Source organism: Rhodospirillales bacterium (assembly GCA_016710335.1).
In the GTDB taxonomy this organism is placed as follows: Bacteria; Pseudomonadota; Alphaproteobacteria; order Rhodospirillales; family Defluviicoccaceae; genus JADJXQ01.
In genome coordinates, this window is record JADJXQ010000008.1 from 56,556 (window position 1) to 114,226 (window position 57,671).

General features: G+C 65.9%; 50 protein-coding genes and 2 pseudogenes (2 of these 52 cut by a window edge). 28 read left to right on the top strand and 24 right to left on the bottom strand.

What is annotated here, in order from left to right; genetic code table 11:
* Nucleotides 1–497, top strand: the 3' portion of a protein-coding gene (locus tag IPM60_12870; GenBank protein MBK8908754.1) for a TolC family outer membrane protein. It extends 814 nt beyond the left edge of the window; only the last 497 of its 1,311 coding nucleotides appear in the window; its start codon lies off the left edge, out of view; it ends in the stop codon at nt 495–497.
* Nucleotides 498–555: 58 nt separating this feature from the next.
* On the opposite strand, the gene IPM60_12875 is transcribed toward IPM60_12870, so the two are convergent.
* From IPM60_12875 to IPM60_12885, 3 genes are read right to left on the bottom strand one after another with little or no spacing between them, the layout of a single operon-like run.
* Nucleotides 556–1,893 carry an HlyD family type I secretion periplasmic adaptor subunit gene (locus IPM60_12875; protein MBK8908755.1) on the bottom strand — a complete coding sequence of 446 codons (1,338 nt, stop codon included), beginning with the start codon at nt 1,891–1,893 and terminating at the stop codon, nt 556–558.
* Between the two features lie 8 nt (nt 1,894–1,901).
* Nucleotides 1,902–2,471, bottom strand: a complete 570-nt coding sequence (locus tag IPM60_12880; GenBank protein ID MBK8908756.1) for an ATP-binding cassette domain-containing protein — start codon at nt 2,469–2,471, stop codon at nt 1,902–1,904.
* On the bottom strand, nt 2,369–3,724 hold the full coding sequence (locus tag IPM60_12885) for a hypothetical protein (GenBank protein MBK8908757.1): 1,356 nt from the start codon (nt 3,722–3,724) through the stop codon (nt 2,369–2,371). The genes IPM60_12880 and IPM60_12885 overlap by 103 nt, the downstream gene beginning before the upstream one ends.
* A gap of 668 nt (nt 3,725–4,392) precedes the next feature.
* Here IPM60_12885 and IPM60_12890 point away from each other — a divergent pair.
* Together IPM60_12890 and IPM60_12895 are read left to right on the top strand one after the other, a co-directional pair.
* Nucleotides 4,393–5,526 carry an NAD-dependent epimerase/dehydratase family protein gene (locus IPM60_12890; GenBank protein MBK8908758.1) on the top strand — a complete coding sequence of 378 codons (1,134 nt, stop codon included), beginning with the start codon at nt 4,393–4,395 and terminating at the stop codon, nt 5,524–5,526.
* 187 nt (nt 5,527–5,713) lie between these two features.
* The gene (locus tag IPM60_12895; GenBank protein MBK8908759.1) at nt 5,714–7,639 is read left to right on the top strand and encodes a tetratricopeptide repeat protein; all 1,926 of its coding nucleotides are present in this window, start codon (nt 5,714–5,716) and stop codon (nt 7,637–7,639) included.
* 16 nt (nt 7,640–7,655) lie between these two features.
* On the opposite strand, the gene IPM60_12900 is transcribed toward IPM60_12895, so the two are convergent.
* The 6 genes and pseudogenes from IPM60_12900 to IPM60_12925 form a co-directional block, all read right to left on the bottom strand.
* Complete coding sequence (locus IPM60_12900; protein MBK8908760.1) at nt 7,656–8,252, bottom strand: hypothetical protein; 597 nt, start codon at nt 8,250–8,252, stop codon at nt 7,656–7,658.
* Between the two features lie 156 nt (nt 8,253–8,408).
* On the bottom strand, nt 8,409–8,582 hold the full coding sequence (locus IPM60_12905) for a hypothetical protein (GenBank protein ID MBK8908761.1): 174 nt from the start codon (nt 8,580–8,582) through the stop codon (nt 8,409–8,411).
* 271 nt (nt 8,583–8,853) lie between these two features.
* Nucleotides 8,854–10,545: a DUF87 domain-containing protein gene (locus IPM60_12910; protein MBK8908762.1), complete on the bottom strand. Its 1,692-nt coding sequence runs from the start codon at nt 10,543–10,545 to the stop codon at nt 8,854–8,856.
* A 48-nt stretch (nt 10,546–10,593) separates the two neighbouring features.
* Nucleotides 10,594–11,454, bottom strand: a complete 861-nt coding sequence (locus IPM60_12915) for a protein-glutamate O-methyltransferase CheR (protein MBK8908763.1) — start codon at nt 11,452–11,454, stop codon at nt 10,594–10,596.
* Entirely contained in the window at nt 11,451–12,644 is a 1,194-nt protein-coding gene (locus tag IPM60_12920; GenBank protein MBK8908764.1) for a chemotaxis response regulator protein-glutamate methylesterase, read from the bottom strand. Before IPM60_12920 ends, IPM60_12915 begins: the two co-directional genes overlap by 4 nt.
* A 70-nt stretch (nt 12,645–12,714) precedes the next feature.
* Nucleotides 12,715–15,442 (bottom strand): annotated as a pseudogene (locus tag IPM60_12925) (chemotaxis protein CheW).
* 247 nt (nt 15,443–15,689) lie between these two features.
* Between IPM60_12925 and IPM60_12930 the strand changes: the two are divergent.
* The 3 genes from IPM60_12930 to msrB all read left to right on the top strand — a co-directional run bounded on the left by IPM60_12930 (nt 15,690) and on the right by msrB (nt 18,360).
* Nucleotides 15,690–17,246 (top strand): leucyl aminopeptidase, encoded by a 1,557-nt coding sequence (locus IPM60_12930; GenBank protein MBK8908765.1) that lies wholly within the window; start codon nt 15,690–15,692, stop codon nt 17,244–17,246.
* A 17-nt stretch (nt 17,247–17,263) separates the two neighbouring features.
* Nucleotides 17,264–17,713, top strand: coding sequence for a DNA polymerase III subunit chi (locus tag IPM60_12935; GenBank protein MBK8908766.1), 450 nt, complete (start codon nt 17,264–17,266; stop codon nt 17,711–17,713).
* A 146-nt stretch (nt 17,714–17,859) separates the two neighbouring features.
* A complete protein-coding gene (msrB, locus tag IPM60_12940) occupies nt 17,860–18,360 on the top strand; it encodes a peptide-methionine (R)-S-oxide reductase MsrB (protein ID MBK8908767.1) in 501 nt (166 codons plus the stop codon).
* A gap of 159 nt (nt 18,361–18,519) precedes the next feature.
* Here msrB and IPM60_12945 read toward each other — a convergent pair whose 3' ends face one another.
* The 3 genes and pseudogenes from IPM60_12945 to IPM60_12955 all read right to left on the bottom strand — a co-directional run bounded on the left by IPM60_12945 (nt 18,520) and on the right by IPM60_12955 (nt 20,437).
* On the bottom strand, nt 18,520–18,927 hold the full coding sequence (locus tag IPM60_12945; protein ID MBK8908768.1) for a hypothetical protein: 408 nt from the start codon (nt 18,925–18,927) through the stop codon (nt 18,520–18,522).
* A 171-nt stretch (nt 18,928–19,098) separates the two neighbouring features.
* Nucleotides 19,099–19,475, bottom strand: a pseudogene (locus IPM60_12950) (helix-turn-helix domain-containing protein).
* Nucleotides 19,476–19,891: 416 nt separating this feature from the next.
* Nucleotides 19,892–20,437 carry a hypothetical protein gene (locus IPM60_12955; GenBank protein MBK8908769.1) on the bottom strand — a complete coding sequence of 182 codons (546 nt, stop codon included), beginning with the start codon at nt 20,435–20,437 and terminating at the stop codon, nt 19,892–19,894.
* A 997-nt stretch (nt 20,438–21,434) separates the two neighbouring features.
* Here IPM60_12955 and IPM60_12960 point away from each other — a divergent pair.
* The 6 genes from IPM60_12960 to IPM60_12985 all read left to right on the top strand — a co-directional run bounded on the left by IPM60_12960 (nt 21,435) and on the right by IPM60_12985 (nt 26,487).
* Nucleotides 21,435–21,656 (top strand): hypothetical protein, encoded by a 222-nt coding sequence (locus tag IPM60_12960; GenBank protein ID MBK8908770.1) that lies wholly within the window; start codon nt 21,435–21,437, stop codon nt 21,654–21,656.
* Between the two features lie 72 nt (nt 21,657–21,728).
* The gene (locus IPM60_12965; GenBank protein MBK8908771.1) at nt 21,729–22,478 is read left to right on the top strand and encodes an ABC transporter ATP-binding protein; all 750 of its coding nucleotides are present in this window, start codon (nt 21,729–21,731) and stop codon (nt 22,476–22,478) included.
* On the top strand, nt 22,475–23,188 hold the full coding sequence (locus IPM60_12970; GenBank protein MBK8908772.1) for an ABC transporter ATP-binding protein: 714 nt from the start codon (nt 22,475–22,477) through the stop codon (nt 23,186–23,188). The genes IPM60_12965 and IPM60_12970 overlap by 4 nt, the downstream gene beginning before the upstream one ends.
* Nucleotides 23,189–23,309: 121 nt before the next feature.
* Nucleotides 23,310–24,521: an ABC transporter substrate-binding protein gene (locus IPM60_12975; GenBank protein MBK8908773.1), complete on the top strand. Its 1,212-nt coding sequence runs from the start codon at nt 23,310–23,312 to the stop codon at nt 24,519–24,521.
* 113 nt (nt 24,522–24,634) lie between these two features.
* Nucleotides 24,635–25,525, top strand: a complete 891-nt coding sequence (locus IPM60_12980; protein MBK8908774.1) for a branched-chain amino acid ABC transporter permease — start codon at nt 24,635–24,637, stop codon at nt 25,523–25,525.
* Nucleotides 25,522–26,487: a branched-chain amino acid ABC transporter permease gene (locus IPM60_12985; GenBank protein MBK8908775.1), complete on the top strand. Its 966-nt coding sequence runs from the start codon at nt 25,522–25,524 to the stop codon at nt 26,485–26,487. The genes IPM60_12980 and IPM60_12985 overlap by 4 nt, the downstream gene beginning before the upstream one ends.
* A gap of 34 nt (nt 26,488–26,521) precedes the next feature.
* On the opposite strand, the gene IPM60_12990 is transcribed toward IPM60_12985, so the two are convergent.
* A complete protein-coding gene (locus tag IPM60_12990) occupies nt 26,522–28,108 on the bottom strand; it encodes a flagellar hook-basal body complex protein (GenBank protein ID MBK8908776.1) in 1,587 nt (528 codons plus the stop codon).
* Nucleotides 28,109–28,457: 349 nt separating this feature from the next.
* On the opposite strand from IPM60_12990, the gene IPM60_12995 reads away from it, so the two are divergent.
* The 5 genes from IPM60_12995 to IPM60_13015 are packed head-to-tail and all read left to right on the top strand — an operon-like array spanning nt 28,458 to nt 33,943.
* Nucleotides 28,458–29,609, top strand: coding sequence for a flagellar basal body P-ring protein FlgI (locus tag IPM60_12995; GenBank protein ID MBK8908777.1), 1,152 nt, complete (start codon nt 28,458–28,460; stop codon nt 29,607–29,609).
* Complete coding sequence (locus IPM60_13000) at nt 29,609–29,941, top strand: rod-binding protein (protein MBK8908778.1); 333 nt, start codon at nt 29,609–29,611, stop codon at nt 29,939–29,941. The genes IPM60_12995 and IPM60_13000 overlap by 1 nt, the downstream gene beginning before the upstream one ends.
* Nucleotides 29,938–30,393 (top strand): flagellar export chaperone FlgN, encoded by a 456-nt coding sequence (gene flgN / locus IPM60_13005; protein ID MBK8908779.1) that lies wholly within the window; start codon nt 29,938–29,940, stop codon nt 30,391–30,393. The genes IPM60_13000 and flgN overlap by 4 nt, the downstream gene beginning before the upstream one ends.
* Before the next feature lie 53 nt (nt 30,394–30,446).
* A complete protein-coding gene (gene flgK, locus IPM60_13010) occupies nt 30,447–32,594 on the top strand; it encodes a flagellar hook-associated protein FlgK (GenBank protein MBK8908780.1) in 2,148 nt (715 codons plus the stop codon).
* Between the two features lie 53 nt (nt 32,595–32,647).
* Nucleotides 32,648–33,943: a hypothetical protein gene (locus IPM60_13015; protein MBK8908781.1), complete on the top strand. Its 1,296-nt coding sequence runs from the start codon at nt 32,648–32,650 to the stop codon at nt 33,941–33,943.
* 171 nt (nt 33,944–34,114) lie between these two features.
* On the opposite strand, the gene IPM60_13020 is transcribed toward IPM60_13015, so the two are convergent.
* The 11 genes from IPM60_13020 to IPM60_13070 form a co-directional block, all read right to left on the bottom strand.
* On the bottom strand, nt 34,115–34,465 hold the full coding sequence (locus IPM60_13020; protein ID MBK8908782.1) for a hypothetical protein: 351 nt from the start codon (nt 34,463–34,465) through the stop codon (nt 34,115–34,117).
* A gap of 34 nt (nt 34,466–34,499) precedes the next feature.
* The gene (locus IPM60_13025) at nt 34,500–35,258 is read right to left on the bottom strand and encodes a WbqC family protein (GenBank protein ID MBK8908783.1); all 759 of its coding nucleotides are present in this window, start codon (nt 35,256–35,258) and stop codon (nt 34,500–34,502) included.
* 14 nt (nt 35,259–35,272) lie between these two features.
* On the bottom strand, nt 35,273–35,959 hold the full coding sequence (locus IPM60_13030; GenBank protein MBK8908784.1) for a class I SAM-dependent methyltransferase: 687 nt from the start codon (nt 35,957–35,959) through the stop codon (nt 35,273–35,275).
* A gap of 3 nt (nt 35,960–35,962) precedes the next feature.
* Complete coding sequence (gene pseG / locus IPM60_13035; protein MBK8908785.1) at nt 35,963–37,063, bottom strand: UDP-2,4-diacetamido-2,4,6-trideoxy-beta-L-altropyranose hydrolase; 1,101 nt, start codon at nt 37,061–37,063, stop codon at nt 35,963–35,965.
* Between the two features lie 3 nt (nt 37,064–37,066).
* On the bottom strand, nt 37,067–37,852 hold the full coding sequence (locus IPM60_13040) for a glycosyltransferase family protein (protein MBK8908786.1): 786 nt from the start codon (nt 37,850–37,852) through the stop codon (nt 37,067–37,069).
* Between the two features lie 5 nt (nt 37,853–37,857).
* Nucleotides 37,858–38,892: a UDP-N-acetylglucosamine 4,6-dehydratase (inverting) gene (gene pseB, locus IPM60_13045; GenBank protein MBK8908787.1), complete on the bottom strand. Its 1,035-nt coding sequence runs from the start codon at nt 38,890–38,892 to the stop codon at nt 37,858–37,860.
* A 197-nt stretch (nt 38,893–39,089) separates the two neighbouring features.
* Nucleotides 39,090–41,069, bottom strand: coding sequence for a motility associated factor glycosyltransferase family protein (locus IPM60_13050; GenBank protein ID MBK8908788.1), 1,980 nt, complete (start codon nt 41,067–41,069; stop codon nt 39,090–39,092).
* The gene (locus IPM60_13055; protein MBK8908789.1) at nt 41,066–43,054 is read right to left on the bottom strand and encodes a tetratricopeptide repeat protein; all 1,989 of its coding nucleotides are present in this window, start codon (nt 43,052–43,054) and stop codon (nt 41,066–41,068) included. Before IPM60_13055 ends, IPM60_13050 begins: the two co-directional genes overlap by 4 nt.
* Nucleotides 43,055–43,399, bottom strand: a complete 345-nt coding sequence (locus IPM60_13060) for a flagellar protein FlaF (GenBank protein MBK8908790.1) — start codon at nt 43,397–43,399, stop codon at nt 43,055–43,057.
* Nucleotides 43,374–43,880, bottom strand: a complete 507-nt coding sequence (locus IPM60_13065; protein MBK8908791.1) for a flagellar biosynthesis repressor FlbT — start codon at nt 43,878–43,880, stop codon at nt 43,374–43,376. The genes IPM60_13060 and IPM60_13065 overlap by 26 nt, the downstream gene beginning before the upstream one ends.
* A gap of 187 nt (nt 43,881–44,067) precedes the next feature.
* On the bottom strand, nt 44,068–44,979 hold the full coding sequence (locus IPM60_13070; GenBank protein ID MBK8908792.1) for a flagellin: 912 nt from the start codon (nt 44,977–44,979) through the stop codon (nt 44,068–44,070).
* 316 nt (nt 44,980–45,295) lie between these two features.
* Here IPM60_13070 and IPM60_13075 point away from each other — a divergent pair, with 316 nt between their 5' ends.
* The 11 genes from IPM60_13075 to flhA all read left to right on the top strand — a co-directional run.
* On the top strand, nt 45,296–47,104 hold the full coding sequence (locus IPM60_13075; protein ID MBK8908793.1) for a flagellar hook-length control protein FliK: 1,809 nt from the start codon (nt 45,296–45,298) through the stop codon (nt 47,102–47,104).
* A gap of 25 nt (nt 47,105–47,129) precedes the next feature.
* Nucleotides 47,130–47,840: a flagellar hook assembly protein FlgD gene (locus IPM60_13080; protein ID MBK8908794.1), complete on the top strand. Its 711-nt coding sequence runs from the start codon at nt 47,130–47,132 to the stop codon at nt 47,838–47,840.
* A gap of 33 nt (nt 47,841–47,873) precedes the next feature.
* A complete protein-coding gene (locus IPM60_13085) occupies nt 47,874–49,619 on the top strand; it encodes a flagellar hook-basal body complex protein (protein ID MBK8908795.1) in 1,746 nt (581 codons plus the stop codon).
* Nucleotides 49,620–49,807: 188 nt separating this feature from the next.
* Nucleotides 49,808–50,062, top strand: a complete 255-nt coding sequence (locus tag IPM60_13090) for a DUF1153 domain-containing protein (GenBank protein MBK8908796.1) — start codon at nt 49,808–49,810, stop codon at nt 50,060–50,062.
* 162 nt (nt 50,063–50,224) lie between these two features.
* Entirely contained in the window at nt 50,225–51,880 is a 1,656-nt protein-coding gene (fliF, locus tag IPM60_13095) for a flagellar M-ring protein FliF (protein ID MBK8908797.1), read from the top strand.
* Nucleotides 51,881–51,918: 38 nt separating this feature from the next.
* The gene (gene fliG / locus IPM60_13100; protein ID MBK8908798.1) at nt 51,919–52,938 is read left to right on the top strand and encodes a flagellar motor switch protein FliG; all 1,020 of its coding nucleotides are present in this window, start codon (nt 51,919–51,921) and stop codon (nt 52,936–52,938) included.
* 4 nt (nt 52,939–52,942) lie between these two features.
* Nucleotides 52,943–53,626, top strand: coding sequence for a hypothetical protein (locus IPM60_13105; GenBank protein MBK8908799.1), 684 nt, complete (start codon nt 52,943–52,945; stop codon nt 53,624–53,626).
* A gap of 9 nt (nt 53,627–53,635) precedes the next feature.
* Nucleotides 53,636–54,004, top strand: coding sequence for a flagellar motor switch protein FliN (fliN, locus tag IPM60_13110; GenBank protein MBK8908800.1), 369 nt, complete (start codon nt 53,636–53,638; stop codon nt 54,002–54,004).
* A gap of 25 nt (nt 54,005–54,029) precedes the next feature.
* Nucleotides 54,030–54,851 carry a MotA/TolQ/ExbB proton channel family protein gene (locus IPM60_13115; GenBank protein MBK8908801.1) on the top strand — a complete coding sequence of 274 codons (822 nt, stop codon included), beginning with the start codon at nt 54,030–54,032 and terminating at the stop codon, nt 54,849–54,851.
* A gap of 25 nt (nt 54,852–54,876) precedes the next feature.
* Complete coding sequence (locus IPM60_13120) at nt 54,877–56,238, top strand: sigma-54-dependent Fis family transcriptional regulator (protein MBK8908802.1); 1,362 nt, start codon at nt 54,877–54,879, stop codon at nt 56,236–56,238.
* Between the two features lie 175 nt (nt 56,239–56,413).
* Nucleotides 56,414–57,671 carry the 5' portion of a flagellar biosynthesis protein FlhA gene (gene flhA, locus IPM60_13125; protein ID MBK8908803.1) on the top strand. The gene runs 863 nt beyond the window's last position, so 1,258 of the gene's 2,121 nt are visible here — the first part of the coding sequence; the start codon lies at nt 56,414–56,416; its stop codon lies beyond the right edge, outside the window.

The following is a 57,671-nucleotide window of genomic DNA, read 5'->3' on the forward strand; positions in this document are numbered from 1 at the left end:
CCAAGGCCGATTTCTACCCGAAACTGGATGTCGTGACGGCTGCCGACTACGAAAGCAACTACGACTTGCAGCCTGGTAACCGCCGCGACTTCTCGGTCCTGCTGCAGGCGACCTGGAACATATTTAACGGCTTCGCGACGACTGCGGGCGTCAAGCAGGCGGCCTACGACTACCGCGCCAGCCAGGACAACCACGAATGGGTGACTAGAAGCGTCGTCGAAGCGACCCGCCTCGCCTGGCAGCAATTGCGCACGGCCCGCGAACGTCAGGCGTTGCTGGTCAAAGCCGTCGCGATTGCGGAAGACGTATTCGAGGCGCGCCGCGACCTTCGCGAATCCGGCAAGGAGACGGTGATCAACGTGTTGATCGCCGAGGACGAGGTCAACAACGCCCGCATCAACCTGACCGTCGCACAATACGATGCCATGACGGCGGTCTATCAGGTCTTGCAGGCTATGGGCCGCCTAACCCCAAGCGCCCTCGACCTCCGCAATTGAAGCAAACCTCGACTGGAGGTCGGGGTAAACGCGACCTCCGCCGACCTCGCGCGCGGGTTCAGGTGGAGGTGAAGGCGCGGCGGACGCTCTGCACGAACGGGTCGAGGAAGAACTTGAGAACGGTCCGTTCCCCGGTGGTGATGAAGACCTCTGCCGGCAGGCCGGCCTGCAACTGGATCTCCGGCGCCACTTCCTTCAGGTGATCCCGGTCAACCTCGATCTTGGTTTGGAAGTAGTGATGGCCAGTGAGCTTGTCCTGGAGCACATCGGCCGACACCGACAGCACCTTGCCCCTGATCTGCTCGGCGTTGCGCACCGAGAAGGACGGGAACATCACCCGCGCCGGCAGGCCGGGGTGCACGTCATCCGCGTCCGTCAGGCTCACCTTGGCGTCGATGATCAGAACATCCTCCGACGGCACGATATCGAGGATGGGTTCACCCGGCTGGATGACGCCTCCCGGGGTCTTGAAGCTGCTGTCGATGACGATGCCGCTGACCGGAGCGCGGACTTCGGTGCGGGTCAGAATGTCCTCGCTCTGCGCCAGTAGCTGCTCCAGCTCGGAAATCTGCTCCTGCGTCTCGGCGAGATCCGTGTCGATCTGCTCCAGCCGCTGCACTTCGAGGGTCTTCATGCGCATCTTAGTTTCCGAAATGGCTTCCTCGGTCTGCGCGACATTCGCCTCGAGACTGCCCTGATCGCCGAGAAGTTCCGCCTGGGTGCGCTGCAGCGCCAGAAGACGCGGCCGCGGCGCCAGCTGTTTTTCGACCAACGTGCGCACGTCGGCCAACTCGAGCTCGATCAGCCGGCGCTGCTCTTTCACCGACTCGAGCTGACGCTCATAGCCGCCGATCTGCTTCGCGTGCTGCTCGATGCGCTGGGCGAGGATGGCGAGCGTGCTGAGATGGTTGGCGCGGCGGCTCTTGAACTGCTGCGCCTGAGCCTCGATGATTTTCTTGATCTCGGGATCTTCGACATCGATGACCAGCGGATTGGTCAGGTGAATGCGGTCCGCATTCGCCCGCTCCGCAACCAGGCGCGCATGCTTGACCAACTGCGTCCGCAAACGGGTCAAGACGATGCCGTGATCCCCGGACGCCTTGATGCTCTGCAGAACGAGAAGGACATCGCCCGCTGTGACCATATCGCCGTCGCGGACGCGGATCTCATGGATGATGCCGCCTTCAAGATGCTGGACGGTCTGCCGGCTGATGTCGGGGGCAACCAAGCCCGAGGCAATCACCGCCTTGGCAAGCGGCGCGACGGCGGCCCAGCCGCCGATGCCGAAGAAGAACACGACGATGACCACCGCGCCGGTGACCATCGTGCTGCGCAGCGTTTTCATCAGCGGGCGCTGCTTCGGAGCGTCGGGACTCGGAAGAAGTAACGTCTCCATGGCTGGCCTCAACTCCCTTGCTGTGCAGCGGCGCGCGGAGCGCCGGCGTCGGCGTCGGCGTCAGCTTTCGCGCCACTCTCGGGGACCGGCTGAATGGCGTTGCGTTTGCTCTTCTGCGCGGCGATGGACTGCGCCGCCGGCACGCCGCGTTGCAGTTGCTTAAGCACCTCGTCCCTCGCCCCGAACATGGCGACCGTGCCATCATAGAGCACCAGCACCCGGTCGACGTCGCGCATGAAGGACTTGCGGTGCGTCACCAGAATGACGGTGCTGCCGCGCTCTTTCAACAGGCGGACAGCCTGCACCAACGCCGCCTCCCCCTCCTGATCCAGGTTGGAATCCGGCTCGTCCAGAACCACCAGTTTCGGCCCGCCGAACACCGCCCGAGCCAAACCGATGCGCTGCCTCTGCCCGCCGGAGATGGTGGCCCCGCCGGGGCCCACCTCCGTGTCGTAGGCATTGGGCAGTTGCAGGATCAAGTCGTGGCAGCCGGCGAGCCATGCTGCCTCCACCACCTGCTCGTCAGTGGCGTCGTCCCGCATGCGGGCGATGTTGTCGCGGATCGTGCCGGCAAACAATTCCACGTCCTGCGGCAGGTAGCCGATATGACGGCCGATATCATCCCGATCCCAATTGTGAACGTCGGCACCGTCCAGACGGACGTGGCCGTTGCGCGGTTTCCACATCCCGACCAGCAAGCGGCACAGTGCGTCGACTTGCCCGAGGCGGAAGGACCGATCACCGCCAACACCTCACCTGGCGGGAGCTCGAAACCGACGTTCTTCAACACTGCTTCCTTGGCACCCGGCGGCGCGAACAAGACATGTTCGAAGGTCACCCGGCCGGTCGGCGCCGGCAGGCGAGTCGTCTGGCTGTCGTCCTGCCATGTTTCGAACAGCTCGCGCAGTCGCCGGAAGCTCGCGCGGACGTTGATGAACGCCTTCCAGGAGCCGACGGCCTGCTCCACCGGACCGAGAGCGCGGCCGAGCAATATGGAACAGACGATAATGCCGCCGCCGGTCATTTCGCCCTTGATGACGAGCAGCGCGCCGAGCCCGAGGATGCCAATCTGCATGGACTGACGAAGAAACACCGTGAGCGCCGTGAACATGCCGCTGCGATCGGTGCCGGCCGTCAAATACCGTTCGACGTGGGCCATGTTTCCGCCCCAGCGGCGGATCACGGCGGACAGCATGCCCATCCCCTGGATGACGTCGACGTTACGCATCGCCGCACTGGTGCCCTCCAGCGCTTTGAGGTTGCTGCGGTTGGCTTCTTCCAGCGGCTTTCGGGTTGCAAGTGCGGCGGCGACGGCGATGGCCAGCAGCACCACCGCCCCGGCGATCGCATACATGCCGGTCCACGGGTGCATCATCCAGATGACGCCGATGAAAATTACCGTCCACGGCGCGTCGAACACCGGGTACAAGGCGGCGCTGGATAGAAAGCCGCGGATCTGACCGAGTTCGCGCAGTGCTTCGGTGCCGGCCGGCCGGCCGGAAACGGCGGCGTTCATGGTGGCGGTGATGATGCTTGCCCCGAGCCTGTTTTCGAACCAGGTGCTGACCCGAATGAGTACCCGGCTTCTCAACATGTGCAGCACGCCCATGATGAACAGGGCGAAAACAGCGATCACCGTCAGCGCCACTAGGGTTTCCACCCGCCCGGTGGCAATCACTCGGTCGAAGATTTGAAACAGGTAGAGCGGAATCGCCAGGATCAGGAGGTTCTGAAAAAAACTGAACACGGCCGCGACCCATAGGCCGCGGCGCGCCTCCGACATCGCCTCATCGAGCGGGTTCTTTGCGTCTGATGTGGTGCGTTTCGCCATCGCTTCTGTCGGGCCCCCTTGATCTGCCCCAATTCAACAATCTCTCTGCCTCAGCGGCGCTGCCGTCAGCGGCACAACTCGCTGCCGTCAGCGGCACAACTCGGGCGAACCCGTCCTCGGTCTCGGCGCCGGTCCCGCCAGGCTCGGTTTCCCGGCGCGGGTCGCGACAAGCTCGCTTCACAACTGGCTCGACGGCACTGCTCGGCGCCGCTTCAACCGATTGAACGGGGCCGGAGCGACAGCCTGTGCGCCACCCGCCGGGCGCGATTGCCGCCGACACTGCTCCGGAAGCCCGACCGCCGCGCCTCGTCCGGCAATACGCAGGCACTTCGCCGCGATTGTCCGGCGCCCGCCGCCGATCCTATGCCGCTGACCCTATGCCGCCGACCCTGTATGGATTTGGATGTACGTCTTATTAGCAGTCCCGCCACTTCATTTTTCTCGACATAATTGCATGATCGCGGTGCGGTCGCAAGCGCAAATGCCGGCCATCGCAGCGTCGACGCGCATGCATCTGCCGCATGGCTTGTGGTTCATAGAGGCAACGAGGCAAAGCCGCATTTTTTGCGCGGATTGGCAGACTGCTTTTCATTTGTTTCTAGCCAGCTTGCAGCGCGTCCGGTATACTACCACCAAAACAAGAACCGATCGACTATTGGAGGTTGTGGATGAAGGACGCGGGAACAGCGCCCGCAGGCGCGCGACGGCTGCTCGTGCTTGGTTGCAGCGGCTTTATCGGCAGTCACCTGCTCGACCGCCTGGCCGGCGACGGACGCAGCGAGATCATCGGCTGGGACCTCAACAGCGACAAGATCGAACAGCACATCGACCATGGTCGGCTGGTCTTCCGTCAGCACAGCGTAGCAGATCCGGCTTTCCGCGAGCAGTTGCGCGCGGATGTAAAATGGGCGGACTGGGTGATCAATCTTTCGGCGGTGTGTAACCCATCCCAATACAACACCGAGCCGCTGCTCACCCTCTACACCAACTTCATCGACGCCTATCACCTTGTCGAGCTGGCAGCGGAGTCCAACACGCCGCTCATGCACTTCTCGACCAGCGAAGTGTACGGGCGGACCATCGCCAGCTACCTGCCGAACAACCGATATGACGATCCATCGCTCTTCGAACTCGACACGGAGCGCTCGCCGTTGCTCCTGGGGCCGACCCAGAACCAGCGCTGGAGCTACGCCGCCGCAAAGCAGCTCATGGAGCGCCTGATCTACGCCTATCACCACGAGCGCGGCCTGCCCTATGTCATCATTCGGCCGTTCAACTTCTTCGGCCCGCGCATGGACTACATTCGCGGCATCGAGGGGGAAGGCAAGCCGCGGGTGCTCGCCTGCTTCCTTGGCGCGCTCCTGCTCGGTGAGCCGCTGGAGATCGTGGACGGCGGCGGCGCACTCCGCACCATCACCTCCATCCATGATGCCATCGACGCTACTGTTGCGGCGCTCGACCGGCCGGGCGCTCTCAACCACATCTTCAACATCGGCAACCCCGCCAACGAGGTGTCGATGCTCGAACTGGCACACATGATGCGCGACGTGATGGCCGAGGTTAGCGGCGACGTGCGTTACCGCAATCATCCGCTGGTTCACGTATCCTCCCAAGCGTTCTACGGCCCTGGGTACGAGGATTGCGACCGCCGCATGCTGGACATCGGCAAGGAAACGGCGGTGCTCGGCTGGACACCGAAGACTCCGCTGCGCGAGGTGCTGCATGAGACGATCTCCTACTACTACGACCTCTATGGCCGGAAGGCCGACCAGGCGGCGATCAGTCGGGCAGCGACCGGATAGGGGGCTTGGCGATCGGACCGCGAGTTGCGCAGCAGAGACCGCGAATGCGGCGCTTGTCCCTGCGCTGAATTGCGCCCTCGCTGGCGAGGCGCGGGCGGCATCTGACGCGCCGGCCGTCTCGACGCGGTCCCGGGCGCGTCCGCTGAGCAAACTCCGTGTCGATCGCCGCTGATGAGTGTTGCTGATCATGGGCAAACCAGGACATCACAAGCAGGATCTTGCCCCAAGGCAGATGCAGTCCGACGAGGCGCTGCTGGCCACGGCGCGCACGCTTCATGACAAGGGCCGACTGATCGAGGCGCGCGCCGTCTATGGGCGTCTTCTCGGCCGCAATCCCAAGCATCCCCTGGCACGCTTTCTGGACGGGCTCGCCGCCCTGCAGGCGGGCAACGTCACCGCCGGAATCGATCAGCTCGAGGCCGCGACGCGGATCGCGCCGGAGCGGGCGCTGTTTCATCACCGTCTGGCGCTGGCGCACATCGAAGGGGGCAACATCGCCGGCGCCGTCGCCCCCTTGGAACGGGCGCTGGAGTTGCGGCCTGGCGAGGCGCGGTGGTGGGACACTCTCGGCACCTGCATGGCGCGGCTGGACCGGATGACGGAGGCGCGCGAGGCCTTCGGGCGGGCACTGGCGCTTGCCCCGGAAGACACCGGCGCACAACTGCGCCTCGCCAACGCTTGCTATTTCCTGAAGGACAACGAGGCCGCAGCCGAGGCGTTCGACCGCCTGCGGCACCTGGACCCGCACAACGCCGTCGCCGCCGCGCGGCTCGCAGCGCTGCGGCGCACCCTTTGCGATTGGCGAGAGCTGGAGGCCATCGACGCCGAGCTCGACGCGGCAACGGGCAAGGCGTTGGCGATGCGACAGAAGCCGCTCGAGCACCCGTTCCTCAATCTTCTGCGACGGGACGACCCGGACCGTCATCGCCAGATCGCCGAGGCGTGGGCGCGCACGCGGGACACCGGCAGTCAGTTCGATCGCGTCGCCGCCGCGGATGCGGGCGCGACGCGCCGCCGGCACTCCGGTCAAACCGCCCGGCCACTCCGCCTCGGCTATCTGTGCGGGCAGTTCCACAGCCACCCGGTGATGCAGACCGCGGCGTGGGTGATGCACCATCATGACCGCAGCCGCTTCACCGTCCACGGCTTCGGCTACGGCCCCCCACACGACGACCCGTTCCGGCGCTTCGCAATCGGCGCCTGCGATACCTTCGTCAACATCAACGGGCTCGGCAGCGAGCAAGCCGCCGACCGCATCCGCGCCTACGGCATCGACATCCTCATCGACCTCACCGGCCACACCGAGAACAACCGCCTGGACATCCTCAGCCTGCGTCCGGCCCCGATCCAGATCTTCTGGCTCGGCTACGTGGCCACCTCGGGCGCCGCGTACGTGGACTACCTGGTGAGCGACCGGCGCCTGTTGCCCGCGGACGAACTGGCGCACGTGCGGGAGGAACCGGCGTACCTGCCGAACGTGTTCATGGCCTGCCATCGGCCGCCGGAGATGGATGCGGTCGCCATCGGTCGCGGCGACGTCGGCCTGCCCGAGGACGCGTTCGTGTTCGCCTCTTTCAACGGCGTCAAGAAGCTGAACCCGCGCATGTTCCGCTGCTGGATGGAGATCCTCGCCGAGACTCCCGGCTCGGTCCTGTGGATGTTGGCGTCAGGACGGGCACGCGACAATATCGGCGCCGCGGCGGAAGCCCATGGCATTGACCGCTCGCGGTTGATCTTCGCGGACTGGGCGAACTACTACCGGCATCTGGCGCGCCTCGCCTGCGCCGATCTGGCACTCGATACGTGGCCATACGGCGGCGGGGTGACGACCGCGAACCTGTTGCTCGCCGGGGTGCCGGTGGTGACGTTGGAAGGTCGCGGACCGACGGCGCGGATGAGCGCCAGCCTGCTCGCCAGCCTCCGCCTCGACACCCTGATCACCGCGACCATAGAGGATTACAAAGCCGCAGCCTTGCGCTACGCGCGCGATCCGGCCGAGCGTGAAGGGATCCGCAACATCTTGAGAACCGCCGCCAGCGGTGCGGCGCTGTTCGACCCCGAACGCTTCACCCGCGACTTCGAGGCGTTGTGCCTCTCGCTGGAGCCTCGCTGAACCCTGCCGGCCGCCCTCAATCGGTGAACACGGAGCGGCTGTAGGAGTTCGGGTCGACGATGCCCTCCGCGCAACGGAAGCTGCCGGTCGAGCGGTCGGGGATGCAGGTATTGCGGATGCGGACCTGGCCGCGCAGCACCCGATGGGCGCCACCGTTCAACTTGATCGACGAGCCCTTGAGGTCGAGGCTACGGCTGGCGCCGATGCTTACCCCTGCCCGGCTGTCGATGTCGATCTCGCCCCCGCTGGCGATACGAACGCCGCCCGGCGAGGTGATGACGATGCCCATCGGCGACACCTCGATGCGGGCGGATCCGCTTTGCAGAACGTGCTTCGCGCCCATCACCCGGTGCCCATCGGCAAGCTTGGCAACGAGACTCTGCAGCGCCGCCACCTGGGCTTCGAGCGTCTTGACCCGCTTCGTCAGCGCGGCCGCAGAGTCCGGTGCCGGGTCCGGCCGTTGCGCGGGCTCGACGGCGGGAGGCCCGCTGCTTTCCTGTTCGCCATCCGCCGCCGACACGCCGTCGTCCGTCGGGGGCGCGGCGGTCCGGTCGTCGTCTGCTTGCGCGTACGGCGAGGCCGCCAGCGCCGCCATGAGGACGGCTACGGCCACTAGAGCTCTCATAATCCCCATTCCTTCCTGCGAATCGACAAGGGGCGCCTGCAGTGCAAATAGGATGCGGCAGCCGCCGATGTCAGGGCGGTCGAAACGAGAAGACGTGGGGGAGGAACGGGGGAGCCTAGTGCGCGACCGATTCGCGCCGCTGCACTAGGTCAGGATGGCGGCTTCCGGCGCCAGCGTGCGCCGACGTACAAGGTCGTCGATCTCGTCGTCGTCGAGGTCGGCAAGTGCGTTTACGGATCGCACCCACTCGTCGAGAGAGGCCCATTGGTGATGATACAGCGTGCGGCTCATGTCTTGGACGGTGCGGAGGTCTGCCATCTGCCTGCTCCTGTTCCGATACGGCCGGCGCCACCCTCCTCGGTAGTATTTTTATTCGTTGAACACGTTTAAATAGTGCCTGCTTCTGCGCCGTTTTGCAAGCAAAAGATACCCTTCCCATCAACTTTCCCGCATTACGGGAATTGTCCGCGTCCACAGCAGGCGGTGGAGGCCTCCTGGTTACCTACATACTGACACGTAACGGGCAAGAAATCAATATATGGGTGCAGCCGCTACCTGTCGCGGGTCTGGGAGATCACGGCCCAAACGACTACGCGAGGGCGCCCTGCCGTTCTCGCCGCGCCGCCGAGAGGGTGAAACCGGCGCAGAACATCTGTTGCCGACGCCAGTTCTCGACCGTCTCGCGAACCTGGGCCCGGTCGCCACCACTGCCGCAGTCTTCAGCCCAACTTGCGGAAAATGCCGCCGTGGCGCTCTGCGGGCGGTGTGCTTCGTCGAGGTCGCGGAAGCGAATCCGCATCGGCAAGCTGACCCCGTCGCCGACCACCACCGCCTCCTGGCTTTGCAGGGTGGGCAATGCGGCGACCAGACCGCCGGCCGCCTCCGGCAGCGCCGCCTGCACGAACGCCTTGTCGTGGTCGTTGGTGAGGCGCAGCGAGAATAGCGTGTTGCACTGGGAGAGAATCGTCGTCGACAGTTCGGACGGCCGCTGGCTCACGAGGCACAGGGACACCCCGTACTTGCGTCCTTCCTTGGCGATGCGGGCGATGGCGCGGCGGGTCGGCTCGAAGCCGCGGCGCTCGTCCTGGGGCACGTACCGATGCGCCTCCTCGCACACCAGCAACACCGGCACCGCCGTGGCGCGCCGGCTCCAAACGGCGAAATCGAAGATGGTGCGGCACATCAGCGACACCACCACCTCGACGATCTCCGACGGCACGCCGGACAGGTCGAAGACGGTGACCGGCCGCCCGGCAACCGGCATGCGCAGCAGCCGCGACAACACGTCCGTCATGGAATCGCGGACCACAAGCCCGGAAAACAGGAACGCGAAGCGACGGTCGTTCTGCAGCGCCTGCATGCGGGCGACGAGGCGCAAATACGGGCGGGCGCTGTCGACCTTGTCCAGTTTGCCCATCATGTCCAGAATGATGCGCTCGGCTTGGCTCATTCGGAACGGCACCGGCGTGTCGACGCTGACGAAGCTGGCGTCGGCGTCCTCGCCGAGGAAGCGCCGCCGCGCCTGCAGCACCGCCTCCTTGAGGATCTCGGCCTCCGCCTGGCGGTCGCTTCCGTCGCGCGACACGAACGTCGCCGCCAACTCCTCGAAATTCATCATCCAGTACGGCAATTCGAGGTTGCTGGTGTCGATAAGTTCGGCAACGCCCCCGAACGCGTGAGCGTATTCGTTGTGCGGATCCAGCAGCACCACGTGGCCGTTGGGGTAGTTTTCCAGGATCGAGCGCAGCATCAGCGCCACCGCGCAGGACTTGCCGGAGCCGGTGGTGCCGAGAATGGCGAAATGCTTGCCGAGCAGGCGGTCGGTCGCGACCCTCGCCGGTATCGATGGGTCGTGATAGACGGCGCCGATGGTGAAGCTGGACGATTGCGGTTGAGCGTAGACAAGCGCAAGATCGGAACTGGTCAGGGCATGGATGCCGGCCCCCAAGCCGGGATAGATCGAGACTCCGCGCCGGAACTCCGCCACTGCAGTGTGCTCGGACGCGCCACGGCCTGGCTCCGCTCTCCCCTCCTCCACGGTTGGAATGAGGACCTCGCCGAGCAGGTCGATATCGACCATGCACACCGGGTCGTCTCGGACATTCTGATCGGAGAGGCGAAGCGCGCTCACCATGCCGTAAACCGTGGAAACACGGGTGCAGATCTTGAGGAGACCGCCGACTTGGATCGCCTCCATGATCTCCGGGTCCAGATCGGCCTGCAGATGCCCGCTCACCCGGGCGCCAACAACGGCGACCACGCGCCCCAACCGGCACTCCATCTCGCTCATCCCCGCCGTCAAGACGCCGCTATCCATGCTCATGTCCCCTCAAAAGGTTGCCACCAGCGCCGGCCCGGTTGCGGCACAAGCGTCGAAATGACCGGCGCGCGCATAGGCGCCGCGCACCCAGGGCACCGATTTGAGGCTGGTATGGATCCCGACCGTCGATTCGGCGCCGCCCAGGAATAGAACGCCATCCGGTTCCAGCACGCCTTCGATGCCGGCGATCACCCGCTCCCGGGTGGGCGCATCGAAGTAGATCAGGACGTTGCGACAGAACACTGCATCGACGGAGCCGATGGAACTGATCTCGGAAAGCAGGTTCAGCTGCTTGAACGTGACCGCCGAGCGCACCTTGTCCACCACCTCCCATTCTGCGCCGACGCGCCGGAAGTACTTGGCGAGCAACCCCGGAGGCATGCCGCGCTGCACCTCGAATTGCGAGTAGACGCCCCGCCGGGCGCGGTCGAGGACCAGCGCGCTGATGTCGGTGCCGATGATCTCCACCCGCCAGCCCGTCAGCGTTGCGCTCATCTCGGTGAGCAGGATCGCCAGCGAGTAGGGTTCCTGTCCGGAAGAACAGGCGGCGCACCAGATTCGCAGGCACTTGCGCTGGCGCCGGTTCTCGATGATGCGCGGCAGGATGCTGTCGCGGAACGCGTCGAAAGGCTTCAGGTCACGAAAGAACGACGTCTCGTGGGTGGTCAGCGCCTCGACGACGTCGGTGAGCAGGCCGCCGTCGCGGCGGGTCCGGAGCGCCGCCACCAGCCCTGCCAATCCGTCCAGTTGCCGGCTTCTGGCCACCGCGGCGAGGCGGCTTTCGACCAGATAGGCCTTGTCGCGCCCCAGAACAAGGCCGGAACGGTCCTTGACCAGGAGTCCGATATAGTCGAGATCTTCTGGAGTCATGACGGCTTGCTCGCGAGTCGTCGAACGATGTAGGGAGCCACCTCGGCAATCGGCAGCACGGCGCTGCACAGGCCGGCAGCGGCAACGGCGCCCGGCATTCCCCACACGACGCTGGTATCGGAATCCTGGGCGATGACAGAGCCGCCGGCGGCGACCACGGCTTCGCTGCCGCGGCAACCGTCGCTCCCCATGCCGGTCAGAATCACCGCCAGCGCCCCGGCGCCATAAACCCGCGCGACGCTGCGCAGCATGGGATCGACGGACGGTCGGCAATAGTTCTCCGGCGCATCCTGGGTAAGGCGGATGACGGGCCGCCGCGTGCCGACTTGCTCTTCCACCAACATGTGCCAGTCACCGGGCGCCAGCAACACAAGCCCCGATTCGACGGCTTGGCCATTGGTCGCTTCCACGCAGGCGAGGCCGCTGCGGCGTGCGATGCGATCCGCGAGAATTCCGGTGAACGTCTTAGGCATGTGCTGGGTGATCAGGATCGGCGTGGTGATCCGCGCGGCGCCTAGATGTGCGAACACCTCGAGCAGCGCCATGGGACCGCCCGTCGACGTGCCGATCGCGATTACCTTTACCGGCGACCGCCCGCTTGCGCGCAGTGCCACCGGCTGGTGCGCCGGCGTCGGCTCGGCCGACAGCAGCGGTTGCGGCGACAACGGCGCCGCGGTGTGGGGCTGACGGAGTGCCGGCGGACGCGCGCCGGGTGACCGGGTCAACGCGCTGACGGCCGGGCACGGCTTCGCCGGCGACAACGCCGGCCGCGGCGGCTGCGCCTGAGACGGTGGCGCCGTCGGCGGCGCGAGCGAACGGACCTTGCCTAAGAGGTCGCGACGGAAGTCTTCACGCGTCATGATCGCGCCTACTCCCGACGGTTTCGGCACGCAGTCGACGGCGCCTGCTTCCAGAGCGCGGACGCTGATCTCGGCGCCGCGCTGGCTGAGGCTGGAGGCGATGATGACGCGGACGCCCGGCCTCGCCTGCAACAACAACGGCAGGGCGGTCAATCCATCCATCACCGGCATATCGATGTCGAGCACGATGACGTCGATATCCTGTCGGCGCTTCAGCCGGGCAATCGCCGCCGCGCCGTTCGCTTCGATCGCAACCACCTCTATGGCAGGATCGCCAGCGAGGATTTTCGATACCAGGCCGCGAACGACGGCAGAGTCGTCGACCACCATGACCCGCACCGGACCGCGTTGATGGCCGGTCGCCACGGGTCGCTGCCGGGTCTCAGCTTCGATCATCCGGTCAGGCCGCTGCGGTTTGCGCGGTGACATGGGAGAGGAGCGTGTCCACGACGCTCCGGTCGAATTTCGCGACGTAGTCGGTGAAGCCGGCGGCGCGGCCGCGCTCGAAGTCCTTGACGGTCGCATGACTGGACAACGCGATCATCGGCAGAGACGCCCATCGCGGATCCTTGCGCACTTCTTTCGCAAACTCGAAGCCGTCCATGCCCGGCATTTCGATGTCGCTGACGATGACGTCGAACATCATGCCCTTCTCCCGCAGCTTGAGGGCGGCAGCGGCGTCGGCGACGGGTGTGGCCCGGCAACCCGAGGCTTCCAGCTTCGGCATGAGGAGATTGCGAAAGAAGGCGCTGTCGTCGACCAGCAACAACCGCGGATGTGCAACCGACTCGCCGACCGGCGGACCCGCCATCGTGCCGAACCAGTCGTGGAACGCCATGGTCACGTAGTGCGACAAGTCGATCACGTCCGTCGCCCTTCCGCCGACGATGGCGCTGCCGATCACGCCCTCGCCTTCGGCGGCGAGATCCATGTGAAGGCGTTCCTCCACGATGTCGAGAATCTCATCGACGACCAGGCCCATCGCCTGGTCACCATCGACGAACACCAGCACCGGCTGGCGGCCACTGCTCGGCCATTCATGATGGGGAGCGCACGGGATGAGGGGCATCAGCCGCCCGCGGTATTGGATGAGGGCGCGTCCCTGGGAACGCTCGATGTCGGCGACGTCGACTTCCTCCAGGCGGGCGACCAGTTCCAGCGGCACCGCCTTCGGCTCGCAACCGCCGGCCCGGAACAGCAGCAAGGGCACCACCTCGCTCCGCGTCGTCTGCGTCTTTTCGGGCGCCTGCGCCGCCCCCGTCGCCGCCGAGCCAGTTGCCGCGGCGATGCCGCTGGGATCGAGGATCATGATAACGCTGCCGTCGCCGAGGATGGTGTTGCCCGAGTAGTACGGGATGTGGCGGAGAATAGGGGTCAGCGGCTTGACGACGATCTCCTCGGTATCGAACACGCCGTCGACCATCATGCCGAACACGCACTCGCCGACCTGGGTGACGACGACGAAGCAGTTTCGGGTGCAATGGCTATCGCGGCCGGCGTCTTGCGGTTGATGAGCCGGCGCCAGGCGCTCATCGACCCGCAGCAGCGCGCGCAGGTCGACCAACGGCAACAGCCGGTCGCGCAGCCGCAGCACCAACGCATCCTTGATGCGCTCGATCCGCGTTTCGCTTCCGGCAGACGTGCGTACCAACTCGAGGACGTTGATCTGCGGCAGCGCGAAGTGCTGGCCGCCGCAGTTTACGATCAGCGCCGAGACGATCGCGAGCGTCAGCGGGATCTTGATGGTGAAGGTGACGCCCTTCCCCGCCACCGATTTCAGATCGACGGTGCCGCCGATCTTCTCGATGTTGGTGCGCACCACGTCCATGCCGACGCCGCGGCCCGACACGTTGGAGACGACGGCGGCGGTGGAAAAGCCGGCGCGGAAGATGGTGCAGGATCTGCTGGTCGGGCATGGCCTCCAGCTCCGCCTCGCTCGCCAGCCCCTTTTCGATGATCTTCTGGCAGATGCGCCCAAGGTCGAGGCCTCTGCCGTCGTCGGCGATCTGAATGATGATGTGGCCGCCTTCGTGGTAGGCTTTCAGTGTGATGGAGCCGGCCTCCGGCTTCCCCGCCTTGATGCGGTCCGCCGGCAACTCGATGCCGTGGTCGGCGGAGTTGCGCACCATGTGGGTAAGCGGATCCTTGATCAGCTCCAGGATCTGGCGATCAAGTTCGGTGTCGGCGCCCATCATGCGGAGTTCGATCCGCCGCCCGGTCTCGACGGCAAGATCGCGAACGATGCGGGGCAGCTTGGCCCAGGCGTTGCCGATCGGCTGCATGCGCGTCTTCATGACGCCTTCCTGCAGGTCGGTGGTGATGTGGCTGAGCCGCTGCAGGGGGGTGACGAACTCGCTGTCGTCCCTCGCGCGCACCATCTGCAGGAGCTGGTTGCGGGTCAGCACCAGCTCGCCGACCAGGTTCATCAGCTTTTCCAGGGTGTCGACCGGCACGCGGATGCTCTGGGCGGCGACGCCCGGATCCCGCGCCTCGCCTTGCGCCGGCGCACTCGCCCCGTCGCCGTCGCTCCCGGCGGGCGGCGATGGGGCTGCGTCGAGCGGCGCGGCGTGGAGTTCCCTTGCCATCGCGGCGGCAATGTCGGCTTCGCTCGCCGCCTGCACACCGGCCGCCTCCGCTTCCATGACCTCTGCGAGCAACTCCGCCGCCACCGGAAAGCCGCCCGACGACGTCATCGGCGCATCAACGGTCATGGCGGAGGGCGGCGGCGGTGCGGACGCGGCGGTGGCAAGGCTGCCTCCGGCCGCGGCATTGAGGGCATCGATCAGCGCCGAATCGTCGCCGTCCGGTTCGACGCCGGCCTCTTCCAGGCCGGTCAGGAGGCCGCGGATGGCGTCCATGCAGGCAAGGATGAGGGTCACTGCCGGCGGTGTCACCTCCAGTTCGCCATCGCGGAACTTGCCGAGCACGTTCTCGCCGGCGTGGGCCACGGCTTCCAGGCGCGGCAGGCCGAGGAAGCCGGAGGTGCCCTTGATGGTGTGAACCAGGCGGAAGATGTTGCCGAGAATGGTGGCGTCGTTGGGGTTGCGCTCGAGGTTGACCAAAGCCATGTCGAGCATCGCCAGGTTTTCCGTGGTCTCGGTCAGAAACTCAGACAGAAGATCATCCATGCCCGCGCCGCCCTTGAATTTTCGAAAGCAGGCGCCGCCGAAAGAGCACTGCCTGCACGACCGACCATAGCCACGAGAGGTTACGATTCGGTGTGTCCCCACACTGCTTGGGCGCCGCCTGGGGCTTGGCGCTGATCGGGCGCTGACGGTTCCGAATGGCGGGCACCCGCTCTTCCCTTTGAGGCAGAACCACTACATTCGCGCATGCCCGCGCCCGGGGTGGCGCTACGCAACGAAAGGGTCCTCCATGAAAATCTCCTTCACATCCGCTGCTCTGCCCGAAGCCGGTGTTGTCGTGGTCGGGGTTCTCGACGGGCGGGCGTTGACGCCGTCCGCCGTGGCGCTTGATGACCGCCTCGGCGGGATTCTGAGACGCGCGATGGAAGCGAGCCGCTTTCAGGGCAAGAAGGATCAGAGCCTGGCGGTAGTGGCGCCGGGAAACTCGCGCCTCGATCGAGTGGTGCTGCTGGGGATGGGCGAGGGCAAGGACCTGAATGGGGCGGCGGCGGAGGCTCTGGGCGGGCGCCTCCACGGCGCGGTCTCCGGCAACGGCGACAAGGAGGTCACGGTCGCGGTCGATGGCGTCGATGGATGCCCGCTGAGCGCGGGAGAACTGGCGGCGCACATGGCGGTGGGCGCCCGGCTGCGCTCGTATCGCTTCGACAAATACCGGACCAAGGAAAAGCCCGAGGACAAGCCGACGCTGACGGCGCTGGCTTTCGGTTGCGAGGAGTCCGAGCGTGCCGCTGCGCTCTACGGGCCGCTCGACAAGGTGGTCGATGGCGTGTTCCTGACCCGCAACCTGGTCTCCGAGCCCTCCAACATCATCTATCCCGAGACCCTTGCGGCGGAGGCCAAGGCGCTGGAGGCGCTGGGGGTTGAGGTGGAGGTGCTCGACGTCAAGGAGATGCGCAAGCTCGGCATGGGCGCCCTGCTCGGCGTCGGCCAGGGCAGCGCGCGCGAGTCGCAGCTCGCGGTGATGCAGTGGCACGGCGCCGGCTCCCACAAGGGCAAGGGCAAGGACAAAGACAAGAAGGGCGACAAGGGGGGCAAGGACGGCAGCGCCGCGGCGGGTCCGATCGCCTTCGTCGGCAAGGGGGTCACGTTCGACACCGGCGGCATCTCCATCAAGCCGTCGGCCGGCATGGAGGAGATGAAGTACGACATGGCCGGGGCCGGCACGGTCATCGGGCTGATGAAGGCTTTGGCGGGACGCAGGGCCAAGGTCAACGTCGTCGGCGTCGTCGGCCTGGTGGAGAACATGCCGTCCGGCACCGCGCAGCGGCCGGGCGACATCGTCACCTCGATGTCGGGACAGACCATCGAGGTCATCAACACCGACGCCGAGGGGCGGCTGGTGCTGGCCGACGCCCTCTGGTACACCCAGGACCGCTTCAAGCCGCGGGCGATGATCGACTTGGCGACCCTCACCGGCGCCATCGTCATCGCACTCGGCAGCCATCACGCCGGGGTGTTCAGCAACGACGACGCCCTGTTCGGCCGTCTGGCCGGCGCCGCGGCGGCGGTAGGCGAGCCCGTGTGGCGGATGCCGCTCGGCGAGGAGTACGACAAGGCGATCAAGTCCGACGCTGCCGACATGAAGAACGTCGGCAACCGCGCCGCCGGCAGCATCACCGCCGCCCAGTTCCTGCAGCGCTTTGTCAAGGACACGGCCTGGGCCCACATCGACATCGCCGGCATGGCGTGGACCAAGGAGACGCGCGACGTGATCCCCAAGGGCGCCACCGGCTACGGCGTCCGCCTGCTCGACCGCCTGATCGCCGAGCACTACGAGGAGAAGTGAGAGGCGCAGTCAGCGCCATGACCGAGGTGGCGTTTTATCATCTGCAGAAGGCGACGCTGGAGACAGTGTTGCCGAAGCTGCTGGAGAAGACGCTCGGCGTCGGCAAGCGCGCGTTGGTCATCGCCGGCTCGGAGGAGCGGGTCGAGGCGTTGGCGCAGCATCTATGGACGTACGACGCGGGGTCGTGGCTGCCGCACGGCACCGCTCTCGACGGCTTTCCCGAAGATCAGCCGATCTGGCTGACCAGCCGCGACGACGCGCCCAACGGCGCCGGCTTCCTGTTCCTGACCGACGGCGTCGACAGCCAGCGTCTCGAGGCGTTCGAGCGCTGCTTCGACCTGTTCGACGGCAACGATGAGAATGCGGTGGTGGCGGCACGGCAACGCTGGACCGCGCGCAAGGCCGCCGGCCATGCGGTCACCTACTGGCAGCAGTCGGCGAACGGGCGATGGGAGCAGAAGGCGTGACGGCTAGAGCCGGCCGCACTCGGGCCTTTGACAAACTCGGGCTTTCGACAAACTCGGGCCTTTGACGAAGACGTGATTTTGCGCAGCTAAGTCCCTCACTTATATCCGAGGCAGTGGTGCTTGCCTGATATGAGGAGACATTGATGATGAGCAGACGATCGTTGATGGCCGCCGGGCTTGCCGCGGTTGGCGGCGCCGCTGCCGCCAAGTGGCTCGGCTCAAGCGGAGATGCGGCGGCGGCCGCGACGGAAGGCGGCGAGTTCGAGGTGACCCACACCGAGGCGGAATGGCGGCAACGCCTGACGCCCGAACAGTTCCGCATCCTCCGTGAGCACGGCACCGAGCGCGCCGGGTCGAGCCCCCTCGACAAGCAGTACGGGGCCGGCACGTACCATTGCGCCGGATGCGACCAGGCGCTGTTCGCGTCGGAGACCAAATTCGACAGCGGCACCGGCTGGCCCAGCTTCTACGCGCCCATCGACGGCGCCATCGGCACGTCGGAGGACCGGACGCTGTGGATGGTGCGGACGGAGGTGCACTGCAGCCGCTGCGGCGGCCATCTCGGCCATGTGTTCGAAGACGGTCCGCCGCCGACCGGGCTCCGCTACTGCATGAACGGCGCCGCGCTCACTTTCGAGGCCGCCTGATCGCCGAACGGCCTGGAAATGCACGGTTTTTGGCCGGTCGTGATCGCTTTCGACCAGGTCATCGCCGCTTAACCTGTTGATAACGCCGGCTTTGTGTCCGAATCGCGCGCGGCGATGTATGCGGATGTATGCGAATGTACTCCGTCGGCGGCTTTTGGCTCAAAGTGCGCCGGAACCGGCGGGCTGCTCACGGGTGTCCTGCAGCGCCTCCATGGTGCGGTCTACCAGCGGCTCGAAGACCGGGCATTTCCGGGCGAAATCCTCTTTGACATCGCTGTCGTAGACGGCGCGACCGAGCTCGAAGCGGCGCCGCTGCTCCGTCTCCGGCATGCCGGCGAAGTCGCCGAGGGCGTTGCCGGCGCGCACGAAGCGGCGCGCCAGCCGGTGATAGTGGGCCTGCTCCTGACCAGCCTTGTCGCGGGCCAGGCGTTCCAGATAGCCTCCGCACTGCAGTAACGCCGCCGATGGACTCGCCGGCGTTGCGCTTACGGAGGTCGCGAATGTCGTCGCGGCGGCAAGCGCCAGGGCAACGATTAGAACCGCAATGATGCGTTGGGAACTGGTCAAGCCGGACTCCTTTCCGCCTTGGGGTTGCAGGAAACCGCGGCATCCAGGGTTTTTATTCGGTCCGGGTGGTGTGGCGCCGAAGCGAGGCTGTGTCCCGGCGCAGCACCCGACTCGGGTTATATAACCCATACGGGTCATTATTCAACACCGGCGTCGACTCAGGGCGTCGCCCTACGCGGTTGCGGCTTTGCGCGCGAGGGTAAGCGGCAGGTCCAACTCCACGCGATCATGCATGACCTTGGGTGTGATGCGACCGCGCTCGCCCCGTTCAAGACGGACCAAGCCATAGCCTTCCATCGTGCGTAGCGTGCGCGACAGGTTGGACTTGCCTTTGCCGGTGATACGCGCGAGTTCGTCGAGCGAGCCTGGCGCTTTCTCGGCGATGACGCGCAGCAGTTCGCGATTGCCGGCCGACAGGACCTTGGCGAAGGACTCGGTGGACGTGAACCACACCTCAGGCTCGTCGGCTTCGATGCGCCGCGCGCCACGTCCATAGTGCGCGCTTTCATGCAGTCGTAGCTCGCGATGCCAACTTTCAAGGTGGTCATGGGATCACTCCTCTCTCGCGTACAACTGCGTCCACCGTCGTCCAGAAGTCGGCGAGCAAGGTCGCGCCGTCCCGGTACTCGTAGACCCTGGTCCTCCGGGTCCAACACGAGAACCTGCCCATCGAGATCGAGCAGCACATCAAGGGTCGGGCCACCGGCTCCGTCACTGCATAAGGTTATCTCACTGAAGCAACCGTAACAGGAGACGGTTCCCGACAGCCTCCAGCCCAGGCCATTGTTTTTTTGGGAACCAAAGCGACAGACGGAAAGGGGCGGCTCCTCATTTCGCGGCATGCAGTTCAGGCGTAACGCTGCCGGAAAAATGAGGAATGACCCATTTTCCTTCAGGACGACACCTTACGCTGAGCTTGTCGAAGGGCGCGTTCCCCGGCGCGTGAACCCGCCGGTCTTGCGCCCTACTCGAACGTTGGCTGGCCGGGGCCGCCGACCTGCGTTGCCGACCACGCCGCCACGTCGTAGAGCCATCCGCCCAGGGTTTCGCCGCTGAGCGAGATCGCCCACCACAGCACGGCGCCGCCGCCGACGAGGAGGACGAGCGCAAACGCCACGGCGAACCAGAGCCAGGCAATGACGCCGCATCGCTGCCAGAAATGCGGCTCGCCTTCCAGCCAGCGCAGGATCGAGCCGCGGAATGGCATGGGCATCAGCACCAGCGCCGTCAGCGCCAGAAGCAGATGCGCAGCCGTTGGGACCAGCGTCGAGAACAGCATCCCGGTCACCGGCAGGCCGGCGAGGATCGGGTCCACCTGCGCGGCTTCGAGGAACGGCTGCCAGACCACCGGCGGTCCGTTCAAGACATGGACGAAAAACCGGTTTCCGAGTTGCAGCGCCGCCGGCAGCGCCGCCGCGAGCGCCACCAGGAATCCGGCCGCGAGGACAGCGTCCACGGCGACGTGGACGGCCGCACCGGCGCGGCCGGTCCTGTCCACCAGATGCCGCATCAAGCGCCGACTCACCGCCCAAGACGGGAAGTCCAACACGGCATTGACCATGGGCAACAGACACCAGAAAGTGAGAAACTGGACGGCTACGGCTACTGCTACTGCTACTGCTACTGCTACTGCTACGGATTCGCCTCCGGATACGGATAGGGCTCCGGATACGGATGCGGCTACGGCTACGGATCCGGCTAAGGCTAAGGCTAAGGCTACGGCTAAGGCTACGGATCCGGCTACGGCTACGGCTACGCCTACGCCTACGGCTCCGGCTAAGGCTACGCCTACGGATCCGGCTCCGTCTCCGGCTAAGGCTACGGCTCGGGCTCCGGCTCCGGCTCCGCCTAAGGCTAAGGCTAAGGCTAAGGCTAAGGCTAAGGCTAAGGCTAATGCTCCGGTTAAGGCTAAAACGACAAAAAACAGCCCAAGCAGCGAAGCAACCCAGCCGAGTTGAGCCTGTTGTCGCAGGTGGCGCACAATCCGCCTCGTCCACCTTTCCCGGAGTCGTAAAACCCAGAAGCCGAACAGACCCATTACAATTACTAAGAGCGAGGAAAGCACCCGACCCCAAACCGACGCCCCTTCTCGCAACAATGGTTCACTGAGAAGCGTTCCCGGTCCTGCGAGAATCCACCCGACTAAAAAGAAAAAAACCGGATAGATCAAGGACAGCACAAGACATCGGTCGAACGCCCGCCATGACCATGGGGGTCCGAAGAACGTATCGAGGCGTTTCAGTCCCCAGGAAACGCCGCTGAGATACTGGTCCCACCCCCGCGGCCGTTTCAGCCAGGCGGCGAGAGCGACGCGGGCTCCCTGCTCGCTGATGCCTTTCAACAGAAGCCCGGAAATCGCGGTCGCGAGAGCGACAACGAAGGTCGCGAGAGCGAGAACGAAACCAAGCACAGTCACCCAGTCGGTGACCGACCAACCCGCCGCGGTTTGCGCTGCGTTCGGCTCCACGCGGCGCCTCTCCCCCCTTGCATGTTCGTCATGGCAATGCTTGTACACCGTCACGCGTGCCCGGCAAAGCGGCGCCACCTCAAGGAGTCAACGGGGAGCCAGCGCACGCCGCCTGCAGACGGTCCTGGAAAAGCTGGTCGAGGAGATCAGCTTCACGGCCTCCGAGCGCGGCGGCAAATCCGGGACGATCGACGCCACCGACGTCCGCGAGCGCGTCGGCGCACTCCCCAAAAGCGGCGACTTCTCCAAGTTCATTTTGTAGGGCGCTTGATGCTCGACAGGGGTGGGGTTTGCGGGTACCTGTTATGCGGGGCGGAGACGGTTGGGGTGGGCGGTGGCCGAGGTCATCCTGGAAACCAAGGGACTGACGAAACAGTTCGCGGGCTTCGTCGCCGTGAACGGGGTCAACTTGCGGGTGGTCAAGGGCACCATCCATGCGTTGATCGGCCCCAACGGCGCCGGCAAGACGACCTGCTTCAACCTGATCACCAAGTTTCTGCAGCCGTCGTCGGGCACCATCGTCTACAAGGGGCGGGACATCACGCGACATTCGGCCGGCGACGTCGCCCGCACAGGCCTGGTGCGCTCCTTCCAGATCTCGGCGGTGTTTCCGCATCTGACGGCGATCGAGAACGTCCGCCTCGCGCTGCAGCGGCCGACCGGCGTGACGTTCCATTTCTGGAAGCCGACCACGGTGCTGCACCGGCTGCACGACCGGGCCCGCGAACTGCTCGACGCCGTCGGTCTCCTGGAATACGAAGACACCGCCGCGGGGGAGATGCCTTACGGGCGCAAGCGCGCCCTCGAGATCGCGACGACGCTGGCGTTGGAGCCGGAGGTGATGCTGCTCGACGAGCCGACCGCCGGAATGGGCCATGAGGACATTGCCCGGGTGGCGCCGCTGATCAAGAAAGTCGCGCAGAACCGCACGGTTTTGATGGTCGAGCACAATCTCGACGTCGTCTCCGACCTGTCCGACCGGATCACCGTCCTGCAACGGGGACAGATTCTCGCCGAGGGCACTTACGACGACGTGTCGCGCGATCCCCGGGTGCGGGACGCCTACATGGGGACCGGCGATTGACTGCGACAGCGCCGGTCCTCGCCGTCCGCGATCTCCACGCCTGGTACGGCGAATCCCACATCCTGCACGGGGTGTCGTTCGAGGTGCACGAGGGCGAAGTGGTCAGTCTGCTCGGCCGCAACGGCGCCGGCAAGACGACGACGCTCAGGGCCATCATGGGGCTGGTCCGTCACCGCCAGGGATCGATCGCCCTCGGCGGGTCGGAGTTGATCGGCCTGACGCCGGAAAAGATCGCCCGCCGCGGCATCTCCTACTGCCCGGAGGAGCGCGGGATCTTCGCGAGCCTGACGGTGAACGAGAACCTGTTGTTGCCGCCGGTCGTTCAGGGCGGCGGGCTGGAACTCGACGAGATCTTCGAGCTGTTCCCCAATCTTGCCGAGCGCCGCGAGGGCTCCTCCGGCACGCTGCTGTCGGGAGGCGAGCAGCAGATGCTGGCGATCGCGCGCATCCTGCGCACCGGCGCCAGGGTCCTGCTGCTCGACGAGCCGACCGAGGGGCTGGCGCCGGTGATCGTGCAACAGATCGGGGTGAGCGTCGAGCGCCTGCGGGAACGGGGTTTCACGATCTTGCTGGTCGAGCAAAATTTCCACTTTGCCGCCAAGCTCGCAGACCGCCACTACGTCATCGAGCACGGGCAGGTCGTCGACCAATACGCCCGCCACGACATCAAGGAGCGCATGGACGAGTTGAACGAACGGCTGGGCGTGTAGATGACTGCGAGAACCATCATCGTTGCGAGGCGGCGAAATGACTGGATTGCCACGCATCTTCTGCGAAGATGCTCGCAATGACGGCTTTTTGCAGAGGAATTCAAGCGATGGGAGGAAAACGATGAAACTGTTGAAACTGGCACTGGCGTCGACGGCGATGGTCGCCTTCGGGGGTCTCGCGCAGGCGGAGATCTCCGATGACGTGGTCAAGATCGGCGTCCTCAACGACCGCTCCGGCGTCTATGCCGATCTGTCGGGCGAGGGCTCGGTCGTTGCCGCCCGAATGGCGGTCGAGGACTTCGGGGGCAAGGTCGACGGCAAGGCGATCGAGGTGCTCTCCGCCGACCACCAGAACAAGACGGACATCGGCTCGTCGATCGCGCGGCAATGGATCGACCAAGATGGCGTCGACGTGATCGTCGACGTGCCGACCTCGTCGGTGGCGCTCGCCATACAGCAGGTGACCTCGGAGAAGGACACCGCGTTTCTCAACAGCGGCGCGGCGACCACGGCGCTGACCAACGACCAGTGCGCGCCGACCTTCGTGCACTGGACCTACGACACCTACGCACTCTCCGTCGGCACCGGCAAGGCGATGGTGGAAGAGGGCGGCAAGACCTGGTTCTTTCTGACGGCGGATTACGCCTTCGGGCATCAGTTGCAGAAGGACACGGCGGCGGTGATCGAAGCCAACGGCGGCAAGGTCATCGGCGAAGTGAACCACCCGTTGTCCACCGCGGACTTCTCGTCGTTCCTGCTGCAGGCCCAGGCTTCGGGCGCCGATGTGATCGGCCTCGCCAACGCCGGCACAGATATGACCAACTCGGTCAAGCAGGCAAACTCCTTCGGCATCGTCCAGAGCGGCCAGAAGCTCGCGGCGCTGCTCGGCTTCATCGCCGACATCCACGCCCTCGGCCTCGACGTCGCGCAAGGCCTGACACTCACCACCGGCTTCTACTGGGATCGCACCGACGAGACCCGCAAGTTCGCCGAGCGCTTCGCGGAGCGGATGAACGGCCAGAAGCCGACCATGATCCACGCCGGCGTCTATTCGGGGGTCATGCATTACCTCAAGGCCGTCGAGGAGATCGACGACGACGGCGGCGAGGCGGCGGTCACGCAGATGAAGAAGATGCCGATCAACGACTGGTTCGCCGAGAACGGCATGATCCGCGAGGATGGCCGCATGGTGCATGACATGTACCTGGTGCAGGTGAAGAAGCCGAGCGAGTCCAAGGAGCCCTGGGACTACTACACCATCGTTCGCACCATTCCGGGCGACGAGGCGTTCCAGCCGCTCGACAAGAGCACCTGCAAGCTGGTCAAGAAATGACACACCTGCAAGCTGGTCAAGAAATGACCGGCTGACGGCTTTCCGTTCAATGTCCCGGGGCGCATCGCCGCTCCGGGACCCCGTCACTCGGAACCCAGCGAGGGAAACGACGCGTGCAGACGTTCCTCGGTGTCCCGGCGCCCCTGCTCTTCGGGCAATTGCTGATCGGCCTCATCAACGGGTCGTTCTATGCGCTGTTGAGTCTCGGGCTGGCGGTGATCTTCGGCGTCCTCAACATCATCAACTTCGCCCACGGCGCGTTTTACATGGTGGGCGCGTTCGCCGGCTGGATGCTGCTCAATTATCTCGGCATCGGCTACTGGCCGGCGCTGATCCTGGCGCCGCTGATCGTCGGCGCCATCGGCATCGTCATCGAGCGGAGCCTTTTGTCGCGGCTCTACGACCTTGACCATCTCTACGGGCTGCTGCTGACCTTCGGGCTGGCGATGATCATCGAGGGCGTGTTCATCAATTTCTATGGCGTGTCCGGCCAACCGTACGCACCGCCGCAGGCACTGTCCGGCGGCTACAATCTCGGCTTCATGTTTCTGCCGGCGTACCGGGGCTGGGTCGTGGTGGCCTCGCTGCTCGTCTGTTTCGGCACCTGGCTTCTCGTCGAGCGCACCCAGCTCGGCGCCTACCTCCGCGCGGCGGTGGAGAACCGCGAGCTGGTGCGGGCGTTCGGCGTCAACGTGCCGTTGATGATGACGCTGACGTATGGATTCGCGGTCGCCCTCGCCGGCTTCGCCGGCATCCTCGCCGGCCCGGTCTACACGGTGAGCCCGGTCATGGGCCAGAACATGATCATTGTCGTGTTCGCCATCGTCGTCATCGGCGGCATGGGGTCGATCCTCGGCTCGATCGTTACCGGCATCGGCATCGGCCTGGTCGAGGGCCTGACCCGCACCTTCTGGCCGGAGGCATCGTCGACAGCCGTGTTCGTGATCATGGCGATCGTGCTCATCATCCGCCCGCACGGCCTGTTCGGAAGGCCGCGGGAATGAGCGAAGCCGTCGTGCACTCCACGCCCAAGCCGAACCGCCGGGCCGTTGGCTGGATTCTCGCCGCGATCGGCCTGGCGATCCTGCTCGTCGCCCCCTTCCTCGGCATCTACCCGATTTTCCTCATGAAGCTGATGTGCTTCGCGCTGTTCGCTGCCGCGTTCAACCTGATGCTGGGGTACGTGGGGCTGTTGTCGTTCGGCCACGCCGCGTTCTTCGGCATGAGCGCCTACGTGGCCGGCCATGCGGTGAAGGTGTGGGGCGTCGGGACCATCCTCGGCATCGCCGGCGGCACGCTGGCGGCGGCGATCATGGGCGTCGTGTTCGGCGCCATCGCCATTCGCCAGCGCGGCATCTATTTCGCGATGATCACGCTCGCCCTGGCGCAGATGGTCTATTTCTTCTGTCTGCAGGCGCCCTTCACCCACGGCGAGGACGGCATCCAGGGCATCCCGCGCGGCTCCGTGTTCGGGCTCGTGAACCTGCATGACCCTCTCGCCATGTACTACTTCGTCGCGGCCATCTTCCTTGCGGGGTACCTGATCATCTATCGGACCGTGAATTCTCCGTTCGGCGAGGCCTTGAAGGGCATCCGCGAGAACGAGCCGCGGATGATCTCGCTCGGATATCCGGTGGCGCGCATCAAGGTTGCGGCGTTCACCATTTCGGCGGCGTTGACCGGGCTCGCCGGCGCCACCAAGGCCATAGTGTTCCAGACCGCGACCTTGACCGACGTGCACTGGCACATGTCGGGCGAGGTGGTGCTGATGACCCTGATCGGCGGCATGGGCACGGTGTTCGGCCCGGTAGTCGGCGCCGGCGTTATCATCGCGCTGCAGAACTACCTCGCCACCATCGGCTCGTGGGTGACGGTGGTGATGGGCACGATCTTCGTCGTCTGCGTGCTCACCTTCCGCCGCGGCATCGTCGGCGAACTGCAGTCGCGCCTGAAGCTGTTCGGCTGAGAGCCGACCGGAGCGGGAGCACCAGGGCCAAGGTCTACAGCTCGTCCAGCTTCTGCAGCATTTCGTCCTGGGTGCGGAGCGAAGTGGCGGAGGCGTTGTAGACGGTCTGGGTCTTGATCATCTTCGCGAACTCGTCCGCCATGTCGACATTGGAAAGCTCGCGGGCGCCCGGCATCAAGAGACCGACGCCGTCCTCGCCGGCGACGCCGATGCTCGCCGCGCCGGAGTCTGCGGATGCGGCGAACAGGTTGCCACTGACCATACTGAGCCCGTCGGCGTTGGTGAAGTTGGCGAGCGCGACGCGGTAGAGGTTCCGCGTCAGGCCGCTCTCGAAGCGGCCGACCACGTGCCCCAACTGGTCAAAGGAGACGCCGGCGAGGTTCGAGGCCGGGAAGCCGTCCTGGCTGTAGTTCCCGCCCCGGAAGCCGCCTGCGAATTGGGTGACGGCGCCGAGGTCGAACGAGAAGGTGCTGGTGGCTCCACCGGCGAGGGAGACGGCCACGCCGTACTGTCCCGCCCCCGCCAGCGTCCCGTCCGGGTTGAAAGTCAGCGGCTGGCCGAGCACGCCGGCGGCGGCAACGGTCGCCGGCAGCGCGGCGGTTTCGTCGGCCGCGAGCGGGGTTGCCGGATCGACGGTCAGCGAGGCTCCGTCCGGCGCAATGGACTTGACCGTGTAGACGCCGTTGTTGACGGCGGTGCCGGCGATGGTGATGGCGTCGCCGGCGGCAAGGCCGGCAAAGGCGTTGCCCACCAGCCGGCCGTCACTCGTGCTCCGAATTCCGATAGTGGCGGTCGCGGCATCGAACACCATGTTCTCGTCGGCGCCGATGCTGCGGGAAAAATCTGCCGGTGGCGCGATAGCCACAGAGCCGGCGCCGCCGACGTCTGCGATGTCGAACCGCCAACTGTTGGCGATCGGGTCCTTGATGAAGCGGCTCTCCAGCATCCAGGCGTTGCCCGCGGTGTCGACGCCATGGATGGGGAAGGATTCGAGGGTCGCGGCGGGGCTGTCCGGCGGAAGGTTGAGGGCGAGCTTGGCACTGGTGGTCGCTTCGCCGATTCTGCCGAACGCCGCGCCGTCGACGCGCAGCGCATGCAGGCCGCCGAGATCGCCGCCGTAGCTGCCGGCCGGGTTGTAGTCCCAGCCCTGCAGATAGAAGCCGTTCTTGTCGACCAGGTAGCCTTCCTGCACGGTGATCGGGGCGCCGCCGATGCCGGCGACGGTGTTGTCCGGTCCGATGCCGGTGGCGAACGTGCCGTCGCGGGTGAACAGCGCTTCGCCCGAGCCGTCGGGGTGCGGATTGACCACGAAGAAGCCCCGGCCGCCGTTGATTGCCAGGTCGAGGGCGCCGCCCGAGGATTCGATCTCTCCCGGCGTGCCGATGCGCGCATAGCTCTTGGCGATCGACCCGCCGAAATCGGCGTGTGACGATCCGGCGGCCGAGGCGCCGCTTCCACTCTGATTGGAGACGCTCCGGCTCAACACGGTCGCGAACTGCACATCGGTCCGCTTGTAGCCTCCGGTCTTGAGGTTGGCGATGTTGCCGGCGATCGCGTTCATCGCGTCGCTCTGGCTGTTCATGCCGTGGACGCTGGCGGCGAAGAGGCCAAGAAGGCTCATGGGGCGGCTCCGGGTGTGGCTGATCGTCTGGTTCCGCCCTTGGCTCGCAAGGCGGATGCCAACAGACCGAGCAAAGCGGACGCGAACCCCGTGTGCGAGGGCAACTGCGGCACGCCGTGGGCACTGCAGTTGGCGGTGGCCCCGCGGCGGCGCCTCCCGCACTTCCCTGCAGACGCCGAGCGCCCGGCAGATCTTGCCGGGGCCGGTCGAGACTTTCCGCCCGTCGCCGCTCAGGCGTCCTGGTGCCGGGGATATAATGTTGATGTTTCAGTAGGATAACCCGCAGCAGCAGTTGGCACGGCATTCGCTTACAGGGTGGCGGATCATCACCATCGGAACCACCGGGATCATGACTTCGCGTTTCCGTCCGCCGTCGCTCCGCCCCCTCGCCCGCCTGCTCGGCGCCGTGCTGCTCGCCACTGTCCTCGGCGCGGCGATCGGCGCCGAGGCGCACGCCGTGTCCCGCATCAAGGACATCACCACCTTCGAAGGTGTGCGCGACAACCAACTCGTCGGGTACGGTCTGGTCGTCGGCCTCAATGGCACCGGCGACGCGTTGCGCGACGGCGGCTTCACCAAGCAGAGCCTGCTCAGCATGCTGAACCGGCTGGGGGTCAAGCCGACCGAGGACGGGCTTACCTCGAAGAACGTCGCGGCCGTTATGGTAACGGCGTCGCTGCCGCCGTTCTCCCGCCAGGGCAGCCGCGTCGATGTCAACGTCAGCGCCCTCGGCGACGCCAAGAGCCTCCTCGGAGGCACGCTTCTGGTCACGCCGCTGCTCGGCGCCGACGGAGAGGTCTACGCGGTCGGCCAGGGACAAGTCGGCGTCGGCGGCTTCTCCGCCGAAGGCGCCGCCGCAAGCATCACCCGAGGCGTGCCGACAAGCGGGCGCATCGCCGGCGGCGCCATCGTCGAGCGCGAGATCGACTTTGACTTGCGCGAGTTGCAGTCGGTCAAGCTCAATCTGCGCAACCCGGATTTCACGACCGCTCGCCGGGTGGCTGACGCCATCAACGCCTTTCTCGGAACCGCCGTGGCCCGGTCTAACGATCCGTCGACGGTCCTGGTGCGGGTGCCGCAGTCCTACCAGTACCGGGCGGTCGATCTCCTGACCGATATCGAGCAGCTCCGTATCCAGCCGGACCAGCTCGCCCGTGTGGTGGTCGGCGAGCAGTCGGGGGTCATCGTCATGGGCGAGAACGTGCGCGTCTCCACGGTCGCCATCGCCCAGGGCAACCTCACCATACGCATCAGCGAGGCACCGCAAGTGTCGCAGCCGGCGCCTCTCGCCGACGCCGGGCAAACCGTGGTGGTGCCCCGCACCCAGATCGAGGTGGACGATGAGGACGGCAACCGCATAGCGGTGGTGCCGACCGGCGTGACCCTGCAGGAGCTGGTCAACGGCCTCAACGCACTTGGTCTCGGACCGCGCGACATGATCACGATCTTGCAGACGATCAAGGCCGCCGGCGCGCTGCACGCCGAACTGGAGATCATGTGATGCCGTCCGCGAGCGCACTTCAGGCGACGACGGCCGCCGCTGCCGGCGCCGGGCGTCTGCCGGCCTTTGGAGGCGCCCGTGACCGGGCGGCGCTGGAAAGTACCGCCCGCGAATTCGAGGCGGTGTTTCTCGGGCAGATGCTGCAGCCGATGTTCGCGGGCGTCGGCGCCGAGGAACCGTTCGGCGGCGGCATGGCGGAGGACATGTGGCAGACGATGCTGGCCGACGAATACGGCAAGGCCGTCTCCAAGAGCGGCGGCATCGGCATCGCCGACGCGGTGGTCCGCGAAATCCTCAGAACGCAGGAAATTGAACAGGGTGAACGGCCGTGAACGAGACCAAGGCGACCAGGCTGGCAACCGGCGTCGGCGAGGCGATGGAACAGCTCATCGACATTCTGAAGCGCGAGAACCAGGCGCTCATCGAGCGCGACACCGCGGCGGTCGCCGGCATGGTGCGGGAGAAGGCCGCCGCCGCCCGCGCCTATGAGTTGAAGATGAAGGCGCTATGTGAGGCGCTGAACGACCTCGGAAACCTGGACGGCCGCTACACCGAGACCCTGGAGCGCCTCGGCGCTGTGCTGGAGCCACTAGTCGAAGAGAACGCCCGCCTCCTCAAGGTCGCGATGGAGGCCAATCGCCGCCTGCTTGCAGCGGTCGGCGAGGCCATCCGCTCGCTCAACCCAATCGCTTCAGCCTACAACCCGAAAGGCGCACGCAACGGCGACAAGGCCGCCAAGCCGATGGCGCCGGTCGTCCCGATCAGCGTCGATCACTCCCTGTAGCAGCGGTCTGCGGTCGCCGTTCGGCGCCACGATCGTCAATAGGAGCAGTCCTGATGTCCGGCAGTCTGTCTACCGCCCTCCAGACCTCGATCAGCGGCCTCAGCGCCAACGAGCGGGCGCTCAACACGATCGCCAACAACATCTCCAACGTCAACACCAAGGGCTATACCCGCAGGACCGTTGAACAGGAGCAGCGGGTCCTGAACGGGATCGGGGCCGGGGTGCAGATCACCGAGATCACCCGCAGGGTCGACGAAACCCTGCTGCGGAACCTGCGCCTCGAGCACGCCCGGTTCGGGGCGATAGACGTGCAGCAGAACTACTACGACCGCACCCAGGAACTGTTCGGCGCCCCCGGCGACGACAATGCCATCGGCCACACCATCGCCAAATTCGCTGGCGCCATCGAGAGCCTCGCCATGCAGCCGCAGAACAGCCTCGAGCAGCGCGACGTGGTGCGCTGGGCCGAGCAGACGGCGAGCCAGCTCCGCCGCATGAGCGAAACCGTGCAGGATCTGCGCCTGCAGGCCGACCGGGAGATCGAGGCAGCCGTCGACGAGGTCAACACGCTGATCAGCCGCATCGCCGACCTCAACGACGACATCGTCCGCAACGGCGCCGTGCGCCGCGATACGTCCGATTACGAAGACCAGCGGGATGTTGCGCTCGACCGCCTGTCGCAGATCATCGACATCCGCACATTCAACCATTCGGACGGCGACGTGGTGGTGTTCACCTCCTCCGGGCAGGTTCTGGTCGACACGGTGCCGACCAGCCTCACCCATAACGCGGTGTCGAACGTCGGGGCGACCACGACCTACAGCGAAGGCGACATCGGCGGCATCACCATCGGGGCCGCCGTCAACGCCAACGACATCACCCGATCGATCCGCGGTGGCGAGCTCAAGGGCCTGATCGACATGCGCGACGCCGTGCTCCCCAACATGCAGAGCGAACTGGACGCCCTCGCCGCCGCCCTCCGCGACACCGTCAACCAGGTCCACAACCGCGGCCTCGCGTTCCCCGGAATGCAGGACATGAGCGGTTCGCGGTCGTTCGTCACGCCGGCGACGCAGACCATCACCTTTTCCGGTGACGGCGACACATCGATGGTGCTGCTCGACGCCGGCGGCAAGCAGGTGCGCACCGATACCCTGCGCACCCTGTTGGGCGGCGCCGGCGGCAGCATCGACGACGTCGCCAACGCCATCGCCGCCTTCCTTGGCGCCGACGGCAGCGCCGGAGTGGTGGACGGAAAGCTGGTGGTGGAGGTCAGCAACCCGTCCCGCTATCTCTCGTTCCGCGACGAGGCGGGGACCGCGGCCGGAAGCGCCCCGCAAGACGCCGTCATCCGGTTCGACGCGGACGGCGACGGCGCTGCGGACGAGACGGTTTCCGGGTTCTCGAATTTCTTCGGCCTCAACGACCTCTTTGTGGACGGCCTCCCCGAGAACATCCATGACTCGAACGTGCTCAACGGCACCTTCGCCGCGACGCCGGCGACGCTCACGTTCCGCAACGCCGGCGGCGCACTCGGGTCGGTGGCCATCCCGGCCGGAGCCCGGCTCAGCGACATCGTCACCGCCGTCAACAAGGCCGGCATCGGCGTCACCGCCAGCCTGGTGACGGAAGGCGCCGGCGCCCGGCTCCGCTTCGCCTCCGACGACAGCGCCACCATCTCGGTCACCGACGGCGCCGCCGACACCCTTCTCGCCGACATCGGCCTGCGTGTCGCCGACGTTCGCACCGCCGCCAGCCTCGGGGTCCGCGACGACATTCGCCAGATGCCGTCACTGGTGGCGCGCGGCATCGTCCAGTGGGACGCCAACCGCGGCGTGGGCGGCGAATACCACGCCAGCATCGGCGACGACACGCTGATCCAGGATCTGGCCGCAAAGCTTTCGGAGAGTCGGACGTTCGCACCGGCTGGAGCCTTTGCAGCAACGCAAGCTAGCTTCACCCAGTATGCGGGCACGATCCTCGCGCAAAACGCCGCGCTGGGCGCCAGCAACGCCGACGACGCCGATTACGCCCGTACCCTGCTCGACTCCATCGAGCATAAGCTCGACAGCGATCGGGGCGTCAACCTCGACGAAGAGATGGCGCAACTGGTCATTTACGAGCAGGCCTACGCGGCGAGCGCGCGGGTCATGGGGACGATCAAGTCCATGTTCGAAACCCTCGACCGCATCCTCGGCTGAGATCCCGGCCGAGACAGCACAAGCCGAGACAGGAAAACGAGAGAACGCCCGCCATGACGCGCATCGCCGACATCGCCGCCAGCAACGCCATCCTCAACACGGTGTTCCGCACCCAGCGCCGGCTGCATGACCTGGAGCAACAGGTTGCCAGCGGCAAGGTGTCACAGGACTACAAGGGCCTGGCGCGCACGTCGCTGCGTCTGGTCCGCCTGGAAGGCGCCATGCAGGAGGCCGAGCGCTTCAAGGACAACAACCAGGCGATGCAGCTCCGCGTCGACATGACCCAGACGACGTTGGAAGGGATGCGAACCACGCTGCGCGACGTCCGCCAGGTCCTGCTCGACATCGATTCCCTCGAACCCCCGAGCCGCGCGTCGATCGAGGACGCGCAACGATGGGCGTTCAATGCGCTTAAGGACCTGGAAACGCATCTCAATACGGATATCGACGGCCGCTACGTCTTCGGCGGCGGCAGCGTCACCACCCAGCCGGTGGCGTTCGGGCTCACCACCCTCGAAGCTTTCCAGGACCGCTATGACGGCGCGTCGGTCATCTATCCGCCGACCCGCGAAGCCCACGTGCAGACCGATGTTGATCTGCCCCCGGCGGAAACCGGCGGCCTGACCATGAGCGGCGAGGACACCATCACCGCCGCCACCCCCGGCGCCTTCGCGCGCCTCAAGGCCGGCCAGACCATCACCCTCTCCGGCTCCGGCCTCGGCAACGACGGCGCCTACACGGTGGTGAGCACCAACGGTTCCGACCGGATCACCATCGCCGGCGCCCTGGCCGCCGGCCCGGCGACCATTCCGGTCACCAACTCGGTGGTGAACGGCGCCGACGCGGCGGTGACCATCAGCTCCGCCGACTATTATCGCGGCGACACGATCCCGCTCACCCATCGCGTCGACGACGACCGCTTTCTCAACCTCGACCTGACCGCCATCGACCCGGCGTTCGAGAAGGCGATCCGCGCCCTCGGCATCATCGCCCAGGGCGGCTACGGCACCCCCGGTGGGCTCGACCAGAACACGGCGCGCGTCGACGACGCCATCGACCTCCTCAACGGCGCCCTCGACCGCACCGGCGGCGGCGCACCCTACGGAGCGGAACTCTCCGGGAATCTCGAGACTGCGGCGATGGACATCGGCTTCCAGCAGCGGCTGCTGCACGACGCCGTCAAGGAACAGGGGGAGCTGATCAGCTTTCTCACCGCCAACGTCGCCGACATCGAGAACGTCGAGACGGTGGAGGCGGTCACGAAACTCCTCGACCAGGGCCGCGCCCTGGAAGCCGCCTACCAGGCCATCGCCAAGGTCAACTCGCTGAGCTTGTCCAACTATTTGTAGGGGCGGGATGGCGAATTACACTAAGGTAATCCGCCCTACGCCCTGGCGTTTATCCCGAGGAGTGGCTGGCGGAAGGGTGGATTAGAAAGGCTAATCTGCCGTAGTCGCGGCGTTGTGGCGGATTACGCTTCGCTAATCCGCCCTACGAACTTCGAGGTTGGCTGATCCGCCCTACGAGTTCCGGGCCTGGCCTTCGAGGAGGCCCTCGGATATTTGCAGGTTGATATTGATGAGGGTGTCGAGGGTGTGGTCGGTGACCTCGCCGTCGGCGCGGATGGTGGTGGCGACGATGAAGTCGCCGAGCTTGAGGAGGTTGGACCTGACGGCCGGCGACAAAGCGCCGTTGGCGCGGCGGACGGCGGACTGGATGGCGATCCACAGCTCGGCGTTGTCGGTGAGCGCCTCGGCCAGGTGCCGCGGCTGATGGCGCGCCTGGTCGAGGCGCACCGCCGCCTGTGACAAGGTGAACGCATTCTTCTCCACCGCGGTCAGCGGATCCGTCGTCTCTCGCGTTTCGGTCATGGCACGATCCTCTCGATCTTCAGTACGTACGGAGTCAGGCATATTCCAGTTCGCCGTGGCCGGCGGGTTGCAGCGATCGCTCCGGTCGCGGGTGGGGAACCACCGTCGTGATCAGCTGCCGCGTCTTCTCCGGACCGATGTTCATCAGCGCATCGACGACCGACAGGTGCGAGACGAAGCCCGGCCCCCGTTGCGGGTAGCGGGGATGTTCCCAGGTCTGATAGCGGATGGCGATGCCGGCGGCCTCGAACAACGGGCGGTCGGCCTCGAGATACACTTGCGAGCCTAGACAGGCGTAGTAGTGGCGGGCACCGAGGCGCTCGAGAATGTCGAGCAACAGGTGCGAGCGCCGGCCGCCTACACCAAGTTCGGACGCGCGGTAGAACCGCGGCGCCAGGCCGAGAAGCTCCGCGAACATCCTGATCCCTGCCACGTTGAGATCGGCGAGGTAAGTGAACTCGGTTTCCAGCCATGCCTCGATGCGCGGATACACCCGGTGGAAGTACGGCGCGCCCTTAAGGTTGGCCGCGATGGTTTTCAGGTGCTTGCGGCGCCACTGGGGCGGCGTCGGCGCGATGCGGATGTCATGGATGGGCGTGTCGAGCGGATGGGCGGCAATCGGCACCGTGAGCCAGAGGGGCGCGCCGTCCGCGCCCTTGATGCGGTTGCGGCTCTGCCAGCTCTGCTTGGTGAACTGGACGGCATCAAGGATGACGTAATCGTCGGCCGCCGCCATCTGCTCGAAGTAGCCGAGCCAGGGCATGTAGGTCGGCTGGGTGATCACCACCGTCATGGCGCTTGTCCTCCCTACACCTGGCCGAGCCGCAGGAGGCTCTTGCGGACCGGGATGTCGGTCTGGTGCACGTAGACGGTGAATTCGAACGGCACGACGCCGGGCTTGATGCAGTAGTCGTGGCGAAGCGTCACCAGCGGCGACAGCGTCTCCTTGCAGAACGCGAACACCGCCTCCGGCCTGACGTAGGCGAGTTCCGGATCGCAGTAGTCGACGTAGGTGGAGAGCAGGTTGAAGGCGAGCGCCTTGCGGGTGTGGGCGAACAACAGCGACAGGACGGTGCGCAGCAGACCCCAACTGTCGACCGTTCGGTGATTGAAGACGCCGCTGATCAGCACGTAGTCGAAGTCTTCCTCGATAGCGTCGACGAGGATGTTGCGGCGCTCGAAGCGAATGGCGGGGTACTTCTCCGACGCCAACCGGATCGCGTCCGCGCAGATGTCATAGCCGACGTACTCGCCGGGAAAGGCGCAGAATTCGCGGAGGAAGTCGAGCAGGTGGCCGGTGCCGCAGCCGAAATCGAGAACCTTGGCGCCGCTAAGGTCGCCGACCTCGGCGAGAACGCGCATACGCCGTTCCTGGGACTCGCGGTCGCGCCACTGCGCCGACTGCGGGCCGTCGCCGTGCTTGCCGACGAGATCGGTGTAGTGGCCGCCGATACGCTCCAGATCGTCCAGCAAGCGGCTGTCAAAAGCGACCATGGCTCATGCGTCTCCCGAACAGAATTGAGGGTGCGGGGCTATGCCGCGGACGGTTTCGTCGATGACGGCCGAGACGCGATCGGCGCCACGGCCGTCGCATACGGCCGCGGCGGATGCGCTCAATCGTCGGCGCGCCGCCGCATCGGCGGCGATGGCGAGGAGATCATCGCGAATGGAGCCGGCGGAAACATCCGCGTGCGAGCCCGACAGCCACACCGCGCCTGCGGCGGCGAGATTGGCGGCGTGGACCTCCTGGTTGGCGCCGGTCGTGATCAGGATGGTCGGCAGGCCGAGGCAGCAGCGCTCCCACGACATGGTGCCGCCGGCGCCGACGGCGAGGTCGGCGTCGGTCGTCAGATCGACCATGGACCGAACGCCGACGCCGACGTGCAGCCGTGCCGGCTGGGAAAGCGCGGCGAGGCGCTCGGCCACTTCGGCCTTGTGCGGCGCATCGTCGCCGAGCACCACGTCCACCGCGCAGGAAAGACGGCTGACGGCGACCGCATCCAGCACCATGGCCGTGACGTTGTCGATGTCGGCAGCGCCCATGGCGACCAGCAGTCGCGACACGGGACGGTGTTCGCCGCGGCGCGCGATCGCGGCCGGACGGGCGGCGGCAAACGCGGGATCGAGCAACGCAAAGCGACTGCCGGTGAGCACTTGGCACGCCGGTGAAACCAGGCGCCGATAGTCTTCAGCGGCGCGTCCGAAGGCGTCATCGAGCAGAATGTCGGCGTCGTGGTGACGGTCGGGGACGTCAGACAGGACCAGCACCCGATCCGCCCAGGCGCGGCACGCCGTCTGGAAGCTGCGGCCGCGGTGGTAATGATCGACCACCACAAGCTCGGCACGCTCGCCGAGTGCGGCGCCGATGGCCGCCGCTTCGTCCCCCGCTTCAAGCCTGATGATGTGCTGAAAGTTCGCGCCGGCGCTGTGCGAGGCCGCATTCGAGTCGGCATGAATTGCCAAGCTGACGCGCCAGCCGCGGCGCTTCAACGCCGCCGCCAAGGCACTGCAGCGTGCGAGATGACCACCGCCGAGATCCGCTGACGCGTCGCAGCGGACAACCGCCAGCGGCGGCACGGCACGACCGCGGATAGACATGCCCTAGATCCCCCGCACCATCCACAGACCATCATGCTGGCCGCGGCCGTTCAGGCGACCGGCCAGTTCGGGATCGGCAGCGACGAGACGCAGCACCCTGTCATAGCCCCAGCCAGTGCGCCCCGGCGGCAGCGTCGCGACGATGCGGCGCAGGTCGCGGAGGTCGTCCTCGGTGTCGAGGGTGAGGCGGATGTGCTGGACGCTCTTGCCGAGCAGCGGCAGGTGCTCCCAGTGCACTTCTGGATGGCGGCGGATGTAGCGGGTGACATGTTCCCGGTCTTCCGCATCGGTCGCCTCTTCGGCGGCGCGCTCCAACCAGGCCCGCGTCACCACCTCGCAATCGAGGCCGCGCGGCCAGCACAACTTCATATCGTTAGAGACGTAGTCGGCGCCGGTGACCCGCTGCAGACGCAACACGCCGGCGCAAACCGTGGGATCGAGCAGCGGACAATCGGCGGTGATGCGCATGACGATGTGCATGGCTTGGGCGCGGGCACAGCCCAGCACGCGGCCGAGCACGTCCTTCTCTGCGCCGCGGAACACGGCGGCGCCGTTGCGCGTGGCTTCCTCGGCGACGGGATCATCGGCTTTGCTTTTGGGCACGGCGCAAGCGACCACGTCGACCCCCTCGATCGCCTGGCAGCGCTCGATCACGTGCGACAGAACGGTGCGGCCGCCGAGGTCCATCAGGACCTTGCCGGGGAGCCGGGTCGAGCCGATGCGGGCCTGGATGACGACGCCGGTGACGGGCGCCTGCTCGACGGCGGCGTGGTTCGAAGTTCGATTCATGGGGATCAAGCCAGTTCTTTCAGCATGCGGTCGAGGCCCGCTTCGTCGAGCCAGTTGTCGTTGACGTCGCTGGAGAAGACGAAGCCTTCGGGAACGGGGGTTCCCTCGATCTCCGGATCGGTGTCGCCGTCATCGTCTCCCCAGAACTTGAAGGCAGGGCGGATGACGAAGCGGTCCTTGAGTTCGACCGTCGAGCGGGCGTCGTCGGCGGTGATCATCACCTCGTGCAGCTTCTCTCCCGGACGGATGCCGACGGTGCGCATCGGGATGCCCGGCGCCAGGGAGGCGGCGAGGTCGGTCATCCGCATGCTCGGGATCTTGGGCACGAAGATCTCGCCGCCGCGGGCGATCTTCAGGCACGACAGCACGAAATCGACGCCCTGCTGCAGGGTGATCCAGAACCGGGTCATGCGCTCGTCGGTGATCGGGAGGGTGTCCGCCCCTTCCCGCTTGAGGCGCTGGAAGAAGGGAATGACGCTGCCGCGGGAACCGACGACGTTGCCATAGCGCACCACGGCGAAGCGGGTGCCGGTCTTGCCGCTCAGGTTGTTGGCGGCGACGAAGATCTTGTCCGAGGCCAGCTTGGAGGCGCCGTAGAGGTTGATAGGATTGGCGGCCTTGTCGGTGGAGAGCGCGATGACCTTCCTGACGCCGCAGTGGAACGCCGCCTGGACCACGTTCTCGGCGCCGAGCACGTTGGTGCGGATGCATTCGGTGGGGTTGTATTCGGCAAGCGGCACGTGCTTCAGCGCCGCTGCGTGGATCACGTAGTCGACGTCGCGCATCGCCATCTGCAGGCGCTCGCGGTCGCGCACGTCGCCGATGAAGTAACGGAGGCAGGGATGCTCGGCGCGGCTGAACGCCTGCTCCATCTCGAACTGCTTGAGCTCGTCGCGGGAAAAGATGATCAGCCGCCGGGGCTCATAGCGGTCGAGCACCGTCTGCACGAAGCGCTTGCCGAAGGAGCCGGTGCCGCCGGTAACGAGGATCGACTTGCCGGCGAGATCGACGGACAGATCGTAGTAGTTGGAGAGCGGCATCGTGTAGTAGCGACGGTCTCGAGCGTCGCCGGTGGATGCGGGCCTCGCGGCGGCGGCGCCCGCTTTGCGCCCGCTCATCAGCTTTATCGTCGTCATCAGTTTCGTTCTTCCCCGTGGGAGCGGCGTTGGCTCCGCTCGCGCTTGACGTGATGGGGGAAGACTAGGCGATCGTGGTTGCTTTTATATTAATGATACAACTAATACGAGATTTCGGCGCTCGCGACACATGGAACGTCGGCCACGGTTTCGCGATCATCGCGGATCGCAGTCAGGAATGCGCGGGCGATCTCCGCCATCTCGGCACAACGGGCGCGGTAGCAGGGGATGAAATGGCGGATGTAGGCGCGGCGGTCGTCTTCGTCGGCGATGCGGTTGCCGTAGAAGGCGCCGATGCGCAGCATGGAGACGATGGAACCGCGGGCCATGGTGTAGAAACCGCGGAAGGCGTCGCTTTGCTCGGCTATGAACGCGTGCAGCCGCGCTTCCAACTCGAAGAACCCGATGTCGTCGGCGGCGGCGGCGTCGAGAAAGGCATCGAACGCTGTGACGAAGGCGTCGCAGCCGGCGATGTGCTGGTCGAAATCGATCCCTGCCAGGATTTCGCCCTTCTCGAAAAAGCGCATCTGCTGCTCGATGCGGGCGAGGACCCGGTCGCGCCCCGGCAAGCGGTCTTGAATGGCGATCGACGCGCCGACGCGTGGCTTGGCGCCATTGATCCGGGCGCCGTCGCTGCAGTTGAACAGCTTCGGTTGCAGGCGCGCCTGCACACGGGCCAGCATCTGCCGGCCCAGATCAAAGTTCCAACAGGTCTCGACGATGCCGCCGAAGTTGCCGGGGACGACTCGATCGAAGCGCTTGCGGTAGATCTCGTCCCACTCCGCGTTCTCGAAGTACACGGAGTCCTTGGCGTGGTGACGGCCGCTTTCTTTCTGCGCCAGATCGATGCCGAACAGATAGATTTCGCGAAAGCCGAGTTCCGCGACGGCTGCGAAGGCGGCGTTGCAGACCAGCGGATCGACCCCCAACAGAGGAAAAACGGGGCCGCGGAGCAGGGTCGCGGTGCTGAGGCCACTGCGATAGAAAAACCAGTGCTTGTCGAACAGGGCCGTGACGGTGGGATGCACTGTCGTCGTCGCGAGCAGGGTCATGCCCTCGAACCCGAACGCGGCGCGCAGCGGCGACAGCACCTGGAACACCTCCTCGCCGCGCTCCAGTTCACAGTGGATGTCGGGGCGGATGCCGTTCTTGAGCAGAATGCCGAGGACGGTGCCGCAGGACACCACCAGCACCCGATCCCGCCACTTGCGGATGACGTCCAGGTCGTTGTCAAGCGAGGGGCCGGCGCCGACGATGAAGACCGGCAGGACCTGTTCGCGAGCCGGGCGGGTCTCCACCACATGCATGGCGCGGCGCCGGAGGTTGACCGCGCAGTTGCGGACCATCTCGATCTCGTCTTCGAAAAAACCCGAGGTGATGTAGTGCGACTTGATGCTTTCCTTGATGTGCTTGAACGCCTCACGGAACGTCCACGAGTAGTAGTGCGGAAAGTAGTAGGAGCCCTCAAGGAAGACGTTGCCCTCGCGGGAGACGATGGTGTCGATGGCGTTGCTGATCAGTTCCGGTTCGCCGGCGAGAACGAAATGGAAGCGGATACCACGCTGCTCGGCGCGGCACATAAGTCGTTCCCAGTCTTGGACACCAAGCGCATGCACCAGGAACTCGGTCACCGCCTCGATCAGCACCACATGCCGGGCGGAGGTGGTTTCGATCAGACCGTCGAGGTGATAGCCGAGACCGATGCCGAACACGAAGACGTAGCCGACATCCACGACCGGCAGCGGCGCCAGATCGGCGCTGAAGCCGGTCTCGCGCAGGTAACTGACCAGATCGCCGTGCAGTTTCAGGGTGATATCGGAGAAGTTGCAGTGGTTCGGGTCGCTGAAGCCGATGCGGTCGGGAAAGTCCTCGAACGCCTTCTTCTGCGTCATCGACCAGCCTGGCTCCGGATCCGGATAGAGCATGCCGGTGCCGAGGTCCACGTTGACCGCGACGCCGTCCTTCACCACGACGTTGCTGGCCGTCTCGGTGACCGCGTCGACCTTCGCCGCCACTTCCGGGTGCCGCTCGCGGAGCGCGTCGAGGTTGCGCTGAAACAGGTCCGGGTTGACGCGGGTCATGCCGAGCACCTGTCCGACGGCGCTTCGACGCCGTAGCGGAGGCGGGTCCTCCGCCACATCGCTTCGAAGGACGCTTCCAACTCCCGCATTCTGCGGTCGGGATCGAACAGCGGCGCTTGTTGCAGATGGCTGGGCAGGGCGCCGCGCAGTCGCTGTCTTTCCACCGGATCCGCCGCCCAGGCGACGGCGGCCTGCACGTACTGAGCGAGGTCGGCGGCGACCATGCGATCAGCCAAGCCGAGATGGTGGATGACGCTGGCGGCGTAGCGGGCGTGGCGGCCGCGGCCGGCCGGGCAAATGACCGGAATACCGGCCGCGAGGGCGTCGACTACGGATTGCGGGTCGGGAGAGGCAAACGGCAGCAGAGCGACGTCGCCGCAGGCGTAGAACGCCGCACCATCGTCCTCGCTCACCACATCGACGCGGTCGGCGAGGCCAAAGTTGCCGAACATGCCAATCATCCGGGCGAGGTTGTCCGTCGCCTGAAAGTCATGGTTCTTGAGCACAAGGACGGAGCCGGGAAGCGTGTGCAGGATGTGTGCCCAGGCTTCGATGGTGCGGCCGTCGAGATCGCCAAGGGACGCATCTGCCGCCAGCACCAACTGATCGTCTTCGGTTCGCGCTTTTGTCGCCCGGTTGGCCAACGGAGGCACGGCGACGACGGCGCCGCCGGCGAGCATTTCCGGCTCTTCCCTGAGTTCCGACGCGACTGCCGGATCCGGATCGACGAAGCGGTCGGTCAACAAGAAGTCCATGGCGGCGAGGCCGGTGCCATAGGGCGTGTAGAGCCAAGCGACCTGACATGGCGCCATCCGCCCGCCGAACGCGGAGAGCAGTCGGGGAGCGGTGAATCCGGCGGCATCGACCAGGACGTCCACCCCCTCGGCGATGACCATGGCCTGCAGGGTCGCGGGGTCCACTCCCTCCACGTCTTGCCAGCGATCGAAGCACTTCTGGAACGGAACGTTGGCGGCGTCGGTCAGGGTGCCGAAGCCGAAGCCGACAGCCTGATAGAGCCCGGCGTTGCGTCGACCGAGAATGCGGGCGACGGCTTGTCCCTGCCCGCTCGCGCCCAGGCCGCCAACCACGTAGCCGATGGTCGAAAGCACGCCGCCCGCGCGGCGCAGGACGGTCTCGCCGGCACTGGCGGAGGTCGCAACGCCGAAGCGGCGCCCCCACGCCTGGAAGTCGGCAGCCAGGTCATCGGGGCGGGCGGCGCTGTCACCGAGTGCGTCCAGCAACGGCGCCGAGTGGATGGCGGGATCGTGCGGCTCCAGCGACTGGGCCCAACGGTGGCAGGCTCCCGCTTCGTCGCGCTCACCGATCTGGGAGAGAGCCTTTCCGAGCAGGCTCGCAAGCTCCGGATCATCCGGCAACAGGTGGCGCGCTGCCCGCAGCGCTTCGACCGCGGCGCGCGGCACTCCTTGCTCCAGCAAAGACCTCCCGAGGCCCAGATGCGCCTCGCGGTCGGCCGGCTCGAAGGCCAGGTGCTGGCGAAACCACCGCTCGGCCTCCCGCCACTGGCCAGCGACGAGATGCCGGGTGGCTCGTTTCAGCAACGGCCGCTCGGACATCGTCTCCAGCACATGCGCGAAGGACGGAATAGATGGCGGCACCAACGCCCGAAGCTCCGGCGACGCCGGCAACGCCGTCGCGAGCTTTGCGTAGTACACGGCGATATTGAAGTCTCCGGCCATACCGTGGGCGACGGCGAGCAGGTCGGCGCATTCGCCGGCGTTCAAGCCACTCTCCATAGCCCGCAGCGCCAGACCCGCCCCGGCAGCCAGATCTTGCCCAACGATGGCCAGCGTGGCCTGCACAAACAGAGCCTCGGCGCACTCCGGGTCCGATTCCAGCAGCAACGCTGCACGAGCTGCGACCTCGGCCCAGTCCTGCCGTTCGGCGCTGGTGGTGGCGGCGTCGAGGAAGCCCCTGACGCCCTCGTGGCGGCCGTCACCCGCCGTCATGACGTCGGACGACGGCACCTAGGCGGATACGGTCAAGCTGGCGAAGGCGGGCGCCGGGCGGGTCGCCGGAGCGGCGGCAGCAATGTCATTGGACGCCGGTTCGGGGATCTCGTTCAGGCCCCCCGCCAGCTCACGGTTGATCGAAATGAGGATATCGAGCTTATCCGGCACCGGCCTGGCCACCAGCTCGACCGAGTGCTTGTCGACAAAATTGGCCAGCGAAAGGACATTGGCGCGCACACTTTCGGGCACCATGCAGTTGGGATCCAGCAACTCCGCCTGGAAAATTGTCCATAACCGCCAGTTGAGGCGGACCGCGGCGAGGATGGCCGCGCGGTCATTGGCCTCCCGCGCGTCTTTCAAGCGCAATGCAGCCTGCGTCAGCGCCCAAGCCTCGGTCGCCCTCGGATTTCCCGGTTGCGGCGTCGACGTGTAGCTCTTTATCAAGTTGGTGTTGGGCATGGGTCAGGACCTTTCCCTCGTGTTTGATCAGCTCCTGGGCCTTCTTCAGCGCGGCGTAGTATTGCTCGTTCTCCACTGCCGCCAGGATGGCCGCGACGATGCTGCGCGCGCTCGGCGCTGCATGGAGATAACTTGCAACCAGCTCGTTAAAAGTGCGTAAATGGGCGCCACGCCGCTCCGGGAAGAGGTAGACGCACTGCAGGGCGTAGTACACGCGGCTGGCCGGCGTGACCGCATCGTCCGGCGCCAGGATGTCTTCGGAGCGCAGCACGGCGGCTTCGTTCTTGAGGATAAGGCTGATCGTCTTGCCCGACGCGTTCTCGACGACGGCGCCGTTGAGAATGATCTGCTGGTCTTTCTTGATGTGGATCACCAGGGCCATTGCATGTTCCCTCTTGCGACCGCGTCATGACTGCGGGGGCATGGTCGTCGGCCACCCACAACCATTGCCGGCGAAGCTGCGATATATAACCCGTTAAAGGTGCTTGTGGTCCAGACAAATATCGTAATACGGACAGAAAAAGGGGGAGGCGCAAGGCCTCCCCCGGGCGAATCGCCGTCTGCAGCGTCTACCGGAAGAGCTGCATGATCGACTGTTCTGCCTGGCCCGCGAACGCCAGGGCCTGGGTCCCGATCTGCTGCCGGGTCTGAAGGGCGACCAGGTTGGCCCCTTCTTCGTTAAGGTTCGCCAGCGACAGCTTGTCGGCGCCGACCTGCAGCTTGTTGACGTACTCGGACGTGAAGTCGAGCCGCACCTTTAGGATGGATGCATTGGCGGCCATCGTCGCGGACTTCGAGCGCAAGTTGGAGATCGTGCTTTCCAGGCTCTTGATCGCGGTATCGGCGACGGCATTGAAGTCGGCCAGTTGAGTAGCAGCCGAGAAGGCGGCCACGCTTAAGCCGGCAGAAATGCCCAAGGCGCAAGCGATCTGGACGCCGCTGAACGCGCTGACGCCGAGACTGGCGCCGGCGGTATCCTGGAAGTAGGCCTCGGCGTTGAAGTTGACGCCGTTGATGTCGAGCTTGGAGTCGGCCTTGTCGCTGAAACGGACGCTCAAGGTCGAGGCGCTGCTGTTGAGCAGGTTGAGGCCTTTGTAGCTGGCGTCGTCGACCAGGTTCTGGATCTGCTGAGCCAACTCGGCCAACTGCGCTCCGGCCTCGGCGCGCTGGGACTGGGTCTGGCTGCGCGCCGCGTCGATGATACCCTTCATCTGCTGCGTCAGCTCTTCCATCGCGGAGGTCGCCTCGAGCGCCGTCTCCAGCGCGCTAACACCCTGGTCGATGCCGTCCTTGCGCTCGGAAAGGTCCGAGGCACGATCACTCAATGATTTGGATGCAAAATACTTCACTGCACTGTCGATCGGGCTGGAAACGGACATGCCGGTGGCAAGGCGATTCTGCGTACGGCCGATCAGGTCCGAGGTGGACTGCAGGGTAAGGAGGTTTGTACGAACGGAAGAGGAAAGAACGATACCCGCCATGATAAGGCTCCATTTCTAGGGCTCGAGGGTGAGGCGCATTCTCGCGCCGACAACTATGGACTGTAACAACCTAAACGTGTTTTGTCCAGCGTTATTTCTCGCAAAGAGGGTTTTTTTTGCAGTGCTACCGCTTTTGCGTGAACTTGCGCGGTGCCGGAAAAAATTGCCGGTGCAGGTCTGCCCATGTCCGCCCCATCGTCACTCGCTGACGCCACAACTAATTGCAACGTAAGACTTTTATCCGCGTGCCGGATTGGCCCGGTGATTGCTCCCGGTCGTATGGATCTGGTGCAGATCATGATGGAGACCGATCAAGATGGACGCTTCGACCCCGCCGGACCTCGATCGAACAACAACGTATGCGCGCGTCTATAGACAGTTCTCGACGCTGACGACCGGGGCGTCCGCCTTCGCCGCCGCGAACGCGGCCGGCGGCGGCGGCGCGTTCGAGGGTCTGCTCGTCGACGCGATGTCTGGCCGTGAAGGACGTGTCCCGGCGGATACAACGCCGCTTCCGGAACGCTCGCTCCCGCCGGCAGCGAAAATCGAAGCGGCGACGCCTGGTCGCCGCGACCAGCGCGAGCACGCTTCCGAACGCGCCGGTGCGCCCGGCGGTGACCGGGCCGAGGAGCCAAGAGAAACCGCCGCTGCGGATCGTTCGGAACATCGAACGCCGCAATCCCGGCGCGGCGACGCCGCGCGTGATCGGGACGTGGCGACCCGCGAGACGGATGAGCAGCCAGGTGCGGCGCAGAACGCCGACCCCTCCGGCGGGGCGGAAATGGTGGTAGCGGCAGTAGCGGAATCGTCGCCAGCGGGGTCGACGCCCGCTTCCGTGGCGGCCGCCGGATACCCCTTCGTGCCCGCGGCTGCCGGCACCGGGGGCGAAGCGACGGAACTGCCTTTCGCTACCGGTGAGGGTATGCGTCCGGCGGAGACCGAAGCCGATGCCGCAGAAGGACCCGCCGCGGCAGCGAAGACCAACATCACGCCGGCTGCCGGCGCGCCCGCCACCGCCGTCGATGCGGGAGTCGACGCCGGGGAAAGACGGGCGACGCCGGAGATGGACCGCAGCGCTGCGGGAGGCCAACCGGCTCCCGCCTCGCCACACCGTCCGGCGGCGGTGCTGCCCCCTGCTCCCGCCCCCGTATCGGGCGAGCCCACGCAGCCCCCTGCCGCGGCCGGCAACGCTGGCGCGGCGGCCGACCCGCGTCTGGCGCAGGCGACGATCAACGTCACCAGGAACGCGGAGGCGCTGCAGTCGTCCCCCCTGTCCGCTCTCATCGCAGCGTCTGATCTCGTCGGCGCCGGCGCGTCGGAAATGACGCAGCAGCGCCGCAAATCGACACCCGGGAACACCGCCGCCGCGCAACAAGCGGCGGCGGCCACCAAGGCGGGAACACCAGGAGCGACAATTCCTGTCGCTGCTGCCGCTGCCCTGGCCGGGCAGCCTGCCGCGGGACAGCCGGGGACTCAGCCCGCGTCACCGGCCATGTTCGGCAGCACCGGCGCCACGGCAGGCGCCACTCAACAGGCCGGCGAGCGGCCGTCGCTTCCGGGCGCCGGTTTCGCCACGGCGTCGCCGGCCGGCGAGGCTCTTGGGGACGGCGCGGCGGGAACATCCCACGGCCGTTTCGCCGAGGCACTCAGGGCGGATCTGAAGGCCGAACACCCGAGCGGCCCGGTCCCCCGCAAGCCCGGCCTCGGCGATCAGGTGTCGGTGCACATCACCAAGGCGATCAAGAACGGCATTGACCGCATCGACATCCAGCTCAAGCCCCAGTCTCTCGGGCGCATCGACGTGCATCTGGAAATGACCGGCGACGGGCGGGTCACCGCCACCGTCACCGCGGAAACCCGTCAGGCGCTCGAACTCTTACAGAACGACTCCCGGGCGCTTGAACAGGCGTTGCAGCAGGCCGGCCTCAAGACAGACTCGAACAGCCTCAATTTCAACCTGCGCGGCCAAGCCAACAGCCACGGAGAGCAGCGTTCGCCCCATGGCGGCAATGGCGGGGGGAGTGCGGCCGAAGGCGGGCACGACACTGGGACTGACGGCAGCGGCGGGTGGTCCCCCGCCGAGTCCGGAGCGGCCGGCGCCGGGCGCCTCGACATTCGCGCATGACGTTATCTGAAGGCGGAGCCACACGATGATCATCGACAGTGCTGCGACAACCACGGCGACCGCGACCGGCAAGGCCGGTGCCGATCAGCAGAGGCTCGAGGAGGATCTCTTCAACTTCCTCAATCTGCTCGTGACTCAGCTTCAGGCCCAGGATCCGCTGGACCCGATGGACGCCAACGAATTCACCTCGCAACTGGTGCAGTTCGCCAACGTCGAGCAGCAGATCTACCAGAACTCGCACCTGGAGACCTTGGTCGGACTGCAGGAAAGCAACCAGGCCGCCGCCATGGTCAACTATCTCGGCACGATGGTGGAAGCTGAAGGTAAGAGCTTCACCCTGGCGGACGGTGGGGCGCAGGCCTCCTATACCCTCCCCGAAACGGCGCTGGAGACGACGCTGGTCGTGAAGAACGACCGCGGGCAGCCGGTCTACACCATCGGCGGCGAAACCGGCGCTGGGCGCCACTCCTTCGAGTGGGACGGCCACGATGCCGACGGTCGCCCGCTGCCGGACGGTGTCTACACCCTGGACGTTTCGGCGAAACATGGCGACCAGTCGCCAATGCCGGTTTCGCAAACGGTGTACGGCCGCATTACCGGCGCCGCCGCCGACGGCGGTCGCGCCGTCCTGTTCATGGGCGACGTCCAGATCCCCATGGAAGACGTGCTTTCCGTAAGGGAACCCGAACGGCAAGTCACCGACCGCGGCGAGCCCGCGTCCGATTCCGAAGCCTAGATTCAAGCCTGATCTCAAGACAGGAGACTATCGATGAGCTTGTTTGGTGCACTCAACGCCGGCGTTTCCGGCCTCACCGCCCAGAGCAGCGCCATGGGCGCCATTGCCGACAACATCACCAACGTGAACACCGTCGGCTACAAGGAAACCGAAACCAGCTTCATGACCCTGGTCACCGCCCAGGCTTCGAGCACGTTCCATTCAGCCGGCGGCGTACAGGCCCGGCCGCTGACCTTGAACGGCGCGCAGGGGCTGTTGCAGTCGACCACCTCGCAGACCGACCTGGCGATTTCCGGCGACGGCTTTTTCCTTGTCAACGAAGCGAGCCAGCCCGGCAACGGCGACGAGTTTCTCTATACCCGTGCTGGCTCCTTCTATAAGGACGAGCAGGGCTACCTCCGCAACACTGCCGGCTTCTATCTGCAAGGCTGGCCGGTCGACGTCCTGGGCAATACGGTGCTACCGTCCGGCAGCGGCGCCGCTCAGACTAATCGGAACATCATCTCTCCCGACTTCTTCGAAACCGTCAACCTCGACCGCGTCGGCGGCACCGCCACGCCGACCTCCAGCATCGCACTCGGGGCCAATCTCCCGGCCAGCGCCGCGGTCGGTGATCAGCACACCATCGACGTCCGGATGTTCAACAGCCTCGGCAACGCCACCGGCATCAGCTTCCAGTTCAACAAGTCGGCAGCGAACCAGTGGGACCTGCGGCTGGAACCACCGTCCCATGCCGCCGCTGCCACCGTCTATGACAACTCCGGCACCGGCGTCTATCAGAGCGTCGGCCAGCTCGAGTTCACCGGCGACCCGACGACCTGGGCGCCCGGCACGACCAGCGTCGACATCAACGGCAACACCTACACCTACGGCACTGCGTCGTGGCCCAACGCAGGCGTCACCAACCTTGCCGACGCCGTCGCCGGCCTCGTCGCCTCCGTCAAGGCGAGCGACGCCGAATTTGCAGGGGCCGCGGGAGACCATGTCATCGCCACCAAGCCAGGTGATCCGACCGCCATTATCATCACCGGCGGCACCGTTACCGGAGGGGCGGCGGAGGATGTCACGGTCGACCTCAGTAACCTGAAGGACGCCAACGGGAAGGCGGTGACCGCCCAGGGCGCCTCATCGAGCATTGTCGCCAATGCGTCCACGTTCGTCGTCAAGCAGAAGACGGTGACCGGGCCCGCCATCCAGTTTTCTGCCGACGGCCTGCCGATGGCGTTCAACGCCAGCGAGTTGGCCATTGTTGGTTTCACCGACGGAGCCGGGGATATGAACGAGACCGACATCGACTCCGACGGCTTCGCGGACATTCACCGCATCTCGCTCGATTTCGGCACCCCCGGCGAACCAATGGGCATTACCCAGTTCGGCCAGGATTTCACCCCTGGCTTCACGCAGCAGAACGGCGCCCAGTTCGGCAGCTTTGCCGGGCTCTCGGTTTCCGAGGACGGGCTGCTCACCGCCATCTTCGACAACGGCCAAATGCGGCCGATCTTTCAGCTTCCGGTGGTGACGTTCACCAGCCCGGCCGGGCTCAGCAGCCGCTCCGGCAACGTGTTCAACGCCACCGCGGCGTCGGGCGAGCCGATCCTCAGGATTGCCGGCACCAGCCCGGCTGGCACCATCAACCAAAGCGCCCTGGAGGGCTCGACCGTCGACATCGGCACCCAGTTCTCGGACATGATCATCGTCCAGCGTGCCTACTCCGCGTCGACGCGGGTGATCTCGACATCCGACGAAATGCTCGAGGAACTGATGCGCATCAAGCGGTAACGTTGAACCGGTTCGGCTGAAGGCATGAAATCCCAGGCGGGGCCCCGACAGCGAGTTGGGGCCCCGTTGAGGATACTCATTTTAGTCAATTAAGTCAGCGGATTGCCTGCTTAATGATTGATTTCGTTAGCCTGTTTTTAAATCGGCTGCGCAACAATTCCCTCACTCAAGGCGACGAGAAAGGCCAGATGGCGTCAGCGATGATCAACAGCAAGCACCCTCCCTCCACAAGCGCCGAGCCGGATCTGCCTCCCAGCAACACCGTCCGCTGGGTGGTTCGCCGCAAGGCCCGGGTGGTCGCCGCCGTTCAGGATGGGCTGATCACCCTGGAGGAGGTGTGCGCCCGCTACGCCCTCTCGGTGGAGGAATTCCTGGCATGGGAACGCGGACTGAAGCAGCACGGCGTCGATGGCCTCCGGGCCCGCGTCCGCCAGCACACCTGACGCCGCCGCGCCTTCCCCGCCCCGGCGACGGCCGGCAAGTTCTTCCCACCGGTTAACCACTTCTTCACCAAGCGAGCCTTACGGTCGCGTTCGAGAAACGACGCCCCAAGACATTCCAAGACATGACGCGCATCGTTTTCCCACACGGCTCGAAGGTTCGCCATGGACGCTGTCCTCCAGATCTTCCGGAATCTTGGCGCGACGCGCCTCGCCATCATCGCCGGCGTGATGGCAGCGACCGTCGGCTTTTTCGTGTGGATCATGGCGCGCCTGGCGACGCCGCAGTTCGCTCTCCTCTACACGGATCTGGAGATGGCGGATTCGGCGGCAGTGGTGGCCGAACTGGAAAAAAGTGGCATTCCCTACGAGCTCAAGAGCGACGGCGCCGCCATCTATGTCCCCGCCGACATGGTGCCGCGCACCCGGGTGCGCCTTGCTGACCAGGGTCTGCCAACCGGCGGTTCCATGGGCTATGAGTTGTTTGATAAGGCCGACACCTTCGGCGCCACCGACTTCATGCAGAACATCAACCTGGTGCGGGCGCTCGAGGGCGAGCTGGCGCGCACCATTCGCTCCATCGACGGCGTGCAGGGCGCTCGGGTCCACCTGGTGTTGCCGAAGCGGGAGCTGTTCAGCCGCCAGCGCCAGGAGCCGAGCGCATCCGTCGTCCTCAAGATGCGCGGCAACCAGCGGCTCAGCACCTCCCAGGTGCTGGCCGTTCAAAACCTGATCGCATCGAGCGTCCCCGGGCTCGTTCCCGGCCACATTTCGGTCATCGACGACAAGGGAACCCTGCTCGCCGGCGGCTTCGAGGATCAGGACACCGCCGCCGCGTTCAACCAGAGGGCGGAGCAGCAGCGCGCTCGTGTGGAAACACACCTGGCGCAGACGGTCGAGCGCCTGCTCGAGCGTACCGTCGGCCCCGGCAAGGTTCGTGCCGAAGTCACCGCCGATATGGACTTCGACCGCGTCAACACCAGTGAGGAGATCTACGATCCCGACGGCCAGGTGGTGCGATCCACCCAAACGATCGAGGAACAGGCGGCCAATCAGGAAGGGATCGACGATCCGGTGGTCAGCGTCGAAGGCAATCTGCCGGACCCCGGCGACACCGGCCTCGGCACGGCCGGCGCCCAATCCAACGAATCCCGCACCGAAGAGACGGTCAACTACGAAATTTCCAAGAAAGTCATCAACCACGTCCGCGAGGCCGGGATCGTCAACCGCCTGTCGGTGGCGGTGCTGCTCGACGGCACCTACGTCGACGCCGGCGACGGCACCATGACCTACACGCCGCGCAGTCAGGACGAACTGGACCTGCTCGCAACCCTGGTGCGCGGCGCCATCGGCTTCAATGCCGGTCGCGGCGACACGGTCGAAGTGATCAACATGCAGTTCGCAGACGCAGGACCGATGATCGAGGACGACGCCACGCTGATCCTCGGCCTTACCAAAGCCGACGTGTTCAAGCTTGCGGAGTATCTGGCGCTGTTGGTGCTGGCCCTCCTGGTCATTCTGCTCGTCATCCGCCCGCTGATGACGCGGACGCTGGAGATCATGCCAAGCAGCGGCGGCGACAATGCGACAGCGCTGACCGGTCCCTCGTCCGATTTGCCGGCGCTGGCCGGTTCGGGCGGCAACGCCCTTGCGGCCCTTGGCGACGCCAGCGGCGGCGGGGATCGCGACGAAATGATCGACCTCGATCGCGTCGAAGGCCGCGTGCGCGCGTCTATGGTGAAAAAGGTCGGCGAGATCGTGGATCGCCATCCGGAGGAAGCGCTTTCCATCCTTCGCAGCTGGCTCAACGAAGAGCGCTGACCCAAACCTCAACCGACCGATCACGGGAAAGATGACACATGGCCCGTCTCAACGATGACATCCGCCAACTCAGCGGCCAGCAGAAAGCGGCGGTATTCCTGCTCGCGCTCGGCGACAGCAACGCGGGCAAGCTGGTTGAGCGAATGGATGTGGACGAGATCAAAGAGCTGTCGCAGAGCATGGCCAACCTCGGCACCGTCAGTTCCGCGATCGTCGAGCGCCTGTTCGTGGAGTTCACCGACCAGCTCTCCGCCACCGGCTCGCTGGTCGGCAGCTACCACTCCACCGAGCGCCTGCTCAGCAAGTATCTCGACAGTGATCGGGTCAACCAGATCATGGACGAGATCCGCGGCCCGGCCGGCCGCACCATGTGGGACAAACTCGGCAACGTCAACGAGGCGGTGCTCGCCAACTACCTGAAGAACGAGTACCCGCAGACCGTGGCGGTGGTGCTCTCCAAGATCAAGGCCGATCATGCCGCCCACGTGCTCTCCATGCTGCCAGAGAACTTCGCCATGGAAGTGGTGCTCCGCATGCTGCGCATGGAGACCGTGCAGAAGGACATCCTCGATCACATCGAGCGCACGCTGCGCACCGAGTTCATGACCAACCTGGCTCGCACCTCACGGCGCGACTCCCACGAAATGATGGCCGAAATTTTCAATAATTTCGATCGCACCACCGAGAACCGGTTCCTGTCGGCGCTCGAGGAACGCAACCGCGACGCCGCCGACCGCATCAAGCAACTCATGTTCACCCTCGAGGATCTGTCTCGTATCGACGGCAGCGGCATTCAGCAATTGCTGCGCCGGGTTGAGAAGGACCAACTGGCGATGGCGCTCAAGGGGGCCTCCGAGAAGGTCAAGGAACTGATCTTCACCAACATGTCGGAACGCGCCGCCAAGATGATGCGGGAAGACATGGAAGCACTCGGGCCGGTTCGGCTGCGGGAGGTGGACGAGGCCCAGGCCGGGATCGTCACTGTCGCCAAGACGCTGATCGACGCCGGCGAGATCACCGTCGCGACCGGCAGCGACAAAGACGAACTGGTGTACTGAGGCCATGTCCAACGTCGTCAAGTACCGCTTCGAGCGCAGCTTCGAGCATCCGGCACCGACGCCGCCGCACGCGACCGCCGACGCGGACGTCGTCGTCCTTCATGAGGAGCCGGCGGCGCCGGTGTTCAGCCAAGAGGACGTGACGCGGGCATATGCGGACGGCGTGGCGGAGGGCGTTGCGCAGGGGCGCCGCGAAGCGGAAGCGCTGGCCGCCGAGGATGCCGAGCAACGCATCGCAGGCGCTTTGGCGATGATCGGCGAGCGTCTCGCGCAGACCCTCTCCGCTGCGCAGGCCAGCGACGCAGCGATCGCCCGTCAGGCGACAGCGCTGGCCACCGCGATCGTCGACAAGCTCCTCCCCGATCTCAGCCGCCGGGGCGCGCTCGGCGAGATCGCGCGCGTCACTGGAGCGGTCATGGGGCAGGTTCTCGATCAGCCGAAGCTGACGATAACGGTTGCCGGCGCGCTCCGCGAGGCAGTCGCCGAACGAATTCAGGCGCTGGCCGGATCCCGAGGATTCGCCGGACAGGTCGACGTGGTCGCCGACGACGCCATGGCGGCGGGCGACTGCCGGATTGCATGGGCCGGCGGCGGCGCCTGCCGAGACGTCGCCGCGCTGCGGGCCTCGATCGACGCCATCATCACCGACACCATCGGGACGCCTGAAGCGGCCCACTTGAACAGGTAGGAGAACGTCATGTCTGAACAGGCCAACATGGACTTCCAGAACCTTGATCAGGCCGCCTCCAAAGGTGGAGCGGCGGCCGGCAGGAGTTCTGATGGGAACTCGCGCGGGTCGGATGCCGCCGCCCGGCGCGGCATCCAGGACCTGGAGGCCGTCTACGACATTCCGGTGCAGGTTTCGGCCGTCCTCGGCCGTGCCACCATGGAGGTCAATCAGCTCCTCAAGCTCGGCCGCGGCGCCGTGGTCGAGTTGGACAGAAAGGTCGGTGAAGCCATCGACATCTACGTGAACAATCGCCTGGTGGCGCGGGGTGAAGTGGTCGTCGTCGAGGATCGCCTCGGCGTCACGATGACCGAGATCGTCAAGGGCGACCGGGGCTGACATGGCTGCCGACGCCGAGGCCGACATGAACGTCACTCTGCCGCGGGGCGCACCCACGCCGGTCCGGAAGAAGGCGCCGGTCGATCGGGCAACGGTCGCCGGGCTTGCCTGCGGCTTGGCGATGATCGTGTTGGCCATCGTCATCGGCGGCAGCCCGAGACCGTTCATCAACGCGCCTTCGCTCCTGATCGTCCTCGGCGGAACGTTCTGTGTCGTCACCATCTGCTATTCGCTCCGAGACGTGGTCAACGCCCTCGGCGTCACCGCCCGGGCCCTGCTCCACACCGGCCGCGATCCGGGAGAAGCGGCGATGCAGGTGCTGGCCCTCGCCGAACGCGCCCGTCAGGCGGGCGTCCTGCAACTGCAGACGGCGCTGCCGGGGATCAGCGCCCATCCGCTTCTGCAGAAGGGCGTGTCGCTGGCGGTGGATGGCATTGCCGCGGAAACATTGGAGGCCATCCTCATCCGCGATCTGCAGGCGACGCGGGAGCGGGATGCTACAAGCGCCGGCGTCTTGCGCAAAGCTGCAGAGTATGCGCCGGCCATGGGCCTGATCGGCACCCTGATCGGGCTGGTGCAAATGATGGGCAACCTGGAAGACCCGGCCGCCATCGGTCCAAGCATGGCGGTCGCGCTGTTGACCACCCTTTACGGCGCCATACTGGCAAACCTCGTGTTCTCACCGCTGGCGACCCGGCTGGATCGCCTGTCGGCAGCGGACGCATTGCTCAACCAGATCTATCTTCTCGGCGCCGTCTCCATCGGCCGCCAGGAAAACCCCCGCGCGCTGGAGATACTGCTGAACAGCGTGCTGCCGCCGGCCGAGCGCGTGCGGTATTTCGATTAACGCGGCGCCCAAGGAGTACGGGATCATGCGTCTACTCATCATCGGCATTCTCAACGGACACATCGGCGCCGCCTCGCGCATTGCCATTGAACGCGGCGCCACCGTGCTGCACGCCGAAAACTTCGACGGCGGCTTGGACATCCTCCGCTCCGGCAAGGGCGCCGATCTGGTCATGGTCGACGTCAATCTCGACGTCGGCGTCCTGATCGAGCAACTCGCCTCGGAGCGCATCGCCATCCCGGTGATCGCCTGCGGGGTTGGCAACAATACCCGCGCCGCGGTGCGCGCCATCAAGGCCGGCGCCAAGGAATACCTGCCGCTGCCGCCGAACGCCGAACTCATCGCCGCAGTGCTGGCGGCGGTCGCAGAGGAAAGCCACGCCATCATCCACCGCGATCCGCGCATGGCGGAATTGCTGACCATCGCCGACCGCATCGCGCCGAGTGACGCCAGCGTCCTCATTTACGGCCCCTCCGGCACCGGCAAGGAGCTTATGGCGCGCTACCTGCACTCCCGCTCGCGCCGCGCCCAGGGCCGCTTCGTCGCCGTCAACTGCGCCGCCATTCCGGAGCAGCTTCTGGAATCGGAGTTGTTCGGTCACGAGAAGGGCGCTTTCACCGGCGCCGTGGCGCGGCGCATTGGCCGCTTCGAGGAAGCCAACGGCGGCACCCTGCTGCTCGACGAAATCAGCGAGATGGACATTCGCCTGCAGGCCAAGCTGTTGCGGGCGATCCAGGAGCGGGAGATCGACCGGGTCGGCGGCTCCGCCCCGGTCAAGATCAACGTGCGCATTCTGGCCACCGCCAATCGCAGGCTCGAAGACTGCGTCAGCCTCGGGACCTTCCGCCAGGACCTCTATTTTCGGCTCAACGTGCTGACCCTCAACATCCCGGCGCTCCGCGAGCGGCCGCAGGACATCGCGTTTCTGGCCGGGCATTTCCTCGAGAAGTACGCGCGGGCCAACGACGTGGCGGTGCCGGTGCTCACCGACGAAGCGCGCGACGCCCTGCTCCGCCATGACTGGCCCGGCAACGTGCGCGAACTGGAGAACGCCATCCACCGGGCCGTGCTCCTCGCCGACAACAACCGCATCGGCCCTGACGCCGTCCTGGTCGGTGGCGGCCTCGGCGGCGCAGCGTCCGGCCAAGCCAAGCGCCCAGCGCGGCTCAACGCGGATGACGCCGGAGCCGTTATGGTTGGGCGCACCGTGGCCGAGGTCGAACGGGAGCTGATCATCGACACCGTGTACCACTGCCTCGGCAATCGCACCCACGCCGCCAACATCCTCGGCATCTCCATCCGCACGCTCCGCAACAAGCTGAAGCAATACGCCGCCGAAGGCGCCGCTGTGCCGATGCCCGGCGTAGGCGACCCGTCTGCGGCGTGACGGCTGTCACGGGCTAAGGCGCTGTGCGTCTCGGTGCTGCCGCGCTTGCCGGTAAGGCTTCGTTAACCATACCCGCAGTACCTCATCCTGAGATTGTCGCAGGGTGAGCCTTGCACGCTCAGCGGGATGTGATCTCCCGCCCACCGCAACGGAGACGGCATGATCGGACGTGACCATGGCTGACGGAACAGGAGTGCCGGCGGCAGCGCCAGGGTTCGGCGGCGATATGCGGGGGCGCGTCGCTAGCGCGCTCAGACGCGGCGACATCGCGCTCGCCCTCGGCGTGGTGTCGATGCTGGTGGTCCTGATCCTGCCGATGCCGCGCTGGCTACTGGACGTCAGCCTGGCGTTCTCCGTGACCTTTTCGGTGCTGGTCTTGATGACAGCGCTGTTCATCGAAAAGCCGCTCGACTTCAACGCGTTTCCCACCGTGCTGCTGTTGTCGACGATGGTGCGCCTCGCCCTAAACCTGGCGTCGACCCGGCTCATCCTCGCCCACGGCCACGAAGGCACGAGCGCCGCCGGCGAGGTCATCGAAGCGTTCGGCGGCTTCGTCATGGGCGGCAACTTCGTGATCGGGATCATCGTCTTTACGATCCTAGTCATCGTCAACTTCGTGGTGATTACGAAAGGCTCTGGCCGCATCGCCGAGGTCGCGGCGCGCTTCACGTTGGACGCTATGCCCGGCAAGCAGATGGCGGTCGACGCCGACCTTTCCGCAGGCCTCATCAACGAGGATGAGGCCCGCGCCCGGCGCCGCACCCTGGAAGAAGAAAGCAGCTTCTATGGCGCCATGGACGGCGCCGCCAAGTTCGTCCGCGGTGACGCCGTGGCGGGGCTTTTGATCACCGTCATCAACGTAGTCGGCGGCATGTTCATCGGCGTCGCCCAACAAGGCCTCAGCTTCACCGCCGCCGCCGATACGTTCACCCGCCTCACCGTCGGCGACGGCCTGGTGTCGCAGATCCCGGCTCTGATCGTCTCGGTCGCAGCCGGCATGGTGGTGACCAAGGCCGGCGTCAGCGAGCACACCGATAAGGCCCTGTTTCGCCAGCTCGGCGGCGATCCCAAGGCTCTCGGCATGAGTTCGTTCCTGCTCGGCGCGCTGGCGCTACTGCCCGGCATTCCGATGCTGCCGTTCGTGTTGTTGTCCGGGATCACCGGGGGGCTGGCGTTCTCGGTGTACAAGGGTCAAGGCCGCCGCGTCGCCGAGGACGAGGCGAGGGCGCAAGAGGCGGCCGACGCGATCCCGCCGGCGGAGGAGCCGATCACCGCCGCCCTTCACATGGATCACATCCGGCTCGAACTTGGTTACGGTCTTCTGCCGCTGGTGGTGGAGGGTAACGACGGCCACCAGTTGACGCAGCAGATCAAGGCCTTGCGCCGGCAGCTGGCGACCGAGATCGGCTTCATCATGCCGAGCGTCCGCATCC

Bases quoted from the DNA above. Each gene is read 5' to 3' on its own strand.
- IPM60_12875 (MBK8908755.1), bottom strand. From the start codon at position 1,893: ATGGAGACGTTACTTCTTCCGAGTCCCGACGCTCCGAAGCAGCGCCCG.
- IPM60_12885 (MBK8908757.1), bottom strand. From the start codon at position 3,724: ATGGCGAAACGCACCACATCAGACGCAAAGAACCCGCTCGATGAGGCG.
- IPM60_12890 (MBK8908758.1), top strand. From the start codon at position 4,393: ATGAAGGACGCGGGAACAGCGCCCGCAGGCGCGCGACGGCTGCTCGTG.
- IPM60_12895 (MBK8908759.1), top strand. From the start codon at position 5,714: ATGGGCAAACCAGGACATCACAAGCAGGATCTTGCCCCAAGGCAGATG.
- IPM60_12905 (MBK8908761.1), bottom strand. From the start codon at position 8,582: ATGGCAGACCTCCGCACCGTCCAAGACATGAGCCGCACGCTGTATCAT.
- IPM60_12910 (MBK8908762.1), bottom strand. From the start codon at position 10,545: ATGGAGTGCCGGTTGGGGCGCGTGGTCGCCGTTGTTGGCGCCCGGGTG.
- IPM60_12915 (MBK8908763.1), bottom strand. From the start codon at position 11,454: ATGACTCCAGAAGATCTCGACTATATCGGACTCCTGGTCAAGGACCGT.
- IPM60_12920 (MBK8908764.1), bottom strand. From the start codon at position 12,644: ATGGTGGTCGACGACTCTGCCGTCGTTCGCGGCCTGGTATCGAAAATC.
- IPM60_12930 (MBK8908765.1), top strand. From the start codon at position 15,690: ATGAAAATCTCCTTCACATCCGCTGCTCTGCCCGAAGCCGGTGTTGTC.
- IPM60_12935 (MBK8908766.1), top strand. From the start codon at position 17,264: ATGACCGAGGTGGCGTTTTATCATCTGCAGAAGGCGACGCTGGAGACA.
- msrB (MBK8908767.1), top strand. From the start codon at position 17,860: ATGAGCAGACGATCGTTGATGGCCGCCGGGCTTGCCGCGGTTGGCGGC.
- IPM60_12955 (MBK8908769.1), bottom strand. From the start codon at position 20,437: ATGCGGCATCTGGTGGACAGGACCGGCCGCGCCGGTGCGGCCGTCCAC.
- IPM60_12975 (MBK8908773.1), top strand. From the start codon at position 23,310: ATGAAACTGTTGAAACTGGCACTGGCGTCGACGGCGATGGTCGCCTTC.
- IPM60_12985 (MBK8908775.1), top strand. From the start codon at position 25,522: ATGAGCGAAGCCGTCGTGCACTCCACGCCCAAGCCGAACCGCCGGGCC.
- IPM60_12990 (MBK8908776.1), bottom strand. From the start codon at position 28,108: ATGAGCCTTCTTGGCCTCTTCGCCGCCAGCGTCCACGGCATGAACAGC.
- IPM60_12995 (MBK8908777.1), top strand. From the start codon at position 28,458: ATGACTTCGCGTTTCCGTCCGCCGTCGCTCCGCCCCCTCGCCCGCCTG.
- IPM60_13000 (MBK8908778.1), top strand. From the start codon at position 29,609: ATGCCGTCCGCGAGCGCACTTCAGGCGACGACGGCCGCCGCTGCCGGC.
- flgK (MBK8908780.1), top strand. From the start codon at position 30,447: ATGTCCGGCAGTCTGTCTACCGCCCTCCAGACCTCGATCAGCGGCCTC.
- IPM60_13015 (MBK8908781.1), top strand. From the start codon at position 32,648: ATGACGCGCATCGCCGACATCGCCGCCAGCAACGCCATCCTCAACACG.
- IPM60_13020 (MBK8908782.1), bottom strand. From the start codon at position 34,465: ATGACCGAAACGCGAGAGACGACGGATCCGCTGACCGCGGTGGAGAAG.
- IPM60_13025 (MBK8908783.1), bottom strand. From the start codon at position 35,258: ATGACGGTGGTGATCACCCAGCCGACCTACATGCCCTGGCTCGGCTAC.
- IPM60_13030 (MBK8908784.1), bottom strand. From the start codon at position 35,959: ATGGTCGCTTTTGACAGCCGCTTGCTGGACGATCTGGAGCGTATCGGC.
- pseG (MBK8908785.1), bottom strand. From the start codon at position 37,063: ATGTCTATCCGCGGTCGTGCCGTGCCGCCGCTGGCGGTTGTCCGCTGC.
- IPM60_13040 (MBK8908786.1), bottom strand. From the start codon at position 37,852: ATGAATCGAACTTCGAACCACGCCGCCGTCGAGCAGGCGCCCGTCACC.
- pseB (MBK8908787.1), bottom strand. From the start codon at position 38,892: ATGCCGCTCTCCAACTACTACGATCTGTCCGTCGATCTCGCCGGCAAG.
- IPM60_13050 (MBK8908788.1), bottom strand. From the start codon at position 41,069: ATGACCCGCGTCAACCCGGACCTGTTTCAGCGCAACCTCGACGCGCTC.
- IPM60_13065 (MBK8908791.1), bottom strand. From the start codon at position 43,880: ATGGCCCTGGTGATCCACATCAAGAAAGACCAGCAGATCATTCTCAAC.
- IPM60_13070 (MBK8908792.1), bottom strand. From the start codon at position 44,979: ATGGCGGGTATCGTTCTTTCCTCTTCCGTTCGTACAAACCTCCTTACC.
- IPM60_13075 (MBK8908793.1), top strand. From the start codon at position 45,296: ATGGACGCTTCGACCCCGCCGGACCTCGATCGAACAACAACGTATGCG.
- IPM60_13080 (MBK8908794.1), top strand. From the start codon at position 47,130: ATGATCATCGACAGTGCTGCGACAACCACGGCGACCGCGACCGGCAAG.
- IPM60_13085 (MBK8908795.1), top strand. From the start codon at position 47,874: ATGAGCTTGTTTGGTGCACTCAACGCCGGCGTTTCCGGCCTCACCGCC.
- IPM60_13090 (MBK8908796.1), top strand. From the start codon at position 49,808: ATGGCGTCAGCGATGATCAACAGCAAGCACCCTCCCTCCACAAGCGCC.
- fliF (MBK8908797.1), top strand. From the start codon at position 50,225: ATGGACGCTGTCCTCCAGATCTTCCGGAATCTTGGCGCGACGCGCCTC.
- fliG (MBK8908798.1), top strand. From the start codon at position 51,919: ATGGCCCGTCTCAACGATGACATCCGCCAACTCAGCGGCCAGCAGAAA.
- IPM60_13105 (MBK8908799.1), top strand. From the start codon at position 52,943: ATGTCCAACGTCGTCAAGTACCGCTTCGAGCGCAGCTTCGAGCATCCG.
- fliN (MBK8908800.1), top strand. From the start codon at position 53,636: ATGTCTGAACAGGCCAACATGGACTTCCAGAACCTTGATCAGGCCGCC.
- IPM60_13115 (MBK8908801.1), top strand. From the start codon at position 54,030: ATGAACGTCACTCTGCCGCGGGGCGCACCCACGCCGGTCCGGAAGAAG.
- IPM60_13120 (MBK8908802.1), top strand. From the start codon at position 54,877: ATGCGTCTACTCATCATCGGCATTCTCAACGGACACATCGGCGCCGCC.